Raw genomic sequence first — 45,794 nt, 5'->3', positions numbered from 1 at the left:
CCGGGCTTTTCCCTTCGGTCTTGCGTTTCCGACTCTATCAGATCTTTTCTCGATCCGATTTCCTCGGCGCTTTCCAGGTTTCCGCTCTCGCGGTTCCCTTTCCGGCGGTTCCGACTCTATCAGACCGTTTCCGATCCGATTCCCTGTCGGCTGGATTTGCCTGAGGCCTTTCGGCTTTCGCCTGTCGGCCTTTCGACATTCACTACGTTAGCCGATTCCCTCGCGAGCTCATAATCGAGTTCCATCGAGTTCGAATTCAGGCGTGCGGGCACGCCGGAATCGACCCTGCTGAGGGGTGTCTAGGTAGTGGGTTGGCCGCTCCGGCTGCAGGCGAATGCCGTACCCGGTTCAGCGGCTTGGGCTACATTACGCGCCCGTCAAGAGCGAGTCAACTTCGACGGCGCCTAGGGACATGGGGGCGGTAGGGGCTCACCGTCGGGTCGTCGTCGACCCAGTAACGCCATGGGTGGACGGCTCCGTCGCCGGACACTCCCGTCCTGGGGCCGTTGCGCACCTGCTCGGGAGGTACGGGGGTGCCCGCCAGGATGCGGAGGGGCGTGTCTCCGGGGGTGCAGGCGTCCGTGCCGTCGAGGGCGCGGTCCACGTCCAGGGCTGTGGCCAGACGGGCGGGACCTTTGGCCAATTCCTTGTCGTTGCGGGCCGAGAGTCGGCGGGTGCGGGCCAGCTCGGCGCCCTCGACGATCTCGCCGGCGCGCAGCAGGACGGCGCTCGCGCTGCCGTCCGGGCCGCAGACGAGGTTCATGCAGTGCCACATGCCGTAGGTGAAGTAGACGTACACGTGTCCGGGCGGACCGAACATCACGCTGTTGCGGGCGGTGCGGCCACGGAAGGCGTGGGAGCCGGGGTCGTTCGGGCCGTCGTAGGCCTCGACCTCCGTGAGGCGCAGGGTGATCGGACCGTCCGGGGTCGTGCGGACGAGAAGGCGGCCGAGGAGGCCGGGGGCGACCTCCAGGACAGGGCGGTCGAAGAAGGACCGGGGGAGGGGCGTACGGTCGGGGGTCGCGATCATGCCCTCCGAGCGTAGTGCAGGCGGGTGGGTGCGTCGGGGTGGTCGGCGGGCTCTCGGCTTGCCAGGGTGTGTGACGGAACCGGCCACGGCCGGGTCGCGTTTAGAGGATCAAGGATCCAGTCGTAGAGGTCGTAGAGGGGAAGTCATGGCGTTCAAGAAGCTGCTCGCGAGTCTCGGGGCCGGCGGGGCTTCGGTCGAGACGGTGCTGACCGAGGTCAACGTGGTCCCGGGCGGCGTGGTCCAGGGCGAGGTGCGGATCCAGGGCGGGTCCGTGAACCAGCAGATCGAGGGGCTGTCCGTCGGGCTGCAGGCCAAGGTCGAGGTGGAGAGCGGCGACCAGGAGTACAAGCAGGACATCGAGTTCACCAAGCAGCGGCTGGGCGGGGCCTTCGAGCTGCAGGCGGGTGCGGTGCACGCGGTGCCGTTCGGCCTGGAGATCCCGTGGGAGACGCCGATCACGATGATCGACGGGCAGGCGCTGCGCGGGATGAACATCGGTGTGACCACCGAGCTGGAGATCGCGCGGGCCGTGGACTCCGGTGACCTCGACCCGGTGAACGTGCACCCGCTGCCGGCGCAGAAGGCGATCCTGGACGCCTTCATCCAGCTGGGCTTCCGTTTCAAGAACGCCGACCTGGAGCGCGGCCACATCCGGGGCACCCGGCAGAAGCTGCCGTTCTACCAGGAGATCGAGTTCTTCCCGCCGTCGCAGTACCGGGGCCTGAACCAGGTCGAGCTGAGCTTCGTGGCCGACGCGCAGGCCATGGACGTCGTGCTGGAGATGGACAAGAAGCCCGGGCTGTTCGGTGAGGGCAGCGACACCTTCCGCTCGTTCCAGGTGGGGCTGAACGACTACCAGGGGACCGACTGGGCGGCGTACCTCAACCAGTGGCTGTCCGAGGTCGGCAGCAAGCGCAACTGGTTCTAGGCTCGGAACCACTGACTCCAGAACCGTTCAGGAGGTACCGAGGTGACCGAGCACAAGAGGCGGCCGCTCCCCCACGACTTCCATCCTCCCGTGCCGTCTTTCACGGTGACGAGCGAGGACGTCGAGGAGGGCGCGACCCTCAAGAGTGCGCAGGTCCACGCGGAGGGGAACACCTCGCCGCAGCTGCGGTGGGAGGGGTTCCCGCCCGAGACCAAGAGCTTCGCCGTGACGTGCTACGACCCGGACGCCCCCACGGGCAGCGGGTTCTGGCACTGGGTCCTGTTCGACATCCCGGCCTCGGTGACCGAGCTGCCGGTGGGTGCGGGCAGCGGGAAGTTCGACGGCCTGCCGGAGGGCGCCGTCCACGCGCGCAACGACTACGGGACGAAGGACTTCGGGGGCGCCGCGCCGCCGCCCGGGGACGGTCCGCACCGCTACGTCTTCACCGTGTACGCGGTGGATCAGGACAAGCTCGGTCCGGACGCGGACACCTCGCCCGCCGCCGTGGGCTTCAACCTGCGGTTCCACACGATCGCGCGCGCCCAGCTGATCGGTGAGTACGAGAACCCCGCGCGGAGCTGACGCCGTCGGCTGAGCGAGCTCATCGTTCATTCAACGTTTGTCCGCCCCTGGTCTTGGAAGTGATCAGGGGCGGGCATTTTTGTTGCCGGGGGTCGCGGGGGTCGCCCCCCGTGGGAGCAGCAGATATTGCGTTGTCCATCCCGGCGTGCCCGGCCAGAGTTGATCCCAGCCCGCCAGGGGGTGGGCCGGTGCACACGGGAGGTGGGCTGGTATGCGGGACACGCTGGTACTCAACGCGAGCTTCGAGCCGTTGTCGACGGTGACGCTGAACCGAGCCGTCGTTCTGGTGCTTCAGGACAAGGCCGTCGTCGAACAGTCCCACCCCGAACTGCGCATGCGAGGGGCCGCCGTGGACATACCGGCGCCCCGGGTGATCAGGCTCTGCCGGTACGTGAGGGTGCCGTTCCGAAGACAAGCACCGTGGTCGAGGCGGGGTGTGCTGGTCAGGGACCGGCACCGGTGCGCGTACTGCGGGCGGCGGGCGACGACCGTGGACCACGTGGTGCCGCGGGCGCAGGGCGGGCGGGACTCGTGGCTGAACACGGTCGCCTCGTGCGCGGAGGACAACCACCGCAAGGCGGACCGGACTCCGGAGCAGGCGGGGATGCCGTTGCTGCGGCTGCCGTTCGAGCCGACTCCGCAGGACGCGATGCTGTTGGCCCTGGGGCAGGAGGACTTGGCCGCGCTGCCGGAGTGGCTGGCCGTGGACGCGGCTTAGCGGTGCGCCGCAGGGCCGCCCTGGCCGGCCCGTGTACGGACGGAGCCCCGCACCCCTGCGAACGGGGTGCGGGGCTCTCTGCCGTCCGGTTCCGTCAGTCGATCGACGGCTTCTCGCGGCGCTCCGGGATCTTCTTCTCGGTGCCGCCGCCGTTGGAGCCCGAACCGCCGCCCATCGCGCCGAAGTTGCCCATCGCGCCGGAGAGGCCCTTGAGGGCGTCACCGATCTCGCTGGGGACGATCCAGAGCTTGTTGGCGTCGCCCTCGGCGATCTTCGGGAGCATCTGGAGGTACTGGTAGGAGAGCAGCTTCTGGTCCGGGTCGCCGGCGTGGATCGCCTCGAAGACGGTGCGGACCGCCTGGGCCTCGCCCTCGGCGCGCAGGGCGGCGGCCTTGGCCTCGCCCTCGGCGCGCAGGATCTGGGACTGCTTCTCGCCCTCGGCGGTGAGGATCGCGGCCTGGCGCGTACCTTCGGCGGTGAGGATCGCGGCGCGCTTGTCGCGGTCGGCGCGCATCTGCTTCTCCATCGAGTCCTGGATGGAGGTCGGCGGCTCGATCGCCTTGAGCTCGACACGGTTGACGCGGATGCCCCACTTGCCGGTGGCCTCGTCGAGGACGCCGCGCAGAGCCGCGTTGATCTCCTCGCGGGAGGTCAGGGTCCGCTCCAGGTCCATGCCGCCGATGATGTTGCGCAGCGTGGTGACGGTGAGCTGCTCGATCGCCTGGATGTAGCTGGCGACCTCGTAGGTCGCGGCCCGGGCGTCGGTCACCTGGTAGTAGATGACCGTGTCGATGTTGACGACCAGGTTGTCCTGGGTGATCACCGGCTGGGGCGGGAACGGCACGACCTGTTCACGCAGGTCGATGCGGTTGCGGATGGTGTCGATGAACGGGACGACGATGTTGAGTCCGGCGTTCAGCGTGCGCGTGTAGCGGCCGAAGCGCTCCACGATCGCGGCGCTCGCCTGTGGGATGACCTGGATCGTCTTGATCAGGGCGATGAAGACCAACACCACCAGAATGATCAAGACGATGATGACCGGTTCCATCGTGCTCCCCGTCCCCTTCTCCGCCTCGGCGCTTTCGGAAGATCTTAGGCTTGTTGAAGATCTTGCTGGTCGAGTCTGACAGACGGTCGTGCGGCTCGTGGTGTGTTCTGTCCACTTGCGTGGTGCGGGAGTTGTGCAAGGTCAGATGACGATCGCCGTGGCTCCCTCGATGTCCACGACGTCGACCTCCTGGCCCACCTCGTAGGCGTGGTCGGTGTCGAGGGCGCGGGCCGACCAGACCTCGCCGGCGAGTTTGATGCGTCCGCCGGAGCCGTCGACCCGTTCCAGTACGACGGCCTGTTTGCCCTTCAGCGCGTCGACACCGGTGACGAGTTGGGGGCGCTGTCTGCTGTGGCGGGCCGCGATGGGCCGTACGACGGCGATGAGGGCGACCGACACGGCGAGGAAGACGAGTACTTGGGCGACGGTGCCGAGGCCGAGGCCCGCGGCGACGGCGGCCGCGACGGCGCCGACCGCGAGCATGCCGAACTCCGGCATCGCGGTCACCACGAGCGGTATGCCGAGCGCTGCCGCCCCCACGAGCCACCACACCCACGCGTCGATGTCGTCCACGCGTTCATGGTAGGACCGAGGGTCGTGCCGCCGACAGAGCGCGAAGGGGGGCGGTCGGGACGGCGGTCAGGACAGCGGCAGGCCGTGGGCGGTCCAGCGGTCGCCGACCTGTTCCACGACGAGGGGGAGGCCGAAGCAGTGGGAGAGGTTGCGGGAGGTGAGTTCGAGTTCGACCGGGCCGGCGGCGAGGACCTTGCCCTGGCGGATCATGAGGACGTGGGTGAAGCCGGGGGCGATCTCCTCGACGTGGTGCGTCACCATGATCATCGACGGGGCGATGGGGTCGCGGGCGAGGCGGCCGAGGCGGCGGACGAGGTCCTCGCGGCCGCCGAGGTCGAGGCCGGCGGCGGGCTCGTCCAGGAGCAGCAGTTCGGGGTCGGTCATGAGGGCGCGGGCGATCAGGGTGCGCTTGCGTTCGCCCTCGGAGAGGGTGCCGAACCTGCGGTCGAGGTACTCGGTCATGCCGAGGCGGTCGAGGAAGGCGCGGGCGCGCTGCTCGTCGACGGCCTCGTACTCCTCCTGCCAGCCGGCCGTCATGCCGTAGGCGGCGGTGAGGACGGTCTGGAGGACCGTCTGGCGCCTGGGCAGCTTCTCGGCCATGGCGATGCCGGCCATGCCGATGCGGGGGCGCAGTTCGAAGACGTCGGTGCCGGGCCTGCCGAGGGTCTCGCCGAGGATGGTGGCGGTGCCCTTGCTGGGGTAGAGGTAGCTGGAGGCGAGGTTCAGGAGGGTCGTCTTGCCGGCTCCGTTGGGGCCGAGGATGACCCAGCGTTCGCCCTCCTTGACCGACCAGGAGACCTGGTCCACCAGAGCCCGGTCCTCGCGGACCACGGATACGTCCTGAAGCTCCAGAACATCGCTCATGAGCGCGTTGTCTCCCCTTGCAGTGTGGCCGGACTCGGTCGTCGCGTACGCCTGTGGCTCGGACCGCCGCGCGCGGGTGGGCGCGGCCCTCCGGGAAAATCTACGCCACCGGTCGGGGGAGCCGTTCCATCGGTCCGGTCCTTAGGGTGGGGGGATGCTTTCGGAACCGCGCTCTGGTCGCCTTGCCGCTTGGGGAAACGCGCTTCTGTCCGGATTTGTCTCTCCGGACGATGCGGTGCACGCCATAGTCGGTGCCGATGCCGTGCACCGGGTGGCGGGGCTGCCCGGCGAGGCGTCGCCCGTCGGACTCACGCTCGCTCTGGGGCGGCTGCGGGCGCTGGGGGTGAGGGGGTTCCGGGTGGCGCTGCCCGCGTCCGGGCATCCGCTGGGGCTGAGCGGGCCGCCGGAGTTCAACGCGCGGGCGCTGGAGGCGGAGGAGGCGGTGATCTGCCACGGGGCGGCGCTGGGGCTGGTGCCGGAGGTGTCCGAGGCCGGGCCCGAGGGCGATGTGCACGCCGGGGTGGTGTGGCGCTGTCTGGCGGTGCGGGAGGCGCCGCCCGCCGACGTGCCGTCGCTGGGCGAGGCGGAGCGGGAACTGGCGGAGGCGTTGCGCGACGCCACGGCGGTGTTGTCGCGGCTGGACGTGGCGGGGTCCGGGCCGGTGGCGGAGGCGGCGATCGACGCGTACCGGGCTCGGTCGGAGAGGGGGCGGGAGGTGCTCGCGCCGGGGTATCCGCCGCGGGCGGTGCGGGTGCTGGAGCTGGCGCAGCGGGTGGGGTTGCTGGTCTCCCTCGCCCTGGAGCGCGGGCACGGGGGTGCGGTGAGCGCGTCGGAGATGGCGGCGCGCGGGGAGGCGCTGCGGCCGGTGGAGCGGACGGCTCGGCGGGCGCAGGTCGCCGCGTACAACGCGTATGTGGAGGAGCTGGAGCGGGGGGTGCGGTGAGGGCCTCGCCGGGGTGAGCGCGTCGGTCGGGCGGACGGCCGGCGCCGGTGGGAGCCCGCGGTCCGACGGGGGGGCGGGGCACGCACGGGTCCCGTGTTCTTTCCGGCGGGGGCGGGGCGCGTACGGGGCCTGTGTTCTTCCGACAGGGCCGGGTCACGCACGGGGGCCTGTGTTCTTCCCGACGGGGCCGGGTCACGCACGGGGGCCTGTGTTCTTCCCGACGGGGCCGGGTCACGCACGGGGGCCTGTGTTCTTCCCGACGGGAGGCTCCGTGCGGGCCGAGCGGTTTCGGGCGTGCACGGCGACATGCGGACCGGCCTCCCCCGGAGTGGGGCCGGGGGAGGCCGGTGTGCGCGAAGGGCGTCAGTGGTTGAGGCCCGAGTTGCCGAAGGCCGGGTTCAGGACGCCGATGACGTTGACGCTGTTGCCGACGGCGTTGACCGGGACGTGCACCGGGACCTGGACGACGTTGCCCGAGAGGACGCCCGGCGAGCCCTCGGCCACGCCGTGGGCCGCCGCGCCGCCGGTGGCGGAGGCCATGCCGGCGCCCGCGGCGACCAGACCGCCGGCCACCATCGTCACGGCCGCTGCCTTCTTCAGGTTCTTCACTTCTGAGTCCTCCTGGCCCTGCTGGCGAGTGCCGCGGCAGTCGCCGCGGTACGCACTGGAGAACGCGGGCGCCCGGCGGAGGGTGCGCCGTCCGGGGGACATTCCCACGACGGTATGAATCTCGGACCGGAGGGAACCGCTCCGCGGGGGCGCCCCGGCACGCTCCCGGTCGTGCGCCGGGGCGCGTCTCAGCCGGTCACGCCATGGCGTACGGCCCACAGGGCGGCCTGGGTGCGGTCGGCCAGGTCGAGTTTCATCAGGATGTTCGAGACGTGGGTCTTGACGGTCTTCTCGGAGAGGACCAGGGCGCGGGCGATCTCCCGGTTGGAGCGGCCGTCCGCTATCAGCCCGAGGACCTCGCGCTCCCGCTCGGTGAGCGAACCGCCCCTGCCCTGCCCGGTGGTGGCCTCCTCCTGGGAGAGCAGGGCGCCCGCGACCTCCGGCTGGAGCAGGATGTGGCCGGCGTGGACCGAGCGGATGGCGCCGGCCAGGGCGTCGGGGTCCACGTCCTTGTAGACGTATCCGGCGGCGCCCGCGCGCAGGGCCGGCACCACGGTGCGCTGTTCGGTGAAGCTGGTGACGATCAGCACGCGCGCGGGGTTGGCGAGTTCGCGGAGCCTGCGGAGGGCCTCCACGCCGTCCGTGCCGGGCATCTTGACGTCCATCAGGACGACGTCGGGCCTCAGCTCCTCGGCGCGGGCGACGCCCTCGGCGCCGTCGGCCGCCTCGCCGACGACCTCGATGTCGTCCTGGACCTCCAGGAAGGTGCGCAGGCCCCGGCGGACGACCTGGTGGTCGTCGACGAGCAGCACCTTGATTGCGTCAGCCACCGGGGGCCTCCATCTCGATCGTGGTGCCCTTGCCGGGCGCCGATTCCACCACCAGGCTGCCGCCGACGCCGCTCGCCCGGTCCCGCATGGAGACCAGGCCGAGGTGGCGGCCGGCCCTGCGGACCGTCGTGGGGTCGAAGCCGCCGCCGTCGTCCGTGACGCGCAGGACCGCGGCCGGGCCGCGCCGGTGGAGGCTGACGTCGACGTGCTCCGCGCCGGAGTGGCGCAGCGCGTTGTGCAGGGCCTCCTGGGCGACGCGCAGCAGGGCCTCCTCCTGGGCGGCGGGCAGGGCGCGGACGCCGTGGCTGGTGAAGGTCACGCGCGCGGAGTGGGCGCGGTCGAGGACCTGTATCTGGGTGCGGAGGGTGGCGACCAGGCCGTCCTCGTCGAGGGCGGCGGGGCGCAGCTCCACGACGGCGGCGCGCAGTTCGTCGGCGGCCTCGGCGGCGAGCGCGGCGACCTGCTGGAGTTCGCCCTTGGCGCGGGAGGGGTCGCGGTCGACGAGGGCGGCGGCGGCCTGGGCGGTCAGGCGCAGGGAGAACAGCTTCTGGCTGACCGCGTCGTGCAGTTCGTGGGCCAGTCGCGAGCGTTCCTCGGCGATGGTCAGTTCGCGGCTGCGCTCGTACAGGCGGGCGTTGGTGAGGGCGATCGCGGCGTGCTGGGCGAGGATGGAGAGCAGTTCCTCGTCGTCCTCGGTGAAGCCGCAGCCGCCGGCCGGCTTGGCGCAGTTCTTGTTGGCGAGGTACAGCGCGCCGACGACCTCGTCGCCGTCGCGGATGGGCAGGCCGAGGAAGTCGGACATGTCCGGGTGGGCGGACGGCCAGCCCTCGAAGCGCGGGTCCTGGCGCACGTCGGCGAGGCGCTCGGGCCGGGCCTCGTGGAGCATCGCGGCGAGGATGCCGTGCTGGCGGGGCAGGGGGCCGATGGCCTTCCACTGCTCCTCGCCGACGCCGTCGACGACGAACTGGGCGAAGCCGCCGTGGTCGTCCGGGACGCCGAGCGCGGCGTACTGCGCGTCGAGCAGCTCGCGGGCCGAGGCGACGATCGTCTTGAGGACGTCGCGCACCTCGAGGTGCCTGCTCATGGCCAGCAGCGCGGAGCTCACCGCGGCGAGGCCGGACCGGGGGCCTTGACTCATGCCCTCACGGTACCGGCGGGGTGTGACAGGGGGATCGGACCGGTGGCGGCGTCGGGGTGGGGCCCGGAGCCTAGGTCCGCGGTCCCGGGCGCCGGGCCTAGGTCCGCGGTCCCGGGCGCCGGGCCTAGGTCCGCGGTCCCGGGCGCCGGGCCTAGGTCCGCGGTCCCGGGCGCCGGGCGTAGGGCGCGCGGCGGGGGTGCGGGGACGTACGCCGAAGGGCCCCGGTGTCGCCCGCCCCGCGTCCGAGGCGGGGCGGGCGGGGCGGTTCCTACGGTGAGGGCACCGCCGAGCGGCGGCGGGTCGTCGGACGAAGGGACGGTTGTCATGCCGGTGGCGATCATCACGGGAGCGTCGAAGGGCCTGGGGAGGGCGTTGGCCGAGGCGCTGGCCGCGCGGGGCTGGGATCTGGTGCTGGGCGCCAGGACGGCGGAGGTGCTCAAGGAGACGGCGGCGGCGGTCGCGGCGGAGCACGGGACGCGCGTCGAGGCGGTGGCCGGGGACGTCACCGATCCCGCGCACCGGTCGGAGCTGGTGGCGGCCGCCCGCCGGCTCGGCGGCTGCGACCTGCTGGTGAGCAACGCGAGCGCGCTGGGCGCCGAGCCGCTGGTCCGGCTGGCGGAGCTGCCCGCGGACGGACTGCGGCGGGCGCTGGAGGTGAACGTCGTGGCCGCGCTGGGGCTGGTCCAGGAGGCGCTGCCGCTGCTGCGGTCGGCGCGGGCGGGCGCGGTGGTCACGGTCAGCTCGGACGCGGCCGCCGAGGCGTACGGGACGTGGGGCGGCTACGGGGCCTCGAAGGCGGCGCTCGACCAGCTCGCGGCGGTGCTCGGCGTGGAGGAGCCGGGGCTGCGGGTGTGGTCGGTGGACCCCGGGGACATGGCCACGGACCTGTACGCGGCGGCCGTGCCGGACGACGACGCTCCGCGGCCGGATCCGCGCACCGTGGCGCCGGCGTTCCTGCGGCTGCTGGACGAGCGGCCGGCCAGCGGGCGGTACGGGGCTCCGGCGCTGCTGGGGGGACGGCGATGACGCCGGTCACGGGGGTCTCCCCGCACGAGCGCAGCCGACGCCGGGGCAGTGTGCCCGAGGAGCTGTCGGCGCGGGTGCCGGCCGAGCAGCGCGGCCCCGGCCGGGGTCGGGACTCCGTACGGCTGCTGGTGTCGCGGGGGACGGAGGTGGCGCACCACGTGTTCCGGGAGCTGCCCGGGCTGCTGCGGGCCGGGGACCTGCTGGTGGTGAACACCTCGCCCACGCTGGCGGCCGCGGTGGACGGGTGGATCGGGCACGCGCGCGTGGTGGTGCACTTCTCCACGCGCGGGGACGACGGGCGGTGGGCGGTCGAGCTGCGGGATCCGGACGGGAGGGGCACCACGCGCGCGCGGGTGGGGAGAGCGGCGGGCACGGTCCGGGGAACGGAGGTGCGGCTGCCGGGAGGCGTGCGGCTCGTGTGCGAGGAGGCGCTGGGCGGGGACGACGGGCGGCTGTGGTGGGCGCGGGTGTCCGGCGGGCCGGTGCCGGTGCTGCTGCGGGGGCACGGGCGGCCCATCCGGTACTCCTACACGGAGCGGGACCAGCCGTTGTCGGTGTACCAGACGGTGTTCGCGCTGCCGTCGGCCGACGGGTCGGGCAGTGCGGAGATGCCGAGTGCCGCGCGGCCCTTCACCGCCCGGCTGGTGACGGAGCTGGTCAGCCGCGGGGTGCGGTTCGCGCCGGTCACCCTGCACACGGGGGTGGCCTCGGCGGAGGCGCACGAGCCGCCGTACCCGGAGTGGTTCGCGGTGCCGGAGGCGTCGGCCCGGCTGATCAACGCCGTGCGGGCCGAGCGGGACGGGCGCGGGGCGCTCGCCCGGCAGGGCGGCGGGAGGCGGACGGCGGGGCGGGTGATCGCGGTGGGGACGACGGCCGTGCGGGCCGTGGAGTCGGCGTCCGGGGCGGACGGGGTGGTGCGCGCGCGGGAGGGGTGGACGGACCTCGTCGTCACGCCCGGGCGCGGGGTGCGGGTGGTGGACGGGCTGCTGACCGGGCTGCACGAACCGGAGGCCTCGCACCTGCTGATGCTGGAGGCGGTGGCGGGCCGGGCCGCGGTCGACCGGGGCTACGAGGAGGCACTGCGCGGGCGGTACCTGTGGCACGAGTTCGGGGATCTGCACCTCCTTCTGCCGGGGGACGGGGACCACCGTCCCGCCTGAGCGGGGCGGTCCGGTCCCGTCCGGACGAGGCCCTCCCGTCCCGTCTGCGCGGGGCGGTGCGATCCCGCCGCGAAACCACTCACGCTCGGCATTGCGCCAGCAACTGGCAGTGAGAAGCCTGAGAGGCGGATGTGAGCCCGCACATAGGGTGCACATCACGTACGAAGGGCCTTAGGAGTCAAAAGGGTCCGGGTTGAACGGGACAGACGTTGTGGTCTGTCCCGTTTTGCCGTTCCCTGATCCACTACCCGGCTTCGTACGTCACATGATTGCCTCCGAATTTTGCGGCCGCTAACAATGGCTGCCGTCGCTCAGCGCCGCGGGCTCTCCCCGCGGCGTTCGTGCCGAAAGCACCCGTGTCCGCCGTGGACAGACAGAGCGACCTCCGCGCTATCGAAGAGGTCATTCCGCCATGCCCAAGAACACTCGCAGGATCGCGATCGCCGGTGTCACCACGCTCGGTGCCGCCGCCATCGCCTTCTCCGTGGTGCCGGCCGACACGCACACGACCACGACGGACGCCGCCTCCCCGGCCCGCGTCGCCTACAGCTCCGAGCCGGTGAAGGACGTCAAGGCCGGCGTGACCGGCCGGCAGGCCGGCGTCACCGTGAAGCTGGACGCCATCGAGGCGAAGAAGAAGGCGGCCGCCGACGCCGCGGCCGCGCAGAAGAAGGCCGCCGCCGCTGCCGCCGCGGCGAAGAAGGAGGCCGCCGCCGACGCGGCCGCCCAGAAGAAGGCGGTGGCCCGTGCGGTCGCGAAGGCCGCCGCCGAGCGCAAGGTGCAGCAGGCCACGAGCCGGGCCTCCCTGCGCGCCGCCGTCCAGCCGGCCTCCGTCAAGAGCTACCCGAACAACCTCGACGGCTGGATCCGCGAGTCGCTCGCCATCATGAAGAAGCACGGCATCCCGGGCTCCTACTCGGGCATCCACCGCAACATCATGCGCGAGTCCTCCGGCAACCCGTACGCCATCAACAACTGGGACATCAACGCCATCAACGGCGTCCCGTCGAAGGGCCTGCTCCAGGTCATCCCGCCGACCTTCTCGGCCTACCACGTCCCGGGCACGTCCTGGAACATCTACGACCCGGTCGCCAACATCACCGCCGCCTGCAACTACGCGGCCCACCGCTACGGCTCCATGGACAACGTCAACAGCGCGTACTGAGCCTGTCGGCCGACGCCGTAGGTCCGCGAACGCCGAAGGGCGGCACCCCGGTCGGGGTGCCGCCCTTCGGCGTCGGCCGCGTGCGGACTACTTCCGCATGACCTCGGGCTCGTGGCGGCGCAGGAAGCGGGCCACGAAGAAGCCGCAGATCACGCCGAGGGCGATCAGGGCGGCCATGTCCATGGCCCAGGCGCCGACGGTGTGCTCCCACAGCGGGTCGTTGCCGACGCCCTCCTCGGGCGGGCTGATCTTGTTGAAGTCCAGCGTGGCGCCCGCGGCGGCGACCGCCCAGCGGGAGGGCATCAGGTACGAGAACTGGTTGACGCCGATCGAGCCGTTCAGGGCGAACAGGCAGCCGGTGAAGACGACCTGGATGATCGCGAACATGACCAGCAGGGGCATGGTCTTCTCGGCGGTCTTCACCAGCGCGGAGATGATCAGGCCGAACATCATCGAGGTGAAGCCGAGCGCCATGATCGGCAGCGACATCTCCAGGAGCGTGAGCTTGCCGAGGACCAGGCCCTCCTCCGGGATCTCCCGGCTGGAGAGGCCGATGACGCCGACCAGCAGCCCCTGGAGCACGGTGATCATGCCCAGCACGAACACCTTGGACATCAGGTACGCCGAGCGCGACAGGCCGGTCGCGCGCTCCCGCTCGTAGATGACCCGTTCCTTGATCAGCTCACGGACGGAGTTCGCGGCACCGGCGAAGCAGGCGCCGACGGCGAGGATCAGCAGGACCGTGGTGGCCGTGCCGTTGGGGATGATCCGGCCGGTCTTCGGGTTGGCCGGGTTCGGCAGCAGGCCGCGGTCCGGGTCGATGAGCAGGCTCACCGCGCCGAGGACGGCCGGCAGGATCACCATGAGGGCGAGGAAGCCCTTGTCGGAGACGATCACCGAGACGTAGCGGCGCACCAGTGTGACGAACTGGGACATCCAGCCCTGCGGCTTCGGTGGCCGCAGGGCCTGCATCGGCGGCATCTGTACGGACTGCGGCGCGGTGGCGTCGATGTCCGCGGCGTACATCTGGTAGTGCTGCGAGCCCTTCCAGCGGCCCGCCCAGTCGTAGTCGCGGTAGTTCTCGAAGGCGGAGAAGACGTCGGCCCAGGTGTCGTAGCCGAAGAAGTTCAGCGCCTCCTCGGGCGGGCCGAAGTAGGCGACCGAGCCACCCGGCGCCATCACCAGGAGCTTGTCGCAGATCGCCAGTTCGGCCACCGAGTGGGTGACGACGAGGACCGTGCGCCCGTCGTCGGCGAGGCCGCGCAGCAGCTGCATCACGTCGCGGTCCATGCCCGGGTCGAGGCCGGAGGTCGGCTCGTCCAGGAAGATCAGCGACGGCTTGGTGAGCAGCTCCAGGGCCACCGAGACACGCTTGCGCTGGCCGCCGGAGAGGGAGGTGACCTTCTTCTCCTTGTGGATGTCCAGCTTCAGTTCGCGCAGCACCTCGTCGATGCGGGCCTCGCGCTCGGCCGCCGTGGTGTCGGCGGGGAAGCGGAGCTTGGCCGCGTACTTGAGGGCCTTCTTGACGGTCAGCTCCTTGTGCAGGATGTCGTCCTGCGGGACCAGACCGATGCGCTGGCGCAGCTCGGCGAACTGCTTGTACAGGTTCCGGTTGTCGTAGAGGACGTCGCCCTGGTTGGCGGGCCGGTAGCCGGTGAGCGCCTTGAGCAGGGTGGACTTGCCGGAACCGGACGGGCCGATGACCGCGATCAGGGACTTCTCCGGCACTCCGAAGGAGACGTCCTTCAGGATCTGCTTGCCGCCGTCGACCGTGACGGTCAGGTGGCGGGCGGAGAAGGACACCTCACCGGTGTCGACGAACTCCTCGAGGCGGTCGCCGACGATCCGGAACGTCGAGTGGCCGACGCCGACGATGTCGGCCGGGCCGAGCAGCTGCGAGCCGCCCTTGGCGATCGGCTGGCCGTTGACGTACGTGCCGTTGTGCGAGCCGAGGTCGCGGATCTCCATACGGCCGTCGGGCATGGAGTGGAACTCGGCGTGGTTGCGGGAGACCTGGAGGTCGGAGACGACCAGGTCGTTCTCCAGGGCACGGCCGATGCGCATGACGCGGCCGAGGGAGAACTGGTGGAAGGTGGTCGGGCTGCGGTCGCCGTAGACCGGCGGCGCCCCCGCGCCGACGCCGGGGCCCTGCTGCTGCGGGATGGGCGCGGCGGCCTGCTGCGGCGGCTGCCAGCCGGCCTGCGGCGCCTGCGGGTGCGGCGCCGGCTGCTGCGGTGCCTGCTGGTGCGGTGCCGGCTGGTGCGGTGCCGGCTGACCCCAGCCGGGGTTCGCGCCCTGCGCCGCGTACGGCTGCTGCTGCGGCTGGGCCTGCGGCGCGGCGACGTTCGCCGCCGCGCCGGAGAGGTTCAGGCGGGGGCCGTCGGTCGCGTTGCCGAGGTGCACCGCCGAACCGGCGCCGAGCTCCACCTGCTGGACCCTTTGGCCCTGCACGAACGTGCCGTTGGTGCTGCCGTGGTCCTCCAGGACCCAACCACGGCCGTTGAAGCTGACCGTGGCGTGACGCCAGGAGACCCTGGCGTCGTCGAGGACGATGTCCCCCTGCGGATCGCGTCCCAGGGTGTAGGCCCTGGACGGATCCAGTCTCCAGGTGCGTCCGTTCAATTCCAGTACGAGTTCCGGCACTCCATGCCCCACTGAGTAGTCCCCCGAGTTACCCCCGTCGCAGGGAGTCTAGGGATGTCGAACATCGTCGGGAACTATTTCAGGCACGGCCCCCTGACCGAAAGCCGGGCCTTGTGAAGACCGCGTAGGGGCTCCTCGGCCGTATCCGTTGACGAGGTTGAAACCGGGCCGGAGAGTGGTAAACAAACGCGAGAAGGGACGGAAACGGCGATCTTCGCCGCTCCGCACCGCGGATCGGGGGGTCTGCATGGGTGCCGGCACGGGTGTCGGGGGCGTCGGGAGCTCGGAGCGCGGCGCGGGTGTGCCGTGGGCCGACGTGCTGGTGTCCGCGATCGCCGCGGTGAGCTGGGCATTGATCGGGATGGCGGGGACCGCGGCGCTCGGGCTGCACCTGCTGGAGGCCGACGCGGCGGGCTCGTTGGGCCCGATGACGGCGGCGGTGGTGGCGCTCGGGGCGGGTGGTGCGGTGACGCCGTCGGGGGACGTGTCGGCGTTCGGCCTCACGGGCGCGGAGGCGGTGACGGCCGTCGAGATCACGCCACTTGGCGTCGGCCTGGTCGGGGCGCTGCTGCTGTCGTGGTTCTTCCTGCGGTCCCTGCGCACGGCGGGCGCGGTGATCGCGCCCGCCGAACTCCTCGCCCGCGCGGCCACGATGGTCGCCCTGTTCGTGGCGGTGCTGGGCGGGCTGGCCTGGGCGGGGCACGACGTCGTCACGATCGACGGGGGCACGCTCGGGCTGGACGACCTGTCCGGCGGGGGCGGGGGCGGTGGGGTCGAGATCCCCGGGCTGGGCGACCTGGGGGACGTCGGTGGTCTGCTGCCGGACCGGCTCGGGGATCTGATGGACGCTCAGGCGGCCGTCGGCTACACCGTCGACACGGTCCCGACGCTGCTCGGCGGACTGCTGTGGTCGGCGGGGGTCCTGACGGTCGCCCTGCTGGCCTCGCGCCGTACGCCCCTGCCGCGGGGGTGGGAGGCCGTGCACCGGGTGGTACGGCCCGCCGTGTCCGCCGTCGTCACCGTGCTGCTGGTCTCCGTGGCGGCCGGGTTCGCCGCGGCCGCGTACGGGGCGATCGGCGACGACGACCCCGGGCGCATCGCGGGGGCGGCGCTGCTGGGCGCGCCGAACGGGGCCTGGCTCGGTCTCGGCATCGGCCTGTTCGTGCCGTGGGACGGCAGGGCTACGGGCGTCCTGACCGGCGTGCTGCCGGCTCCGCTGGACCGGCTGCTGGGCATGGGCACCGAGCAGTCGGTGACGCTGGGCCGACTGGCCGAACTGGACGGTCGCGTGTGGCTGTTGGCGGTGGCGGTGGTCGTGATGATGCTGCTGGCCGGGGTGTTGGCAGCCGTACGGACGCCGTTCGAGGCGGCCCGGGACTCGGGCGCCGTCGGGGGCGCCGGCGTCGTCGGCTTCGCCGGACGGTGTGCGCTGCGGCTCGGGGTCGTGACCGGGGTGGCCCTGCCGTTGCTCGTCCGGCTGACGGACGTGTCCGCGGACGCCTCCCTGTCCGTGCTGGGGTTCGACGCCTTCGAGGCCGGGATCGAACTGCACGGGCACCTCGGCACGGCGGTGCTGCTGGGCGTCGCGTGGGGTGCCGGGGCGGGGGGCGTCGGCGCGGCACTGGCCTGCGCGACCGGGGCGGCGGGTGGACGGGCGGCGCCGCTGGCACGGGGTGTCAGGGAGGTGGGGGCGCCGGGGGTGGGGGTGCCGGGGGTGGGGCGTGGTGCGGGGGGTGGTGGGGGAGAAGGCGGTGGGGCAGGAGGCGGTGGGGCAGGAGGCGGTGGTGGTGGTGCAGGAGGCGGTGCGGCTGGGGTCGGGGGCGGGTTCGCGGGTGTCGGGTATGGGGGCGCGGCAGGTGCAGGTGTCGGGCACGGAGACGAGGGAGACGCAGGTGTCGGGCCCCGGGGCGCCGGGGCCGGGGAGGCGGAGCGTCCGGGGGTCGGGCCCGGCGAGGGCCGGTCCGGACCGTACGCACCGAGCGCTCCGTACCGGCCGCCCAATCCGGCGACCAACCCGTACCTGCGCGTGCCGGACCGTCTACGGGAGCCGGAGGACGCGCGCCCCGGGGCCCCGAGCGGGCGCAGCACGGACGCGTCCCCGCCCGAGGACTCCCGTCCCGCCCCACCGCCGGGCGGTCCCGGGCCCCGCCCCGGTGGGGCCGCGCCGTCCGCGCCGTCCGCACCGTCCGCGCCGGGTTTCCCGCCGGGGCCGAGCGGAGCCGTTGGGTCTGTGGGCGCAGCCCGGCCCGTCGATCCTCCTGCTCCTCCGGGTGCTCCGGGTGCTCCGGACACGCCGGGTGCCGGGCGGCGTCCGGACGGGCCGCCGCCGCTCGGCGACCTGTACGACGCGCCCACCATGGTCCGGCCCGTCGGACCGCCGCCCCGGTCCCCACGGCGTCCCGGCGACCCTCCGCGACCCGGCGACCCTCCGCGACCCGGGAACCCGCCGCGGCCCGGGGAGCGACCGGGGCCCGGGGAGCGACCGGCGCGGGACGCCGACGACGGACCGCCTCCGCCACCCCCGCCACCCCGGCGGCCCCCCTCGTCTCCCCCGCCCTCACCGCCGCACCCTCCGTCGGTTCCTCCCCCACCGCCTCCGGCAGCGCCCCCGCCCGACAGGCCGAAGCGGCCCCGCTGAGCCGTCCGAAGCGGCCCCGCTGAGCCGTTCGGCCGTAGGGCGGGACGTGTGGCGGCAGCCGTGGCCGCGTCGTCATGCGCGGGTCACCGGCACGCCACCCACTGTTCCGTGTCCGCTAGGCGGACCTGGGCGGCGGTCGGCACTGGGTGCCGGATACGGTGGGTACACCATGAGCGCTGAGCAGACCTCGCCGACCGACGTCCCCACCCTCCTTGTCAAGATCTTCGGCAAGGACAGGCCGGGCATCACGGCCGGCCTCTTCGACACCCTCGCCGCCTACTCCGTCGACGTGGTCGACATCGAGCAGGTCGTCACCCGTGGCCGTATGGTGCTGTGCGCGCTCGTGACCGAGCCGCCGCACGGGCTGGAGGGGGACCTCCGGGCGACCGTCCACAGCTGGGCGGAGTCGATGAAGATGCAGGCGGAGATCATCTCCGGCATCGGTGACAACCGGCCGCGCGGTCTCGGCCGCTCCCTCGTCACCGTGCTCGGCCACCCGCTGACCGCGGAGGCCACGGCCGCCGTCGCCGCCCAGATCACCAAGGTGGGCGGCAACATCGACCGCATCTTCCGGCTGGCCAAGTATCCGGTGACGGCCGTCGAGTTCGCGGTCTCCGGTGTGGAGACGGAGCCGCTGCGCACCGCCCTGGTCACGGACGCGGCCGCGCTGGGTGTCGACATCGCCGTCGTGGCGGCGGGCCTGCACCGGCGCGCCCAGCGGCTCGTGGTCATGGACGTCGACTCCACGCTCATCCAGGACGAGGTGATCGAGCTCTTCGCCGCGCACGCCGGCTGTGAGGAGCAGGTCGCCGAGGTGACGGCGGCGGCGATGCGGGGCGAGCTGGACTTCGAGCAGTCGCTGCACGCGCGCGTGGCGCTGCTGGAGGGGCTGGACGCGTCGGTCGTGGAGAAGGTGCGCGCGGAGGTGCGGCTGACGCCGGGTGCGCGCACCCTCATCCGGACGCTGAAACGACTCGGCTACCAGGTGGGGGTCGTCTCCGGCGGCTTCACCCAGGTCACCGACGACCTCAAGGAGCGGCTGGGGCTCGATTTCGCCCAGGCGAACACGCTGGAGATCGTCGACGGGAAGCTGACGGGCCGGGTCACCGGGGAGATCGTGGACCGCGCGGGCAAGGCGCGGCTGCTGCGCAGGTTCGCCGCCGAGGCCGGCGTACCGCTGTCGCAGACGGTGGCGATCGGCGACGGCGCCAACGACCTGGACATGCTCAACGCGGCCGGTCTCGGTGTCGCCTTCAACGCCAAGCCGGTCGTGCGGCAGGCCGCCCACACGGCGGTGAACGTGCCGTTCCTGGACACCGTCCTGTATCTGCTGGGCATCACCCGCGAAGAGGTCGAGGCGGCGGACACCCACGACGAGCGGTAGCCGTATCGGCCCGCAGCGGTCGAAGGCAGGGCCCGGCACCGTAGGGGTGCCGGGCCTCGCGCGTGCCGGTGCGTGCCACGTGCCGGTGCGTCTCGCGTGCGGGATGCTCCGGCACCGGACGCGGATCACTCCTGCCGCGGGCTCACTCGGACGGCGCCCAGTAGTCGGTCAGGGTGCCGACGGCAGGCTCCAGGGACTTCCAGGAGCCGTCGAAGGACACGACGGCGAAGGCGGCGGCCGGGAAGCCGCGGCGGTTCATGCGCTCGCGGGCGTCGTCCTCGGCGGTGCCCGAGAGGATGTCGGCGAGGCCGTGGATGCCCGGGTTGTGGCCGACGAGGAGGATGCTGCGCACGTCGTCGGGGGTTTCGTTGAGCAGGGCGATCAGCTCGCCCGGGGAGGCCTCGTAGATCCGCTCTTCGTAGACGGTTTTCGGCCGCTGCGGGAACTCCTGGACGGCGAGCTTCCACGTCTCGCGGGTGCGGGTGGCGGTGGAGCACAGCGCGAGATCGATGGCGATGTCGGTGTCGGTCAGCTTGCGTCCGGCGATGGCGGCGTCATGACGGCCCCGCTCGGAGAGCGGCCGCTCGTGGTCGGTCACCTGGGGCCAGTCGGCTTTCGCATGCCGGAAGAGGACGATCCTGCGGGGTTCTACGACGCTCATGGCTCCCAGCTTCGCATGAAACAGGCCATGCGGCGCAGGGAGTTGACATGCGCCTTCGCCGGTCGGCCGGGGGTGGAGGGCGTGCGGTGACGGGCGTGCCCGGGGCGTGATCGACACGGCTAGCGCGCGAGCAGGTGGCGCACGCGCTCGACGAGGTGCGGGATCGTCGGGTCGCCGGCGGCCGCCTGGGCGTCGGACGGGTTCAGTATCAGCGTGAGCAGGGCGACGAAGGCCAGGGCCGGGAGCGCCAGGGCCCACCAGGGCAGCCGGGTGGCGATACCGCCGCTCGGGGCGACCGGGTGGGGCCGGGTGTGCGTAGGGGCCGGCATGGGTGCCTCCGCGGGTCTTCGAGTCGTCCGTGGGCCGCGTCGCGCGGTCACTTCTCGAAGGTACGGATCCGGCGGGCCTCCCCCCATCCGGTGGTCCACCCACTTGACCCTGACCCTGGCCCCCTAGGGGACAGGGGGGTTAACCCCACCGCCCGAGGGGAGCAGGCGCGTCAGGGCGAGGCGATCGTCGCGACGACGGCGATGATCACGAAGATGAGGAGGAACGAGCCGAAGACGAGCAGCATCTTCTTCTGGCCGTTCTGGGGGTTCGGGTCGAGCACGGGCATGCGCCCAGTCTCGCACCCGCCGCGCGATGCGGTATCCCCGGGGTCGACGCGGTGCGCCCCGGGGGCGACGCGGTGCGCCCCGGGGTCGACGCGGTGCGCCCCGGGGGCGACCAGGGTCGACCCGGTACCCCCTGGGTCGACGCAGTGGGCACCGAGGTCAGCGGGCGGCGGCCTCGTCCTCCACGGTGCGGTCGCGGCCGGCGAGCACGCCCACCACCGTCTGCGGGACCATCAGCGCCGCCATCAGCGCGAGGGGCAGGCCCCAGCCTCCGCTGTGCTGGTAGAGGACGCCCACCAGGAGCGGGCCGGGGATCGAGATCAGATAGCCGGTGCTCTGGGCGAAGGCCGACAGCTGGGCCACGCCGGCGCCGGTCCTGGCCCGCATGCCGACCATGGTGAGGGCCAGCGGGAAGGCGCAGTTGGCGACGCCGAGCAGCACCGCCCAGGCCCAGGCGCCGCCGGCGGGCGCGAGGTAGAGGCCGGCGTATCCGGCGAGGCCGCAGACACCGAGCGCGAGCACGATCGGGCCTTGGTGCGGCAGCCGGGCCGCCACGCGCGGGATGACGAAGGCCAGGGGCACGCCCATCACCATCGTGACGGCGAGGAGCAGGCCCGCCGTGCTCGCGGCCACGCCCGCGTCCCGGAAGATCTGCGCCATCCAGCCCATGGTGATGTAGGCGGCGGTGGCCTGGAGCCCGAAGAAGACGGCGAGCGCCCAGGCGGTGCGGCTGCGGGTGACGCGCATCCCGGCCGGCGCCTCCGCGCGCGCGGTGGCCCGCGCGTCGGGCGCCGCCTCCCGCCTGCGCACCTGTGGCAGCCACGCCAGGACGGCGACCGCCGCCAGGCCGGCCCAGACCGCGAGCCCGGGCTGCCATCCGCCGCCCAGCGCGTCGGTCACGGGCACGGTGATCGCCGCGGCGGTCGAGGTGCCGAGGGCGAGGGCCATCGAGTACAGGCCGGTCATGGAGCCGACCCGGTCGGGGAACCAGCGCTTGACGATCACCGGCATCAGGACGTTGCTGACGGCGATGCCCATGAGGGCGAGGGCGCTGGCGGCCAGGAAACCGGGCGTGCTCCCGGCGTACGGCCGTATCAGCAGGCCCGCGGTGATCGCGGCCATGCCCGCGCAGACCACCGCGCCCGGTCCGAAGCGGCGGGCGAGGCGGGGGGCGGTGACGCCGAAGACGGCGAAGCAGAGCGGGGGCACGGAGGTCAGCAGGCCGGCCACGCTGCCGCTCATGCCGAGGCCGTCGCGGACCTCTTCGAGGAGGGCGCCGAGGCTCGTGATGGCCGGACGGAGGTTGAAGGCGGCCAGCACGATGCCGGCCACGAGCAGGCGTTGCGCCCACGCGCGCGTGTCCGTCCGCGGCTCTGGGGCAACCGCCGGAGCGGTCGGGGCGGGGGACGGCGTCGTCCGTGTTTCCTCACTGACCATGAGGCCCATCATAGAATCATAGGATGATTGGTTGTCCATCCCCGGGTGCCGTCACCCCGTCCCGCCCGTGCGAAGGTGTGCCATGCCCCTGAGCCATCCCCGTCGCTCGGCGCTGTCCGAGCAGGTCATCACCGCGCTGCGTACCCAGATCACCTCGGGTGAATGGCCGGTGGGCTCGCGCATCCCGACGGAGCCCGAGCTGGTCGAGCAGTTGGGCGTCGCCCGGAACACCGTCCGCGAGGCCGTCCGCGCCCTCGCGCACAACGGCCTGCTGGACATCCGGCAGGGCTCGGGCACGTACGTGGTGGCGACGAGCGAGCTGGCGGGCGTGATGCACCGCCGTTTCGCCGCCGCGGACCCGCGGCACATCGCCGAACTGCGCTCCACGCTGGAGTCCGGCGCGGCGAAACTGGCCGCCGAGCGGCGCACCGAGAAGGACCTCAAGCAGTTGGACGCGCTGCTGCTGCGGCGCGAGGAGACGTGGGAGTCGGGCGACGCCGAGGCGTTCGTCGCGGCGGACGCGACCTTCCACCTGGCCGTGGTGGCCGCCTCCCACAACGACGTCATGACCGCGATGTACGCGGACCTCGGCGAGGTGCTGCGGGACTGGCTGCGCGAGGACGTGGGCGAGGAGCTGACGCCGGAGACGTACATGGACCACACGCGGCTGGTGGACGCGATCCGCGCCGGGGACGCGGAGCGGGCGGCCACGGAGGCGGCGAGCTATCCGTTCCTGTGCCGGCCCGGGCGGTTCACGGCGTCCGGTGGCTGACCCAGGCCGTGGTGGGGCTCACGGCGTCCGATGGCTGCCCCAGGCCGTGGGGCTCACGGCCTGCGGTGGCTGACCCAGGCCGCGCCGACCTCCTTCCAGCACCGGCCGGTCAGCCGTACGGTCATGGCGGGTCCGGCGTCGGCGGGGGCTCCGTCGGTGTCCAGGTCCCACCAGCGGGCGCACTCGATGTGCAGGCGGACGCGGTCGACCTCGGCGTAGGGGTTGTGGCAGTAGGCGACGACGTGGGAGCCGCGGACCGTGACGCGGCACTCCGCGCCGAACGGTTCCGGCGGGGCGGAGGGCTTCGGTGCCCGCGCGGGCGACGCCTCCCCGCGCGCGTGGGGCAGGGCGTGGTACGGCAGGGAGAGGACGACGAAGACGGCGACGGTCACTGGGGCCACGCTGCGGGACAGGCGCACAAGGGGGACCTCCTCGGCCGTGCTGGGGAGGGAAGCGCGTGCGGAAGGCACACCTCATCATGGCTGGTGACGGCCCCTGCCCGCCCGGTCGAGTACGCCGGACGGGTGACGCCCCGCCCCCCGCGAGACGCGGGGGACGGGGCGTCGGTACTTCGGTGCTTCGGTGCTTCGGCGCTTCGGCGCTTCGGCGCTTCGGCCGGTGGTCAGGCGCCGATGGCGTGCAGACCGCCGTCCACGTGGATGATCTCGCCCGTGGTCTTCGGGAACCAGTCGCTGAGCAGGGCGACGACACCGCGGCCGGCCGGCTCGGGGTCCTTGAGGTCCCACTCCAGCGGGGAGCGGCTGTCCCACACGGCGGCCAGGTCGTTGAAGCCCGGGATGGACTTGGCGGCCATGGAGCCGATCGGGCCGGCGGAGATGAGGTTGCAGCGGATGTTCTGCTTGCCCAGGTCGCGGGCCATGTAGCGGCTGGTGGCCTCCAGCGCGGCCTTGGCCGGGCCCATCCAGTCGTACTGGGGCCAGGCGTACTGCGCGTCGAAGGTGAGGCCGACGACCGAGCCGCCGTTCTGCATCAGCGGCAGGCAGGCCATGGTGAGCGACTTCAGGGAGTACGCCGAGACGTGCATGGCCGTGGCGACCGACTCGAACGGCGTGTTGAGGAAGTTGCCGCCGAGGGCGTCCTGCGGCGCGAAGCCGATGGAGTGGACGACGCCGTCGAGGCCGCCCAGCTCCTCGCCGACGACGTCGGCCAGGCGGCCGAGGTGCTCGTCGTTGGTGACGTCGAGCTCGATGACCTTGGTGGGCTTCGGCAGCTTCTTGGCGATGCGCTCGGTCAGCGTGGGCCGCGGGAACGCGGTCAGGATGATCTCGGCGCCCTGCTCCTGGGCCAGCTTGGCGGCGTGGAAGGCGATGGAGGACTCCATCAGCACACCGGAGATCAGGACGCGCTTGCCCTCGAGAATTCCGCTCATGGTGATCAGTGACCCATTCCCAGTCCGCCGTCAACGGGGATGACGGCTCCAGTGATGTACGAGGCGTCGTCCGAGGCGAGGAACCGCACCGTCGCGGCGATCTCCTCCGGCTGCGCGTACCGGCCGAGCGGGACCTGCGAGACGATGCCCGCGCGCTGCTCGTCGGTGAGCACCTTGGTCATGTCGGTGTCGACGAAACCGGGCGCGACGACGTTGAAGGTGATGTTGCGCGAGCCCAGCTCACGGGCGAGGGATCGCGCGAAGCCGACCAGGGCGGCCTTGGAGGCGGCGTAGTTGGCCTGCCCCGCGGAGCCGAGGAGCCCGACGACCGAGGAGATCAGCACGACGCGGCCCTTCTTGGCGCGCAGCATGCCGCGGTTGGCGCGCTTGACGACCCGGAAGGTGCCGGTGAGGTTGGTGTCGACGACCGAGGTGAAGTCCTCCTCGGACATGCGCATCAGGAGCTGGTCCTTGGTGATGCCGGCGTTGGCGATCAGGACCTCGACCGGACCGTGCACGGCCTCGATCTCCTTGTAGGCCTGCTCCACCTGCTCGGCGTCGGTGATGTCGCACTTGACGGCGAGGCAGCCCAGTTCCGTCAGGGCGGCCGGCGGCTCACCCGAACGGTACGTGATCGCGACCTTGTCGCCGGCGTCGGCGAACGCGCGGGCGATGGCGAGGCCGATGCCCCGGTTTCCTCCGGTGACGAGAACCGAGCGGCTCAACGGATCACCCTTTCCCTAGGGGTCTGACACGACCGCCCGGACGCTGGGTGACAGGCGGCTTCCCCCGAACCTATCGGTCCGGTCGCGCTCGCGGACAAGGGGGCACCGACAGTGGCGCAGGGGGCTGACTGTCGGGTCCCTACAGTTTCGCCCCGCGCCGGGCGGCAGCCGGTCCCCGGCGTGGCCCACGAGGAGGCCGGGCTCCCGCGTAACGTGCCCACGGCGATTCCCCAACTCCCCCGGGCCGCCTCACGAACGGGCCGCCGCACGAAACACGGTGGACACGGCATGATCGGATGTGACGTGCTTGACTGCGGCCTTGTCCCTTCCACAGAGCACGCGCAGCGAACACCTTGAGAACACTTCGATAGGGGAGAGCCTCCTGTGGCCCACGGCATCGATCCGACCTTTCTCGCGCTACCCCTACGTGCCCTCGCCGACGCCGCGCTCGCCCGCGCGCGTGCGCTGGGGGCGGAGCACGCGGACTTCCGGTTCGAGCGGGTGCGCAGCGCGTCCTGGCGGCTGAGGGACGCGCGGCCCGCCGGGTCGTCCGACACCACGGACCTCGGGTACGCGGTGCGCGTGGTGCACGGCGGCACATGGGGGTTCGCCTCCGGCGTGGACCTGACGATGGACGCGGCGGCCAAGGTCGCCTCGCAGGCGGTGGCCATGGCCAAGCTCTCCGCCCGGGTGATCGAGGCGGCCGGGTCGCAGGAGCGCGTGGAGCTGGCCGACGAGCCGGTGCACGCGGAGAAGACGTGGGTGTCGTCGTACGCGATCGACCCGTTCACCGTGCCCGACGAGGAGAAGGCGGCGCTGCTGGCGGAGTGGAGCACGCGGCTGCTCGCGGGCAACGGCGTCAACCACGTCGACGCCTCGCTGCTCACCGTCCACGAGAACAAGTTCTACGCCGACACGGCGGGCACGGTGACCACGCAGCAGCGGGTGCGGCTGCACCCGTCGCTGACGGCGGTGTCGGTGGACGAGTCGAGCGGCGAGTTCGAGTCGATGCGGACGCTCGCCCCGCCGGTCGGGCGCGGCTGGGAGTACCTCACGGGCACCGGCTGGGACTGGGACGAGGAGCTGGAGCGCATCCCGGAGCTGCTCGCGGAGAAGATGCGGGCGCCGAGCGTCCAGCCGGGGCTGTACGACCTGGTCGTGGACCCGTCGAACCTGTGGCTGACCATCCACGAGTCCATCGGGCACGCCACCGAGCTGGACCGGGCCCTCGGCTACGAGGCCGCCTACGCCGGCACCTCCTTCGCCACGTTCGACCAGCTCGGCAAGCTCAGGTACGGCTCGGAGCTGATGAACGTCACCGGCGACCGCACCGCCGAGCACGGCCTCGCCACGATCGGCTACGACGACGAAGGAGTGCGGGCGCAGTCCTGGGACCTGGTGAAGGACGGCACCCTCGCCGGCTACCAGATGGACCGGCGGATCGCGAAGCTCACCGGCTTCGACCGCTCCAACGGGTGCGCGTACGCCGACTCCCCCGGCCATGTCCCGGTGCAGCGCATGGCGAACGTGTCGCTGAAGCCGGACCCCGCCGGCATGTCCACGGAGGACCTCATCGGGGGCGTCGACCGCGGCATCTACGTCGTCGGGGACCGGTCCTGGTCGATCGACATGCAGCGGTACAACTTCCAGTTCACCGGGCAGCGCTTCTTCCGCATCGAGAACGGGCGGATCACCGGGCAGGTGCGGGACGTGGCCTACCAGGCGACGACCACCGACTTCTGGGGGTCCATGGCCGCGGTCGGCGGTCCGCAGACGTACGTGCTCGGGGGTGCCTTCAACTGCGGCAAGGCCCAGCCGGGGCAGGTCGCGGCCGTCTCCCACGGCTGCCCGTCGGCCCTGTTCAAGGGCGTCAACATTCTGAACACCACGCAGGAGGCCGGCCGATGAGCGCGCGCACCAGCAAGGCGGTCCAGCCGCACGAGATCGTGGAGCGGGCCCTGGAGCTGTCGCGGGCCGACGGCTGTGTGGTGATCGCCGACGAGCAGTCGACGGCCAACCTGCGCTGGGCCGGCAACGCCCTCACCACCAACGGGGTGACGCGCTCGCGCACGCTCACGGTGGTCGCGACGGTGGACGGCAAGGAGGGCACCGCCTCCGGGGTGGTCTCGCGGGCCGCGGTCACCCCGGACGAGCTGGAGCCGCTGGTGCGGGCCGCCGAGGCCGCCGCGCGCGGCGCCGGGCCCGCCGAGGACGCGCAGCCGCTGGTCACGGGGGCGGCGCGGTCCCCCGAGTTCACGGAGGCGCCCGCCGAGACCTCGTCCGCCGTGTTCGCCGACTTCGCGCCGGCGCTCGGCGAGGCGTTCGCCCGCGCGCGGGCGGGCGGGCGGGAGCTGTACGGGTTCGCCAACCACGAGATGGTGTCGACGTACCTGGGCACGTCGACCGGGCTGCGGCTGCGGCACGACCAGCCGAACGGGACGCTGGAGCTGAACGCGAAGTCGCCGGACCGTACCCGGTCGGCGTGGGCGGGCCGGTCGACCCGGGACTTCAAGGACGTCGACCCGGCGGCGCTCGACGCCGAGCTCGCCGTACGCCTGGGCTGGGCCCGGCGGCGGATCGAGCTGCCCGCCGGGCGGTACGAGACGCTGCTGCCGCCGACCGCCGTGGCGGACCTGATGATCTACCAGCTGTGGTCGGCGTCGGGCCGGGACGCGGCCGAGGGGCGGACGGTGTTCTCCCGGCCGGGCGGGGGCACCCGCCTCGGCGAGAAGCTGACCGAGCTGCCGCTGTCGCTGCGCAGCGACCCGCACGCGCCGGGGCTGGAGTCGGCGCCGTTCGTCGTCGCGCACTCCTCCGGCGGCGACCAGTCGGTGTTCGACAACGGGCTGCCGATCCGGGCGACCGAGTGGATCGGCGGGGGCGAGGTGAGGCACCTCACGACCAGCCGGCACAGCGCGGGCCTGACCGGGCTGCCGGTGGCGCCCGCGGGCGACAACCTGATCCTGGACGGCGGCGACGACCGCTCCCTGGAGGAGATGGTCGCGGGCACCGCGCGCGGGCTGCTGCTGACCTGTCTGTGGTACATCCGCGAGGTGGACCCGGCGACGCTGCTGCTGACCGGCCTGACCAGGGACGGCGTGTACCTCGTCGAGGACGGCGAGGTCGTGGGCGAGGTGAACAACTTCCGCTTCAACGAGTCGCCGGTCGATCTGCTGGGCCGGGCGGCCGAGGCCGGGCGCACGGAGAAGACGCTGCCCAGGGAGTGGAGCGACTGGTTCACCCGGGCCGCGATGCCGCCCCTGCAGGTGCCGGATTTCAATATGAGCTCCGTCAGCCAGGGCGTATAACCTCGTAGCCGGTAGTCGTCCCGGCTACCCGAGGATCACCGAGGAGACACGAGAACCGTGACGGACATCGTCGACGAGCTGAAGTGGCGCGGGCTGTTCGCCCTGTCCACCGACGAGGACGCTTTGCGCAAGGCGCTCGCGGACGGTCCCGTCACGTTCTATTGCGGCTTCGACCCGACCGCGCCGTCCCTGCACGTCGGGCACCTGGTGCAGGTGCTCACCGTGCGCCGGCTCCAGCAGGCCGGGCACCGGCCGCTGGCCCTGGTGGGCGGGGCGACCGGCCTGATCGGCGACCCGCGCCCGACGGCGGAGCGCACGCTGAACGACCCGGAGACGGTCGCCGGCTGGGTCGACCGGCTGCGCGGCCAGATCGAGCCGTTCCTCTCCTTCGAGGGCGAGAACGCGGCCGTGATGGTCAACAACCTCGACTGGACGGCCGGACTGTCCGCGATCGAGTTCCTGCGCGACATCGGCAAGCACTTCCGCGTCAACAAGATGCTGACGAAAGACTCCGTGGCCCGCCGCCTGGAGTCCGACCAGGGCATCAGCTACACCGAGTTCAGCTACCAGCTGCTCCAGGGCATGGACTTCCTCCAGCTCTACCGGCGCCACGGCTGCACGCTCCAGCAGGGCGGCAGCGACCAGTGGGGCAACCTCACGGCCGGCCTGGACCTGATCCACCGGCTGGAGCCGGACGCCTCCGTGCACGCGCTGGCGACGCCGCTGATGACCAAGGCGGACGGCACCAAGTTCGGCAAGACCGAGGGCGGCGCCGTCTGGCTGGACCCGGAGATGACGACGCCGTACGCGTTCTACCAGTTCTGGCTGAACGTGGACGACCGGGACATCTCGCGGTACATGCGGATCCTGTCCTTCCGCTCCCGTGCGGAGCTGGAGGAGCTGGAGCGGCAGACGGAGGAGCGGCCGCAGGCGCGGGCCGCGCAGCGCGCGCTGGCGGAGGAGCTGACGACGCTGGTGCACGGCGCCGACCAGACGGCCGCCGTGATCGCCGCGTCCAGGGCGCTCTTCGGTCAGGGCGACCTGGCGGAGCTGGACGACCGGACGCTGGCTGCGGCCCTCTCCGAGGTGCCGCACGTGCGGGTCGCCGAGCTGGGGCCGGTCGTGGACCTGTTCGCCGAGGTCGGCCTGGTGGCGAGCAAGTCCGCCGCGCGGCGGACGGTGAAGGAGGGCGGCGCGTACGTGAACAACGTCAAGGTCACCGCGGAGGACGCCGTGCCCGCCGCCGGGGAGCTGCTGCACGGGCGGTGGCTGGTGCTGCGCCGGGGCAAGAAGAACCTGGCCGCCGTGGAGGTCACGGGAACGGGAGCCTGACCGGCCCTACCGGTTCGCCGGCCGGGCCCTACCGGTTCGCCTGCCGCCTGTCGCCGGCCCGGCCCGCCCGCCCCGCGCCCCTCGGAGCATGTGCTCCGGGGGGCGCTTCCCTTCTTGCGGCCGGTTCCACCGCCGCGGGCGGTGCGGGGCAGCGCTCAGGCGGTGCGGGGCAGCACTCCCCCTCAGGTGGTGCGGCGCTGCTTGCGTTTGCCCAGCGTCGCCGTGTACAGCATGTCGCCGAAGGCCACGATGACGATCGCGGCGATCAGCTGGAAGATGTGGCGGCTCCAGTCGATGCCGGGAGTCTCGTCGACGCCGAAGCCGCGCGCGACGGCGTTGCCCACGATGGCGCCCAGGATGCCGAAGATGGTGGTCAGCCAGAGCGGGCTGTGCTGTTTGCCCGGGATGACCGCCTTGGCGATCAGGCCCAGTACGAATCCCACGATGATCGCCCACAACCAGCCCATGGCTGCCTCCTCGTACGGCTCGACGTGAGCATTGCCCCCAGTCTGGGTTCGTACGCCGTACGGCGCATGTCGGGCACGGCCGTACGCGGTACGGCGCAGAAAGTCCGCGCGGGCGGGGAGCGCCCCGGCCTCGAAGGCGGTCGGGGCCGGGCGTACCGTGGGTGCCGGGGAGAGTTCGATGCGGTCGGATGGTGGAATGTGATGCGGAAGCAGAGCGGCGCCGGCAACGTCCAGGTGTTCCGGATCACCGGGGCCCGTCAGGGGCTCCAGGAGGACGTGCGGGGCCGGCAGCGACGTTATGTGATCTCGATGGCGATCCGCACCCTGTCCGTGATCCTGGCGGCGGTGCTGTGGAACGTGGAACGGCATGTGGCCGTGGTGGCGCTGATCCTGGGGGGCGTCCTGCCGTACGTCGCGGTGGTGATCGCCAACGCCGGGCGGGAGAACGCGCCGGGACTGCCGTCGACGTTCGTGGCCGCGCCGGGGCGGCCGATGCTGACGCCGCCGCCCGGGGAAGGCGGTTCGGGGGTGTCCGGGCCGGAAGAGGAGCCCTCCGCGGAATCCGCCCGGGAGCCCGCGGACGGCGGTCCGGCGGAGCGGCGGCCACGCGCCGCGCCATGAGCCGGCTGTGTGCCGAGCTCAAGAAAAGCTCAGATCAATCATGTTGTTCCGGTGCCGTGCGGCCGGTCACCCGTGACATACTGCGTACGCGCTCCGCATCCCCCGTCGGAGCGACGGACCGACGCCGGGCAGCTCCCCCCGTGGCTGCTCGGCGTCGCCTTGTTCACCGCACCTGTGAGACGAACCAGTGAGTGAAGAGACCCCCATCTGCTCCGCCAAGGGCTGTCGTGCCGACGCCGTGTGGGTCCTCGCCTGGAACAACCCGAAGCTGCACACGCCGGAGCGGCGCAAGACCTGGCTGGCCTGCGAGGAGCACCGGGAGCACCTGTCGCAGTTCCTCGGGGTGCGGGGGTTCCTCAAGGACGTCGTGAGGTTCGAGGAGTGGCGGGCGCCCGAGGAGGCCGACGGGGCCCCGGGCTCCTGAGGGGTGCTCGGTCAACCGCCGATCGCGGACATGGGGCGGTCCGGCTGGACGAACGACGGGTCGTCCAGGCCCGCGCCCGCCTTCTTGCCCCACATCGCCAGGCGCCAGATGCGGGCTATCTCCTCGTCGGGTGCGCCGGAGCGCAGGGCGGCCCGGAGGTCGGTCTCCTCGCGGGCGAAGAGGCAGGTGCGGACCTGGCCGTCGGCGGTGAGGCGGGTGCGGTCGCAGGCCGCGCAGAACGGGCGGGTGACCGAGGCGATGACGCCGACGCGGTGGGGGCCGCCGTCGACCAGCCAGCGTTCGGCCGGGGCGGAGCCGCGCGCGGACTCGCCCTCGGCGGTGAGGTCGAAGCGGGTGCGGAGCGAGGCGAGGATGTCGCCCGCCGTGACCATGCCGTCGCGCTTCCAGCCGTGCTGGGCGTCGAGGGGCATCTGCTCGATGAAGCGCAGTTCGTAGTCGTGGGCGACGGCCCAGGCCAGCAGGTCGGGGGCCTCGTCGTCGTTCAGCCCCGGCATCAGGACCGAGTTGACCTTCACCGGGGTCAGACCGGCCTCGCGGGCGGCGGCGAGTCCCTCCAGGACGTCCTTGTGGCGGTCGCGGCGGGTGAGGGTCTTGAAGACGTCGGGGCGTAGGGTGTCGAGGGAGACGTTGACCCGGTCCAGACCGGCCGCCTTCAGGGCGGTCGCCGTGCGCCTCAGGCCGATGCCGTTGGTCGTCAGCGACATCTGGGGGCGCGGGGTGAGGGCGGCGACCCGCTCGACGATGCCGACGAGGCCGGGGCGCAGCAGGGGCTCACCGCCGGTGAAGCGGACCTCGTCGACGCCCAGGGTGGTCACGGCGATGTCGATCAGGCGGACGATCTCGTCGTCCGTGAGCAGGTCCGGCTTGGCCAGCCACTGCAGTCCCTCCTCGGGCATGCAGTACGTGCAGCGCAGGTTGCACCGGTCGGTCAGCGAGACCCGCAGGTCGGTGGCCACGCGGCCGTAGGTGTCGATGAGCACGTGGGCCCCCTTCCCTCGTAGCGCTCGGAGCGGATCGCGTGTGGTCCGTCGTCTGCGAGCCTACGTGACCGGGCCGACAAGGTCAGCCGCCGATCCCACGACATAAGACGCGGCCGCGTCGTAGGGACCTCCAGGTGCCCTGCGAGGCGGCCGCTGCGGGGGGGGGGCGCCGGGTCAGTGGGCGCCGGTGCCGGTCAGGGACCGCACCTCCAGCTCCGCGTACTTGCCGGCGTCGGGTTCCTCCTTGGACAGGACGGTGCCGAGCCAGCCCATCAGGAAGCCGAACGGGATGGAGATGATGCCGGGGTTCTTCAGCGGGAACCAGGCGAAGTCGACGTCGGGGAACATCGCCTTGGGGTCGCCGGAGACGACGGGCGAGAACAGCACCAGGCCGACGGCGACGATCAGGCCGCCGTAGATCGACCAGAGGGCGCCCTGGGTGGTGAACCGCTTCCAGAACAGGCTGTAGAGGATGGTCGGCAGGTTGGCGGAGGCGGCGACCGCGAAGGCGAGGGCGACCAGGCCGGCCACGTTGAGGTCGCGGGCGAGGGCGCCCAGGCCGATGGAGACGACGCCGATGAAGAGGGTCGCCCAGCGGGCCGCCTTCATCTCCTCCTTCTCCGTCGCGTTCCCCTTGCGGATGACGTTGGCGTAGATGTCGTGGGCGAACGACGACGACGAGGCGAGGGTCAGGCCGGCGACCACCGCCAGGATCGTCGCGAAGGCCACCGCCGAGATGGTGGCCAGCAGGATGGCGCCCCAGGTGGAGTCCACGCCGCCCAGGTGGAGGGCGAGCAGCGGTGCGGCCGTGTTGCCGGACGGGTTGGAGGCGATGATCTCGTCCTGGGAGATCAGGGCGGCGGCCCCGAAGCCGAGCGCGATGGTCATCAGGTAGAAGCCGCCGATGATGCCGATCGCCCAGTTCACCGACTTCCGGGCGGCCTTGGCGTTGGGGACCGTGTAGAAGCGGATCAGGATGTGCGGCAGACCGGCCGTGCCCAGCACCAGGGCGATGCCCAGGGAGATGAAGTCCAGCTTGGAGGTGCCGGTCGCGCCGTACTGGAGGCCGGGCTCCAGGAAGGCGGCGCCCTTGCCGCTGTTCTCTGCGGCCTTGCCGAGCAGGTCGGAGATGTTGAAGTCGAACTTCAGCAGCACCAGGAAGGTGATCAGGAGGGTGCCGCCGATGAGCAGCACGGCCTTGACCATCTGGACCCAGGTGGTGCCCTTCATGCCGCCGATGGAGACGTACACGATCATCAGGACGCCGACGAGGGCGACGATGAGGATCTTGCCGGCGTCGGAGGTGATGCCGAGCAGCAGGGAGACGAGGACGCCGGCGCCCGCCATCTGGGCCAGCAGGTAGAAGATCGAGACGACGATCGTGGAGGTGCCGGCCGCCGTACGGACCGGGCGCTGGCGCATGCGGTACGCCAGCACGTCGCCCATGGTGTACCGGCCGGAGTTCCGGAGCGGCTCGGCCACCAGGAGCAGGGCCACCAGCCAGGCGACGAGGAAGCCGATCGAGTAGAGGAAGCCGTCGTAGCCGAAGAGGGCGATGGCGCCGGCGATGCCGAGGAACGACGCGGCGGACATGTAGTCGCCGGAGACCGCGAGGCCGTTCTGGAAGGCGCTGAACTGGCGGCCGCCCGCGTAGAAGTCGGCGGCGTCCTTGGTCTGGCGGCCCGCCCAGACGGTGATGACGAGGGTCGCGACGACGAAGAGGGCGAACAGGGTGATGATCAGCGGCCGGTGTTCGCTGGCCTCGTTGGCGGCGAGGAAGGTGTGCTGTGCGGGGCTCATGCGCCGCCCTCCATCCGGGACTTGATGGCCTCGGCCTGGGGGTCGAGCTTCGCGGCGGCGTGCCGCGAGTACCACCAGGCGATGAGGAAGGTGGTGACGAACTGGGCGACGCCGAGGACGAGGGCGACGTTGACGTTGCCGAACAGCTTGGTGCCCATGAAGCCGCCCGCGTAGTTGGACAGCAGGACGTACAGCAGGTACCAGGCGATGAAGGCCACGGTCAGCGGGAAGGCGAAGCTGCGGTGGGAGCGGCGCAGTTCACCGAACTCCGCGCTCTCCTGCACCGCGACGAACTCCTCGGTGGAGGGGAGTCGGGCTTGGGTTTTCGAGGGGGGCGGTGCATCGGTGGCCACGGAGTCTCCTCGCGTTGCGGACGGCGGGTGTACCGGGGGGGCTCGATCGTCCTCGGGCTCCCTGCCCAAGGTCACGGCGGCGCGCGAGCCGCGGTTCAACTCGATCGGGTTGTTTCGGAAGTCGTCGGGGGGTTGTTCCGGGGGCCGTCCCGGGATGTCGGCCGGGGCCGCGGGGAGGCTCCCCCGGAGAAGTCGTGGCCGTGGGTCATTGCTGGCCGGCGAGTCAGGAAGATAGCTTCGCCCCAGCACCATGCGTCATGTACCTGCCCAGACACGACCTGTGTCCGGGCGGTCCTGTTCCCGGATGATGTGGAGACCCCATGGCTCATCTGCCGTCCAGACGCCGTCTCGCCCTCGCGGTGCCCGTCGTGCTCTCGCTGACCGCCTCGCTCGGCTTCCTGCCGACAGCGGCCGCGGCGGCCCCGGTCACGGCCTCCGCCACGGAGGCGGCCGACGCCGGCACGTTGACGTACGTCGTCAACACGAAGGTCGACCACCGCACGATCGAGTCGGTGAAGGATGCGGTCACCGCGGCCGGCGGCACCGTCACCGTGGCGTACGACCGGATCGGCGTGCTCGTCGCGCGCTCGGCGGACCCCGGCTTCGGCGCGACGATACGCGCGGTGCGCGGGGTGGAGTCGGCGGGTGCGACCCGTACCGCGCCGCTGAGCCCGGCGGGGACCACCGACGAGGGCGCGGCGCAGCTGCTGTCGGAGGCGGACGCCGCCAGGACCGCGAGCGCGTCGGCGGCGGCGGGCGAGGGCGAGCCCCTGGAGGCCGACCAGTGGGACCTGCGCGCGATCGGCGCCGACAAGGCCGCCGAGATCGACCCGGGCAGCCGGAAGGTGACGGTCGCCGTGATCGACACCGGCGTCGACGACACCCACCCGGACCTCGCCCCGAACTTCTCCGCGTCCCAGTCGGCCAACTGCGTCGGCGGCGTCGCGGACACCTCCGAGGGCGCCTGGCGCCCGTACACCGCGCAGGACTACCACGGCACGCACGTCGCCGGTGAGATCGCGGCGGCCCGCAACGGCATCGGCGTGGCCGGGGTGGCGCCCGGGGTGAAGGTCGCGAGCATCAAGGTGAGCGACCCCGTGGACGGCCTCTTCTACCCGGAGAACGTCGTCTGCGCCTTCGTGTTCGCCGCCGACCACGGCGTCGAGATCACGAACAACAGCTACTACGTGGACCCGTGGCTGTACAACTGCCTGGACGACCCCGACCAGCGGGCCATCGTCGACGCGGTCAACAGGGCGCAGCTGTACGCCCAGAGGAAGGGCACGCTCAACATCGCCTCCGCGGGAAACTCCAACCACGACCTGGACGCGGACGAGGTCGTCGACTCCAGCAGCCCGGACGACTCCACGCCGGTGACGCGGACGGTCGACCCGCACACCTGCCTCGACGTGCCGACCCAGCTGCCGGGCGTGGTCACGGTGAGCGCGACGGGCGTCAAGGGCACCAAGTCGTACTACTCCAGCTACGGCCTGGGCGTCGTCGACGTCGCGGCTCCGGGCGGCGACCGGTACCAGATCCCGGACACCCCGTCGGCCAACGGCCGCATCCTGTCGACGATGCCGAACAACGCGTACGGCTTCCTCCAGGGCACCTCGATGGCGTCCCCGCACGTCGCCGGTGTGGCGGCGCTGCTGAAGTCGACGTACCCGTCCGCGTCCCCGGCGACGTTGCAGGCGCTGCTCAAGGCCCAGGCCGACAACCCCGGATGCCCGGCCGAGCCGTACGACGGCAACGGTGACGGCGTGGTGGACGCCACGTGCGCGGGCGGCACGCGGCTCAACGGGTTCTTCGGCTTCGGCGTCGTCAACGCGTTGCGCGCGGTGCGGTAGCCGGAGGGCCGGGGCTCTCCCGGGGCCGGGCGGGGGTCCCGTCCGGCCCCGTCCGGACCCGCCCGGACCCCGCCCGGCCCGGGTCCGGACGGACGGGTGGGCGGGTGGGCCGGTGGGGTCGGTGGGTCGGTGGGTCGGTGGGTGGCCGCGAGGGGGGTTCCTGTGGTGATCCGGTCGGCTCTGGTCGGCTCCGGCCGGTGATGCATAGTGCGGTCATGATGGATATCGCGTCCGCCTGGGCGGACCTGGGCGGCCGCCCCGCCCTCCTCGCGCGCGTGACGGCCCTCCCGCGGGAGGGCGTCCTCCCCTCCCGGCTTCCGGTACGGGAACTGGCGCGGGCCTGCGTCGGCGCGTGCGCGCTCGCCGGAGCCGAGCTCGCGGCGGTACGGGCCGGGCTCACCGAGGTGCCGCGGGTGCGGGTGGACGACGGGGCGGTGGCCACCGCGTTCGTCAGCGAGCGCCATCTGCTGGTCGACGGGCGGGCGCCCGTCTCCTTCGCGCCGCTGTCGCGGTTCTGGCGGACGGCCGACGGATGGGTGCGCACGCACGCCAACTACCCGCACCACCGTGAGCGGTTGCTGCGCGCGCTGGACCTGCCCGGCGGTGCGGGTCCGGCCGCCGTCGAGGCGGCCCTCGCCGAGCGCTCCGCCCTGGAGGTGGAGGAGACGGTGACCGCCGCCTCGGGCCTGGCCGTGGCGCTGCGCACGCCCGCGGAGTGGGCCGCGCACCCGCAGGCGGCGGAGGTCGCCCGCCGGCCGCTCGTCGAGAGCGAACCGCTGGACGGCGCGCCCGAGCGTGCGCTCCCGCGCCTCGACGGCACTCCCCTGCTGCCGGCCGCCGGGCTGCGCGTGCTGGACCTGACCCGGGTCATCGCCGGCCCGGTCGCCACCCGCACGCTGGCGCTGCTGGGCGCGGACGTCCTGCGCGTCGACGCACCCCACCTGCCCGAACTCCCCGACCAACACGCCGACACGGGGTTCGGGAAACGGTCGGCGGTCCTGGATCTCGGCGTCGACCGGCGGACGTTCGAGGAACTGCTCGCCACGGCGGACGTCGTCGTCACGGGGTACCGGCCCGCGGCCCTGGACCGGTTCGGCCTCTCGCCCGAGGCGCTGGCCGAGCGCCGGCCCGGGCTGGTCGTGGCGCAGTTGTCGGCGTGGGGGGCGTACGGGCCGTGGGGCGGGCGGCGTGGCTTCGACAGCCTCGTCCAGGCCGCGACGGGCATCGCTGCCGTCGAGGGGACGAACGGTCGGCCCGGCGCACTGCCCGCCCAGGCGCTCGACCACGGCACCGGGTACCTCCTGGCGGCGGCGGTCCTGCGCGCGCTGACCGACCGGTCGGCGCGGGGCGGCGGCCGGGTCCTGCGGCTGGCACTGGCGCGGACGGCGGCTTGGCTGACGGAGGGGGTACGGCCGGGCGGGGTGGGAGTCGGTGTCGCGTCGGCGGGCGGGGGCGACGCGGACTCGGCGGGTGGGGAAGGCGCTGACGCCGGCTTGGCGGGCGGGGGCAGGGCCGACGCCGCCTCGGCGGCCGAGGACGGGGCCGACGCCGGCCACGACGAAGTCACGCCCGGCCCCCTCAAGACCGGCCACGACGAATCCGCATCCCGGCTCCCCGAGACCACGCACGACGCACCCGCCCCTCGGTCCCCCGAACCCGCGCACAGCGAGTCCGCTCCCTGGCTCGCCGAGGCCGACAGTCGGCTCGGGCGGCTGCGGTACGCGCTCCCGCCGGTGTCCTTCGACGGCGGGCCGGTCGACTGGGCGGTGCCGCCGGGACCCTGGGGGGCGGATCCGGCACGCTGGGCGGGGTGAGCGGCCGGACCCGGCGGTAGCGCCCACGCCCAGGGCGGGGCGAGCGGCCCGGCGCCGCCGCCCGCGCCCACGGCGGGGTGAGCGGCCCGGCCCGGCGCCGCCGCCCACACCCACAGCGGGGTGAGCAGCCCAACACCGCGACACCGCCCACACCCACAGCAGGGTGAGCAGCCCGACCCCGCGACACCGCCCACACCCACAGCGGGGTGAGCAGCCCGACCCCGCGACACCGCCCACACCCACAGCGGGGTGAGCAGCCCGACCCCGCGACACCGCCCACACCCAGGGACGGGGCCCCTGTCCGGCGGAGGGCGGGGGCAGGGGCGGTGGCCCGCCGCCCCGGTCCGGTCTCACGCTCCAGCCGCCCCCAACAGGATCCCGGCCGCGTGCGTCACCCCCATCGCCACGGCCCCGCCCCCGACGTTCCGCACCACCGCGCGCCGCGGTCGCGCCGCGCCCAGCCGGGCGCTGGTCCATCCCGTGCAGGCGAGGGCGAGCAGCACCGAGACCACGGTCACCGGCAGCCGCCGGTCCGGCGGCGGCAGCACGATCGCCAGCAGGGGCAGCAGGGCGCCGACCGTGAAGGCGAGGAAGCTGGCCCAGGCCGCGTGCCAGGGGTTGGTGAGGTCGTCGGGATCGATGCCGAGCTCCACGCGCGCGTGGGCCCTCAGCGCGTCCCGCCGGGTCAACTGGACGGCCGCCTCCCGGGCCACCGGCCGGCTCAGGCCCCGCTCCTCCAGCAGTACGGTCAGCTCCTCCAGTTCCGCCTCCGGCTGTTCGCGCAGCTCCCGTTTCTCCTCGGCGAGGGCGGCCTTCTCGGAGTCCCGCTGCGTCGACACCGAGACGTACTCCCCCGCCGCCATGGACATCGACCCGGCCAGCAGTCCGGCCAGGCCGGCCGTGAGCAGGGTCGAGCGGTCGCCCGTCGCACCGGCCACGCCGACGACGAGACCGGCGGTGGAGACGATGCCGTCGTTGGCGCCGAGGACGGCGGCGCGCAGCCAGTTGAGGCGGGATCCGAGCGTGCTGTCGTGGGCCTTGCCCCCGGGAGGTTCCGGCGTGGGTTCCGTCACAGGTCGGAGGATCGCACCCCGGGCACCGCCCGCACCGCACCGACGCTCCACGCGCGCCTGACGGGGTGTGACACCCCGTCCGGGTGGGACCGGCCGAACTGCCGTGCGCAGCGGGCACCTTCCGTCCGGCTTCGTCCCGCACGCGCGTGTGGCGGCGGGCGGGGCCGGGCGGGGACACCTGCACGGGGTGTCAGTGGCGGCCCGTATCCTCAGGGACCATGCTCGAAGACCGCACGACCACAGCGCCCTCCGCCACGGAGTGGCCGGCCGCGTATCCCCAGGGGTACGCGGTCGTTGACGTGGAGACCACCGGCCTGGCCCGCGACGACCGGATCGTCTCCGCCGCCGTCTACCGGCTGGACGCGCGCGGTGAGGTCGAGGACCACTGGTACACGCTGGTCGATCCGGAGCGCGATCCCGGCCCGGTGTGGATCCACGGTCTGACGAGCGACGCCCTGGCCGGGGCGCCCGTGTTCCGGGACGTGGCCGAGGAGTTCGCGGCCCGGCTCGCGGGCCGGGTGCTCGTGGCGCACAACGCGGTCTTCGACTGGCAGATGATCGCGCGGGAGTACGCGCGCGCGGAGCGCGAGGCCCCGGTGAAGCAGCGGCTGTGCACCATCGCCCTCTCGAAGGAGCTGGGCCTGCCGCTGCCCAACCACAAGCTGGAGTCGTTGGCGGCCCACTTCGGCGTGGTCCAGCGCCGGGCGCACCACGCGCTCGACGACGCGCGCGTGCTGGCGGAGGCGTTCCGGCCGAGCCTGCGGGCCGCGGCGGCGGGCGGCCTACGGCTGCCGCTGCACGAGTGCCGCCCGCTGACGGAGTGGCAGGACCGGCCCGCGCCCCGGATCGGGCAGCAGCCGGGAGGTTCGGGGGGGTACGGCAGCTATCGGCCGACCAGTTGGCGTCCGTCCCGTAAACGTCCGGTATGCCCCTACCCCAACCCCGGTCGGTACGAAGAGGGCAAAAGGCTGAAGCAGGGCATGCGGGTGGCGTTCTCGGGCGACACGTCCGTCGACCGCGAGCTGCTGGAGGACCGTGCGGCGGAGGCGGGGCTGCACGTGGCGACGAGCCTGTCACGGCTGACCAGCCTGCTGGTCACCAACGACCCCGACTCGGGCACGTCGAAGGTGGTCAAGGCGCGCCAGTTCGGGACGCCGGTGATCGACGAGGCCGCCTTCGGGCAGCTGCTGCGGGACGTCGAACCCGCGGACGGATGACCCCCACGGCCGGGTGACCCCCACGGACGGATGACCCCCACGGACGGATGACCTCTGCCGGAAGGATGACCCCACGGACGGATGACCCCTGCAAGAAGGATCACTCCTGCCGGAAGGATCACCCCTGCGGACGGATGCCTCCTGCGGACGGGTGCCCCCGGGGCGCCCGACGGGCGGGGCCGCCGACCGCCTCGCCGCGACCCGTACGTACGGGTGATTGCCGCACGACTCGCCCGCCGCCCGCTCGCCCGCGCCACCGCGACCGCTCACCCTGTGGCCCATGGCGACCTGTGAAGTCTGCGGAAACAACTACGGCATGACCTTCGAGGTGCACGCGCAGGGCGCGGTGCACGTCTTCGACTGCTTCTCCTGTGCGATCCACCGCATGGCCCCCATCTGCGAGCACTGTCGTGTTCAGATCATCGGTCAGGGTGTCGAGGTCGAGGGCCACTGGTACTGCGGCGCGCACTGCGCGCGGGCGGAGGGGAAGGTGGGCATCGTCGACCGCGTCTGAGCGCCCCCTGCCCGAGGCACCCCACGGCCCGGGAGGTACGGTCGTGGGGTGTACCGCTTCCTGTTGTCCCGGCAGTGGGTGATCCTCACGCTGGTCGCCCTCCTCCTCATCCCCACGATGATCAGGCTGGGCTTCTGGCAGATGCACCGCTACGAGGAGCGCACCGCCCGCAACCAGCTGGTCTCCGACGCGCTCACCGCCGACCCGGTGCCCGTGGAGAAGCTGACCGCTCCGGGGCACACCGTCACCACCGGCGAGCGCTACCGCACCGTGACGGCCGAGGGCCGCTTCGACCCCGAGCGGGAGGTCGTGGTCCGGCGGCGCGTCAACGCGGACGAGGAGGTCGGCTTCCACGTCCTCACCCCGTTCGTCCTGACGGACGGCACGGTGCTGCTGGTCAACCGCGGCTGGATCCCCGCCGACGGAACGAGCCAGACCGAGTTCCCGAAGGTCCCGGCGCCCCCCTCCGGCACGATCACCGTCACCGGGCGGCTGATGCCCGACGAGACGACCGAGGCGAGCGGCATCAAGAACCTCGACGGGCTGCCGGACCGGCAGGTCATGCTGATCAACAGCGAGCAGGAGGCGGAGCGCCTCGGCGCCCGGGTGCTCGGCGGCTACGTCGTGCAGACCGCGCCCGAGCCCCGGGGCGGCACCCCGGAACTGATCGGCAAGCCCGGCAACGAGGACGCCGCGCTGAACTACGCCTACGCCATCCAGTGGTGGCTGTTCTCCGCGGGCGTGCCCGTCGGCTGGGTGATCCTGGTCCGCCGGGAGCGGCGGGACCGGACCCAGGCGGCCCGGCAGGAGACCGACCGGACGGAACCGGCGACGGTGTAGCCGGGGCCGGCGGCACGGCCGCCACGGACCGCTTCTCACTCCCCCGGCCGCAGCCCTGATTGCCCCCGGGGCGAGCCGGGAACCCGCACCCCGTGCACCCCCGCATCGAGGACTACGCCGTGATCGGCGACGAACAGACCGCCGCGCTGGTCGGCCTGGACGGCTCCGTCGACTGGCTCTGCCTGCCCCGCTTCGACTCCGGCGCCTGTTTCGCCCGGCTCCTCGGCGACGAGCGCAACGGCCACTGGCGCATCGCGCCCAAGGGCGTCGACGGGCCCTGCACCCGGCGCGCCTACCGCCCCGACACCCTCGTCCTGGACACCGAGTGGGAGACGGACGAGGGCGCGGTCCGCGTCACCGACCTGATGCCGCAGCGGGACCGCGCCCCCGACGTCGTACGCGTCGTGCAGGGCCTGCGCGGCCGGGTCACCGTCCGCTCCACGCTGCGGCTGCGCTTCGACTACGGCTGGGTCGTCCCCTGGATGCGCCGGGTCGACGGCCACCGGGTGGCGGTCGCCGGACCGGACGCGGTCTGGTTCCGCAGCGAACCCGCCGTGCGCACGTGGGGCGAGGACTTCGGCACGCACGCGGAGTTCACCGTCGCGGAGGGCGAGTCGGTGGCGTTCGTGCTGACCTGGCACGCCTCGCACCACGCGCGGCCGCCGCTCGTCGACCCGTACGAGGCGCTGCGGGCCAGCGTCGAGGACTGGCAGGCGTGGTCGGCCCGCTGCCGCTACGACGGACCGCACCGGGACGCCGTCGTGCGCTCCCTCATCACGCTGAAGGCCCTCACGTACGTGCCGACGGGCGGTATCGTCGCCGCGCTCACCACCTCCCTGCCGGAGGAGATCGGCGGGCTGCGCAACTGGGACTACCGCTACTGCTGGCTGCGCGACTCCACCCTCACCCTCGGCGCGCTGCTGGCGGCCGGGTACCAGGAGGAGGCCGAGGCCTGGCGCGACTGGCTGCTGCGCGCCGTCGCGGGCGACCCGGCGGACCTCCAGATCATGTACGGGCTGGGCGGCGAGCGCCGGCTGCCCGAGTGCGAACTGCCCTGGCTGCCCGGGTACCTGGACTCCCGGCCCGTACGCATCGGCAACGGGGCCGTGAACCAGCTGCAACTGGACGTCTACGGCGAGGTCATGGACTCCCTGTCCCTCGCCCGCAGCGCGGGCATGTCACCCAAACCGCACATATGGGCGTTGCAGTGCTCGCTGATGACCTGGCTGGGCGAGCACTGGCGGCAGCCGGACGAGGGGCTGTGGGAGGTGCGGGGCGGCCGCCGTCAGTTCGTGCACTCCAAGGTGATGGTGTGGGTGGCCGCCGACCGGGCCGTGACCGCGCTGGAACGCCACCCCGAGCTGAAGGGCGACCTGGAGGGCTGGCGGGCGTTGCGCGACGAGGTGCACCGCGAGGTGTGCGCGAAGGGCTACGACGCCGAGCGGAACACCTTCACCCAGTCCTACGGCTCGCGCGAGCTGGACGCCTCGCTGCTGCTGATCCCCCGCGTCGGCTTCCTGCCGCCCGACGACCCGCGCGTGGTCGGCACCGTCGACGCGGTCCGCGCGGAGCTCGGTCACGGCGGCCTGGTCCGCCGCTACAGCACCGACGGCACCACTGTCGACGGCCTCCCCGGCGACGAGGGCACCTTCCTGGCGTGCTCGTTCTGGCTCGCCGACGCGCTGCACCTGACGGGCCGTGCGCGGGAGGCCCGCGAGCTGTTCGAGCGGCTGGTGGGCCTGGCCAACGACGTGGGGCTGCTGGCCGAGGAGTACGACCCGGTGAGCGGCCGCCACCTCGGCAACTACCCGCAGGCGTTCAGCCACATCGGGCTGGTCAACACCGCCCTCACCCTGTTCGGCGGCGAGGAGGCAGGATAGGGCCATGGATCTTGGACTGAAGGACCGGGTGTACGTCGTCACCGGGGCCACGCGCGGCCTCGGCAACGCCGCCGCGCGCGAGCTGGTCGCGGACGGCGCGAAGGTGGTCGTCACCGGGCGGGACGCGCAGCGCGCCGCCGACGCGGCGCGGGAACTGGGGCCGAACGCGGTCGGGGTGGCCGTCGACAACGCCGACCCGCAGGCGCCCGCGCAGCTGATCGCGGCCGCCCGCGAGCACTTCGGCGGCTTCGACGGCGTGCTCGTCAGCGTCGGCGGCCCGCCGCCGGGGTTCGTCGCCGACAACACCGACGAGCAGTGGCAGGCGGCGTTCGAGTCGGTGTTCCTCGGCGCCGTCCGGCTGGCGCGGGCGGCCGCCGCCGAGCTGGAGGCCGGTGGTGTCATCGGGTTCGTGCTGTCCGGTTCGGTGCACGAGCCGATCCCCGGGCTGACGATCTCGAACGGGCTGCGGCCGGGGCTCGCGGGGTTCGCGAAGTCGCTGGCGGACGAGCTGGGGCCGCGGGGCGTCAGGGTCGTGGGCCTGCTGCCGGCGCGGATCGACACGGACCGGGTGCGCGAACTGGACGCCCTGTCGGCCGATCCGGAGGCCACGCGGGCCGCCCACGAGTCCCGCATCCCGCTGCGGCGGTACGGCAGGCCGGAGGAATTCGGCAAGACGGCGGCGTTCCTGCTGTCCCCGGGCGCCTCCTACCTCACCGGCATCATGCTGCCGGTCGACGGCGGCATGCGCCACGGCTTCTGACCACCGCCCGGCACACCGGCCCCGACCGGCAGAACGGCACAACGGCCCGGACCGGCGGGAGGGCACGACGGCCCGGACCGGCCGGACGGCACTTCGGCTCCCACCGGCAGGACAGCACACGGCCTCCGACCGACGGGACGCACGCGCCCCCGACCGGCGGGACGGCACAACGGCCCGGACCGGCAAGACGGCACACCGGCCCCGACCGGCCGGACGGCACAACGGCTCCCCCCGGCAGGACAGCGCACGGGCTCCGACCGACGGGACGCACACGCCCCCGACCGGCGGGACGGCACAACGGCTCCCGCAGGCAGGACGGCACGCGCCTTCCGGCCGGTGGGAGACGCAGGGGTTCCGCCGGGCGCGGCCCAGCGCGACCCCGGGCGCGCGCTGTGGGCCGGCGGAGCCGTGCGCCGGTACGCCCGCCGGCCCACCGGCCCACCGGCCCACCGGTTACCGATGACCGGCACCCGGCACCCGGCACCCGGCACCCGGCACCCGGCACCTGGGGCACCGTCCCCCGCGGCCGCTCAGCTCACCCGTTCGGCCTTGTGCCTGGCCGTCCGTAGGCGGACCTCCGCCGGGAGGGAGGCCAGCGCCGCGGAGTCCCGCGCGTGGGTGAGGGACTCGGCCGTCAGGTGGTGCAGGGCGTCCGCCGGGTCGACGTGCGGCTCCAGCAGGAGGCGGACGCGGACCGCGGGGGCGTCCCTGCGGCCCGTCAGGTGGGCGTGGGCGTGGGCCACGCCGTCCAGACGGGTCGCGTCGGCGGCCAGGACCCCCTCCAGGGCCCGGCCGCGCAGCAGGGCGCCCGCGCCGTCGCCGGTGTCGACGAGGACCTCGCCGAGCCGGTGGCGGCGCAGGACCGCGACCAGCCACCACAGGGCGAGCAGGACGAGGACCGTGAGGACGGCGAGCACGGCCGGCCACCACCAGGCCTCGCCACGCCAGTGGGTGCGCTCGGCGGTGCTGAGGAGCACGTCGTGCGGGCCGTCGTGGATCCACCAGGAGGGCGGGGAGACGCCGAGGCCGACGGCCAGCACCGCGCCGCCGAGGGCGAGCAGGACGAGGCCCACGAGCCCCAGCACCACCCGGTCGACCGTCCTGAGCACCGCCCTCACCCCTTCCCGCCGAGCCGGCGCACGTGCACCTTCAACGCGGGCGGACGGGCCAGGCCCAGACCGCGGACCGCGTCACCGAGCACGGCGTCGAGGTCGGCGCGTACGTCGTCCAGCTCCCGGAAGTGGGAGACCGCGCGGACGTCGGCCCTGCGGCGGCCGACGCGGACTCGCACCGACTGCACACCGGCCACCTCCATGGCCCGGTCGCGCAGCACCAGCGCGGCGGCGCCGCGGCTGAGACCGGCGCGGACCTCCGGCCGGCTGCGCCGCATGGGCAGCACGTCGCGCAGGCCCGGCGTCATCGCGAGAACGATCAGCCACAGGCCGAGGGCGACGGCGACGCCCGCGCCGACGAGCACCCAGGTGTCGTCCAGGGGCCGTTCGGCGAGCTGCCGGGCGAGTTCCCGGCGCGCCTGGAGGGCGGGCCGGCCGGCGCGGACGGCGGCGATGTCGTACAGGAAGGCGCCGGCGAGGCCCAGGAGCGCGAGGGCGACGACGGCCGCCGGGACGCGGCGCGCCGACCAGAAGCGGCCGCTGCTCGCCG

General features: G+C 73.0%; 44 protein-coding genes (1 of these 44 only partly in view). 22 read left to right on the top strand and 22 right to left on the bottom strand.

The annotated features are described in order from the left end of the window. Window positions 1-388 precede the first annotated feature (388 nt). Complete coding sequence (locus tag ACZ3KJ_RS30565; RefSeq protein ID WP_389524781.1) at window positions 389-1,030, bottom strand: DNA-3-methyladenine glycosylase; 642 nt, start codon at window positions 1,028-1,030, stop codon at window positions 389-391. A gap of 145 nt (window positions 1,031-1,175) precedes the next feature. Between ACZ3KJ_RS30565 and ACZ3KJ_RS30560 the strand changes: the two genes are divergently transcribed. The 3 genes from ACZ3KJ_RS30560 to ACZ3KJ_RS30550 all read left to right on the top strand — a co-directional run bounded on the left by ACZ3KJ_RS30560 (window position 1,176) and on the right by ACZ3KJ_RS30550 (window position 3,258). Then, complete coding sequence (locus ACZ3KJ_RS30560; RefSeq protein ID WP_389524778.1) at window positions 1,176-1,958, top strand: sporulation protein; 783 nt, start codon at window positions 1,176-1,178, stop codon at window positions 1,956-1,958. Between the two features lie 42 nt (window positions 1,959-2,000). After that, on the top strand, window positions 2,001-2,540 hold the full coding sequence (locus ACZ3KJ_RS30555) for a YbhB/YbcL family Raf kinase inhibitor-like protein (RefSeq protein ID WP_467531709.1): 540 nt from the start codon (window positions 2,001-2,003) through the stop codon (window positions 2,538-2,540). A 211-nt stretch (window positions 2,541-2,751) separates the two neighbouring features. After that, window positions 2,752-3,258, top strand: coding sequence for an HNH endonuclease (locus tag ACZ3KJ_RS30550; protein ID WP_467531707.1), 507 nt, complete (start codon window positions 2,752-2,754; stop codon window positions 3,256-3,258). Between the two features lie 94 nt (window positions 3,259-3,352). Here the strand turns inward: ACZ3KJ_RS30550 and ACZ3KJ_RS30545 are convergent, their stop codons facing one another. The 3 genes from ACZ3KJ_RS30545 to ACZ3KJ_RS30535 all read right to left on the bottom strand — a co-directional run bounded on the left by ACZ3KJ_RS30545 (window position 3,353) and on the right by ACZ3KJ_RS30535 (window position 5,743). Beyond that, a complete protein-coding gene (locus ACZ3KJ_RS30545) occupies window positions 3,353-4,306 on the bottom strand; it encodes an SPFH domain-containing protein (RefSeq protein ID WP_390656163.1) in 954 nt (317 codons plus the stop codon). 141 nt (window positions 4,307-4,447) lie between these two features. After that, the gene (locus ACZ3KJ_RS30540) at window positions 4,448-4,879 is read right to left on the bottom strand and encodes an NfeD family protein (protein ID WP_389524767.1); all 432 of its coding nucleotides are present in this window, start codon (window positions 4,877-4,879) and stop codon (window positions 4,448-4,450) included. Window positions 4,880-4,945: 66 nt separating this feature from the next. Further along, the gene (locus tag ACZ3KJ_RS30535; protein ID WP_467531705.1) at window positions 4,946-5,743 is read right to left on the bottom strand and encodes an ABC transporter ATP-binding protein; all 798 of its coding nucleotides are present in this window, start codon (window positions 5,741-5,743) and stop codon (window positions 4,946-4,948) included. Window positions 5,744-5,897: 154 nt separating this feature from the next. Here ACZ3KJ_RS30535 and ACZ3KJ_RS30530 point away from each other — a divergent pair, with 154 nt between their 5' ends. After that, complete coding sequence (locus ACZ3KJ_RS30530; protein WP_467531704.1) at window positions 5,898-6,686, top strand: hypothetical protein; 789 nt, start codon at window positions 5,898-5,900, stop codon at window positions 6,684-6,686. A 363-nt stretch (window positions 6,687-7,049) separates the two neighbouring features. Here ACZ3KJ_RS30530 and chpE read toward each other — a convergent pair whose 3' ends face one another. The 3 genes from chpE to ACZ3KJ_RS30515 form a co-directional block, all read right to left on the bottom strand. Further along, a complete protein-coding gene (gene chpE / locus ACZ3KJ_RS30525) occupies window positions 7,050-7,295 on the bottom strand; it encodes a chaplin ChpE (protein ID WP_389524758.1) in 246 nt (81 codons plus the stop codon). Window positions 7,296-7,483: 188 nt separating this feature from the next. Continuing rightward, entirely contained in the window at window positions 7,484-8,125 is a 642-nt protein-coding gene (locus ACZ3KJ_RS30520) for a response regulator (protein ID WP_467531703.1), read from the bottom strand. Then, a complete protein-coding gene (locus tag ACZ3KJ_RS30515) occupies window positions 8,118-9,263 on the bottom strand; it encodes a GAF domain-containing sensor histidine kinase (protein WP_467531702.1) in 1,146 nt (381 codons plus the stop codon). Before ACZ3KJ_RS30515 ends, ACZ3KJ_RS30520 begins: the two co-directional genes overlap by 8 nt. A gap of 324 nt (window positions 9,264-9,587) precedes the next feature. Here ACZ3KJ_RS30515 and ACZ3KJ_RS30510 point away from each other — a divergent pair, with 324 nt between their 5' ends. The 3 genes from ACZ3KJ_RS30510 to ACZ3KJ_RS30500 all read left to right on the top strand — a co-directional run bounded on the left by ACZ3KJ_RS30510 (window position 9,588) and on the right by ACZ3KJ_RS30500 (window position 12,614). Further along, a complete protein-coding gene (locus ACZ3KJ_RS30510) occupies window positions 9,588-10,289 on the top strand; it encodes an SDR family NAD(P)-dependent oxidoreductase (protein WP_467531701.1) in 702 nt (233 codons plus the stop codon). Next, window positions 10,286-11,449 (top strand): S-adenosylmethionine:tRNA ribosyltransferase-isomerase, encoded by a 1,164-nt coding sequence (locus tag ACZ3KJ_RS30505; RefSeq protein WP_467531700.1) that lies wholly within the window; start codon window positions 10,286-10,288, stop codon window positions 11,447-11,449. Before ACZ3KJ_RS30510 ends, ACZ3KJ_RS30505 begins: the two co-directional genes overlap by 4 nt. Window positions 11,450-11,861: 412 nt before the next feature. Beyond that, a complete protein-coding gene (locus ACZ3KJ_RS30500) occupies window positions 11,862-12,614 on the top strand; it encodes a transglycosylase SLT domain-containing protein (RefSeq protein ID WP_467531699.1) in 753 nt (250 codons plus the stop codon). Window positions 12,615-12,701: 87 nt separating this feature from the next. Here the strand turns inward: ACZ3KJ_RS30500 and ACZ3KJ_RS30495 are convergent, their stop codons facing one another. After that, a complete protein-coding gene (locus ACZ3KJ_RS30495) occupies window positions 12,702-15,257 on the bottom strand; it encodes an FHA domain-containing protein (RefSeq protein ID WP_467531698.1) in 2,556 nt (851 codons plus the stop codon). A 247-nt stretch (window positions 15,258-15,504) separates the two neighbouring features. Here ACZ3KJ_RS30495 and ACZ3KJ_RS30490 point away from each other — a divergent pair, with 247 nt between their 5' ends. Together ACZ3KJ_RS30490 and serB are read left to right on the top strand one after the other, a co-directional pair. Beyond that, complete coding sequence (locus tag ACZ3KJ_RS30490; RefSeq protein WP_467531696.1) at window positions 15,505-17,895, top strand: streptophobe family protein; 2,391 nt, start codon at window positions 15,505-15,507, stop codon at window positions 17,893-17,895. A 169-nt stretch (window positions 17,896-18,064) separates the two neighbouring features. Next, a complete protein-coding gene (gene serB / locus ACZ3KJ_RS30485; protein ID WP_389524735.1) occupies window positions 18,065-19,279 on the top strand; it encodes a phosphoserine phosphatase SerB in 1,215 nt (404 codons plus the stop codon). A gap of 142 nt (window positions 19,280-19,421) precedes the next feature. On the opposite strand, the gene ACZ3KJ_RS30480 is transcribed toward serB, so the two are convergent. From ACZ3KJ_RS30480 to ACZ3KJ_RS30465, 4 genes are all read right to left on the bottom strand, one after another. Continuing rightward, on the bottom strand, window positions 19,422-19,940 hold the full coding sequence (locus ACZ3KJ_RS30480; protein WP_467531694.1) for a SixA phosphatase family protein: 519 nt from the start codon (window positions 19,938-19,940) through the stop codon (window positions 19,422-19,424). A gap of 119 nt (window positions 19,941-20,059) precedes the next feature. Further along, window positions 20,060-20,269, bottom strand: coding sequence for a hypothetical protein (locus tag ACZ3KJ_RS30475; protein ID WP_389524730.1), 210 nt, complete (start codon window positions 20,267-20,269; stop codon window positions 20,060-20,062). Between the two features lie 170 nt (window positions 20,270-20,439). Continuing rightward, window positions 20,440-20,556 carry an SGM_5486 family transporter-associated protein gene (locus ACZ3KJ_RS30470; protein WP_385077999.1) on the bottom strand — a complete coding sequence of 39 codons (117 nt, stop codon included), beginning with the start codon at window positions 20,554-20,556 and terminating at the stop codon, window positions 20,440-20,442. 157 nt (window positions 20,557-20,713) lie between these two features. Beyond that, entirely contained in the window at window positions 20,714-22,003 is a 1,290-nt protein-coding gene (locus ACZ3KJ_RS30465; protein WP_467531691.1) for a CynX/NimT family MFS transporter, read from the bottom strand. A gap of 70 nt (window positions 22,004-22,073) precedes the next feature. Between ACZ3KJ_RS30465 and ACZ3KJ_RS30460 the strand changes: the two genes are divergently transcribed. Next, complete coding sequence (locus ACZ3KJ_RS30460) at window positions 22,074-22,763, top strand: FadR/GntR family transcriptional regulator (RefSeq protein ID WP_467531690.1); 690 nt, start codon at window positions 22,074-22,076, stop codon at window positions 22,761-22,763. Window positions 22,764-22,816: 53 nt separating this feature from the next. Here ACZ3KJ_RS30460 and ACZ3KJ_RS30455 read toward each other — a convergent pair whose 3' ends face one another. The 3 genes from ACZ3KJ_RS30455 to fabG form a co-directional block, all read right to left on the bottom strand. Next, on the bottom strand, window positions 22,817-23,182 hold the full coding sequence (locus ACZ3KJ_RS30455) for a hypothetical protein (RefSeq protein WP_467531689.1): 366 nt from the start codon (window positions 23,180-23,182) through the stop codon (window positions 22,817-22,819). Window positions 23,183-23,385: 203 nt separating this feature from the next. Then, a complete protein-coding gene (gene fabI / locus ACZ3KJ_RS30450; protein WP_467531687.1) occupies window positions 23,386-24,153 on the bottom strand; it encodes an enoyl-ACP reductase FabI in 768 nt (255 codons plus the stop codon). A gap of 5 nt (window positions 24,154-24,158) precedes the next feature. Continuing rightward, the gene (gene fabG, locus ACZ3KJ_RS30445) at window positions 24,159-24,878 is read right to left on the bottom strand and encodes a 3-oxoacyl-[acyl-carrier-protein] reductase (RefSeq protein ID WP_389524715.1); all 720 of its coding nucleotides are present in this window, start codon (window positions 24,876-24,878) and stop codon (window positions 24,159-24,161) included. A gap of 384 nt (window positions 24,879-25,262) precedes the next feature. Between fabG and ACZ3KJ_RS30440 the strand changes: the two genes are divergently transcribed. Genes ACZ3KJ_RS30440 through tyrS form a run of 3 tightly spaced genes read left to right on the top strand, consistent with a single transcriptional unit; the run spans window position 25,263 to window position 29,518 of the window. Further along, window positions 25,263-26,786, top strand: coding sequence for a TldD/PmbA family protein (locus ACZ3KJ_RS30440; RefSeq protein WP_467531685.1), 1,524 nt, complete (start codon window positions 25,263-25,265; stop codon window positions 26,784-26,786). Beyond that, complete coding sequence (locus ACZ3KJ_RS30435) at window positions 26,783-28,186, top strand: metallopeptidase TldD-related protein (protein WP_467531683.1); 1,404 nt, start codon at window positions 26,783-26,785, stop codon at window positions 28,184-28,186. Before ACZ3KJ_RS30440 ends, ACZ3KJ_RS30435 begins: the two co-directional genes overlap by 4 nt. A 57-nt stretch (window positions 28,187-28,243) precedes the next feature. Continuing rightward, window positions 28,244-29,518 (top strand): tyrosine--tRNA ligase, encoded by a 1,275-nt coding sequence (gene tyrS, locus ACZ3KJ_RS30430; RefSeq protein WP_467531681.1) that lies wholly within the window; start codon window positions 28,244-28,246, stop codon window positions 29,516-29,518. Between the two features lie 182 nt (window positions 29,519-29,700). Here the strand turns inward: tyrS and ACZ3KJ_RS30425 are convergent, their stop codons facing one another. Next, window positions 29,701-29,985 carry a GlsB/YeaQ/YmgE family stress response membrane protein gene (locus ACZ3KJ_RS30425; protein WP_467531679.1) on the bottom strand — a complete coding sequence of 95 codons (285 nt, stop codon included), beginning with the start codon at window positions 29,983-29,985 and terminating at the stop codon, window positions 29,701-29,703. 201 nt (window positions 29,986-30,186) lie between these two features. On the opposite strand from ACZ3KJ_RS30425, the gene ACZ3KJ_RS30420 reads away from it, so the two are divergent. Then, window positions 30,187-30,606, top strand: coding sequence for a DUF3099 domain-containing protein (locus tag ACZ3KJ_RS30420; protein WP_467531677.1), 420 nt, complete (start codon window positions 30,187-30,189; stop codon window positions 30,604-30,606). Window positions 30,607-30,793: 187 nt separating this feature from the next. Next, entirely contained in the window at window positions 30,794-31,030 is a 237-nt protein-coding gene (locus ACZ3KJ_RS30415) for a hypothetical protein (protein WP_467531676.1), read from the top strand. Window positions 31,031-31,041: 11 nt separating this feature from the next. On the opposite strand, the gene moaA is transcribed toward ACZ3KJ_RS30415, so the two are convergent. The 3 genes from moaA to ACZ3KJ_RS30400 form a co-directional block, all read right to left on the bottom strand. Further along, window positions 31,042-32,031 (bottom strand): GTP 3',8-cyclase MoaA, encoded by a 990-nt coding sequence (gene moaA, locus ACZ3KJ_RS30410; protein ID WP_467531674.1) that lies wholly within the window; start codon window positions 32,029-32,031, stop codon window positions 31,042-31,044. A 174-nt stretch (window positions 32,032-32,205) separates the two neighbouring features. Further along, on the bottom strand, window positions 32,206-33,831 hold the full coding sequence (locus ACZ3KJ_RS30405) for a solute symporter family protein (RefSeq protein WP_467531672.1): 1,626 nt from the start codon (window positions 33,829-33,831) through the stop codon (window positions 32,206-32,208). Further along, the gene (locus ACZ3KJ_RS30400; protein ID WP_467531671.1) at window positions 33,828-34,184 is read right to left on the bottom strand and encodes a DUF485 domain-containing protein; all 357 of its coding nucleotides are present in this window, start codon (window positions 34,182-34,184) and stop codon (window positions 33,828-33,830) included. Before ACZ3KJ_RS30400 ends, ACZ3KJ_RS30405 begins: the two co-directional genes overlap by 4 nt. Window positions 34,185-34,504: 320 nt before the next feature. Between ACZ3KJ_RS30400 and ACZ3KJ_RS30395 the strand changes: the two genes are divergently transcribed. Both ACZ3KJ_RS30395 and ACZ3KJ_RS30390 read left to right on the top strand, forming a co-directional pair. Next, on the top strand, window positions 34,505-36,034 hold the full coding sequence (locus tag ACZ3KJ_RS30395) for a S8 family serine peptidase (protein WP_467531669.1): 1,530 nt from the start codon (window positions 34,505-34,507) through the stop codon (window positions 36,032-36,034). Between the two features lie 215 nt (window positions 36,035-36,249). Beyond that, a complete protein-coding gene (locus ACZ3KJ_RS30390; RefSeq protein WP_467531667.1) occupies window positions 36,250-37,848 on the top strand; it encodes a CoA transferase in 1,599 nt (532 codons plus the stop codon). A gap of 350 nt (window positions 37,849-38,198) precedes the next feature. On the opposite strand, the gene ACZ3KJ_RS30385 is transcribed toward ACZ3KJ_RS30390, so the two are convergent. Further along, the gene (locus ACZ3KJ_RS30385; RefSeq protein ID WP_467531665.1) at window positions 38,199-38,921 is read right to left on the bottom strand and encodes a VIT1/CCC1 transporter family protein; all 723 of its coding nucleotides are present in this window, start codon (window positions 38,919-38,921) and stop codon (window positions 38,199-38,201) included. Between the two features lie 218 nt (window positions 38,922-39,139). Between ACZ3KJ_RS30385 and ACZ3KJ_RS30380 the strand changes: the two genes are divergently transcribed. The 5 genes from ACZ3KJ_RS30380 (at window position 39,140) to ACZ3KJ_RS30360 (ending at window position 44,132) form a co-directional block, all read left to right on the top strand. Next, window positions 39,140-40,138: a DEDDh family exonuclease gene (locus ACZ3KJ_RS30380; protein WP_467531664.1), complete on the top strand. Its 999-nt coding sequence runs from the start codon at window positions 39,140-39,142 to the stop codon at window positions 40,136-40,138. Between the two features lie 280 nt (window positions 40,139-40,418). Beyond that, window positions 40,419-40,652 carry a hypothetical protein gene (locus ACZ3KJ_RS30375; RefSeq protein ID WP_188291435.1) on the top strand — a complete coding sequence of 78 codons (234 nt, stop codon included), beginning with the start codon at window positions 40,419-40,421 and terminating at the stop codon, window positions 40,650-40,652. A 48-nt stretch (window positions 40,653-40,700) separates the two neighbouring features. Continuing rightward, on the top strand, window positions 40,701-41,492 hold the full coding sequence (locus tag ACZ3KJ_RS30370) for an SURF1 family cytochrome oxidase biogenesis protein (RefSeq protein WP_467531661.1): 792 nt from the start codon (window positions 40,701-40,703) through the stop codon (window positions 41,490-41,492). A 92-nt stretch (window positions 41,493-41,584) separates the two neighbouring features. Continuing rightward, window positions 41,585-43,372 (top strand): glycoside hydrolase family 15 protein, encoded by a 1,788-nt coding sequence (locus ACZ3KJ_RS30365; protein WP_467531659.1) that lies wholly within the window; start codon window positions 41,585-41,587, stop codon window positions 43,370-43,372. Between the two features lie 4 nt (window positions 43,373-43,376). Continuing rightward, window positions 43,377-44,132, top strand: a complete 756-nt coding sequence (locus ACZ3KJ_RS30360) for an SDR family oxidoreductase (RefSeq protein WP_467531658.1) — start codon at window positions 43,377-43,379, stop codon at window positions 44,130-44,132. Between the two features lie 530 nt (window positions 44,133-44,662). Here ACZ3KJ_RS30360 and amaP read toward each other — a convergent pair. Both amaP and ACZ3KJ_RS30350 read right to left on the bottom strand, forming a co-directional pair. Further along, entirely contained in the window at window positions 44,663-45,250 is a 588-nt protein-coding gene (amaP, locus tag ACZ3KJ_RS30355; RefSeq protein ID WP_467531656.1) for an alkaline shock response membrane anchor protein AmaP, read from the bottom strand. Further along, on the bottom strand, window positions 45,247-45,794 hold the 3' portion of the coding sequence (locus ACZ3KJ_RS30350) for a DUF6286 domain-containing protein (protein WP_467531655.1). It continues 103 nt past the right edge of the window; the window shows 548 of its 651 coding nt (coding positions 104-651); its start codon lies beyond the right edge, outside the window — the gene reads right to left on this strand; it ends in the stop codon at window positions 45,247-45,249. The genes amaP and ACZ3KJ_RS30350 overlap by 4 nt, the downstream gene beginning before the upstream one ends.

This window comes from Streptomyces sp. NPDC003248 (assembly GCF_055563235.1).
This window is presented reverse-complemented; position numbering and strand designations above follow the sequence as displayed.

What these genes read in the sequence shown, in the direction of transcription:
- ACZ3KJ_RS30565 (WP_389524781.1), bottom strand. Translation starts at nt 1,030, where the DNA reads ATGATCGCGACCCCCGACCGTACGCCCCTCCCCCGGTCCTTCTTCGAC.
- ACZ3KJ_RS30560 (WP_389524778.1), top strand. Translation starts at nt 1,176, where the DNA reads ATGGCGTTCAAGAAGCTGCTCGCGAGTCTCGGGGCCGGCGGGGCTTCG.
- ACZ3KJ_RS30550 (WP_467531707.1), top strand. Translation starts at nt 2,752, where the DNA reads ATGCGGGACACGCTGGTACTCAACGCGAGCTTCGAGCCGTTGTCGACG.
- ACZ3KJ_RS30545 (WP_390656163.1), bottom strand. Translation starts at nt 4,306, where the DNA reads ATGGAACCGGTCATCATCGTCTTGATCATTCTGGTGGTGTTGGTCTTC.
- ACZ3KJ_RS30535 (WP_467531705.1), bottom strand. Translation starts at nt 5,743, where the DNA reads ATGAGCGATGTTCTGGAGCTTCAGGACGTATCCGTGGTCCGCGAGGAC.
- ACZ3KJ_RS30530 (WP_467531704.1), top strand. Translation starts at nt 5,898, where the DNA reads ATGCTTTCGGAACCGCGCTCTGGTCGCCTTGCCGCTTGGGGAAACGCG.
- ACZ3KJ_RS30515 (WP_467531702.1), bottom strand. Translation starts at nt 9,263, where the DNA reads ATGAGTCAAGGCCCCCGGTCCGGCCTCGCCGCGGTGAGCTCCGCGCTG.
- ACZ3KJ_RS30510 (WP_467531701.1), top strand. Translation starts at nt 9,588, where the DNA reads ATGCCGGTGGCGATCATCACGGGAGCGTCGAAGGGCCTGGGGAGGGCG.
- ACZ3KJ_RS30505 (WP_467531700.1), top strand. Translation starts at nt 10,286, where the DNA reads ATGACGCCGGTCACGGGGGTCTCCCCGCACGAGCGCAGCCGACGCCGG.
- ACZ3KJ_RS30500 (WP_467531699.1), top strand. Translation starts at nt 11,862, where the DNA reads ATGCCCAAGAACACTCGCAGGATCGCGATCGCCGGTGTCACCACGCTC.
- ACZ3KJ_RS30490 (WP_467531696.1), top strand. Translation starts at nt 15,505, where the DNA reads ATGGGTGCCGGCACGGGTGTCGGGGGCGTCGGGAGCTCGGAGCGCGGC.
- serB (WP_389524735.1), top strand. Translation starts at nt 18,065, where the DNA reads ATGAGCGCTGAGCAGACCTCGCCGACCGACGTCCCCACCCTCCTTGTC.
- ACZ3KJ_RS30480 (WP_467531694.1), bottom strand. Translation starts at nt 19,940, where the DNA reads ATGAGCGTCGTAGAACCCCGCAGGATCGTCCTCTTCCGGCATGCGAAA.
- ACZ3KJ_RS30475 (WP_389524730.1), bottom strand. Translation starts at nt 20,269, where the DNA reads ATGCCGGCCCCTACGCACACCCGGCCCCACCCGGTCGCCCCGAGCGGC.
- ACZ3KJ_RS30470 (WP_385077999.1), bottom strand. Translation starts at nt 20,556, where the DNA reads ATGCCCGTGCTCGACCCGAACCCCCAGAACGGCCAGAAGAAGATGCTG.
- ACZ3KJ_RS30465 (WP_467531691.1), bottom strand. Translation starts at nt 22,003, where the DNA reads ATGATGGGCCTCATGGTCAGTGAGGAAACACGGACGACGCCGTCCCCC.
- ACZ3KJ_RS30460 (WP_467531690.1), top strand. Translation starts at nt 22,074, where the DNA reads ATGCCCCTGAGCCATCCCCGTCGCTCGGCGCTGTCCGAGCAGGTCATC.
- fabI (WP_467531687.1), bottom strand. Translation starts at nt 24,153, where the DNA reads ATGAGCGGAATTCTCGAGGGCAAGCGCGTCCTGATCTCCGGTGTGCTG.
- ACZ3KJ_RS30435 (WP_467531683.1), top strand. Translation starts at nt 26,783, where the DNA reads ATGAGCGCGCGCACCAGCAAGGCGGTCCAGCCGCACGAGATCGTGGAG.
- ACZ3KJ_RS30425 (WP_467531679.1), bottom strand. Translation starts at nt 29,985, where the DNA reads ATGGGCTGGTTGTGGGCGATCATCGTGGGATTCGTACTGGGCCTGATC.
- ACZ3KJ_RS30420 (WP_467531677.1), top strand. Translation starts at nt 30,187, where the DNA reads ATGCGGAAGCAGAGCGGCGCCGGCAACGTCCAGGTGTTCCGGATCACC.
- ACZ3KJ_RS30405 (WP_467531672.1), bottom strand. Translation starts at nt 33,831, where the DNA reads ATGAGCCCCGCACAGCACACCTTCCTCGCCGCCAACGAGGCCAGCGAA.
- ACZ3KJ_RS30395 (WP_467531669.1), top strand. Translation starts at nt 34,505, where the DNA reads ATGGCTCATCTGCCGTCCAGACGCCGTCTCGCCCTCGCGGTGCCCGTC.
- ACZ3KJ_RS30390 (WP_467531667.1), top strand. Translation starts at nt 36,250, where the DNA reads ATGATGGATATCGCGTCCGCCTGGGCGGACCTGGGCGGCCGCCCCGCC.
- ACZ3KJ_RS30380 (WP_467531664.1), top strand. Translation starts at nt 39,140, where the DNA reads ATGCTCGAAGACCGCACGACCACAGCGCCCTCCGCCACGGAGTGGCCG.
- ACZ3KJ_RS30375 (WP_188291435.1), top strand. Translation starts at nt 40,419, where the DNA reads ATGGCGACCTGTGAAGTCTGCGGAAACAACTACGGCATGACCTTCGAG.
- ACZ3KJ_RS30360 (WP_467531658.1), top strand. Translation starts at nt 43,377, where the DNA reads ATGGATCTTGGACTGAAGGACCGGGTGTACGTCGTCACCGGGGCCACG.